The organism is Hymenobacter gummosus (assembly GCF_003970915.1).
Classification (GTDB): domain Bacteria; phylum Bacteroidota; class Bacteroidia; order Cytophagales; family Hymenobacteraceae; genus Solirubrum; species Solirubrum gummosum.
Map to the genome: position 1 here is coordinate 55,082 of NZ_RXOF01000017.1, position 55,753 is coordinate 110,834.

The window sequence follows — 55,753 nt, forward strand, 5'->3', positions numbered from 1 at the left end:
GCGCAGATCAGCGAGGAGAGGATGGCCATCGGGTGGGCCGCCGACGGGAAGCCGTCGAAAATCTTGCGCACGTCCTCGTGCACGAGGGTGTGCTTGGTAATCTGCGAGCTGAAGTCTTTCAGCTGAGCTTCGGTCGGCAGGGCGCCGTAAATCAGCAGGTAGGCTACTTCCAGGAAGCTGGATTTCTCGGCCAGCTGCTCGATGGGGTAGCCGCGGTAGCGCAGGATGCCTTCTTCGCCGTCGAGGAAGGTGATGGCGCTTTTGGTGGCGCCGGTGTTCTTGTAGCCCGAATCCAGCGTCACGTAACCGGTCTGGTCACGGAGCTTGTTGATGTCGATAGCCTTTTCGTTCTCAGTACCCTCGAACACCGGCATCGGGTACGATTTGCCGTCGAGGATAATTTCAGCGGTTTCTGCCATTACAAACTGATTAGTGGACAGGGAGTGGGTGGCGTGTGGGGCGAAGTACGGCATTAGCGCCGTGCCCTGCAACCCGGCGGCGAGTTTGCACCGGGCCAGGTGTAGTACAAATGAAGCCCGGCCGTTGTTTGGAGTTGAAAGTCAGTGGGTAAGAAGGTGGGGCTGTAGCCGGGTTAATTAATTTTAAGCTCAGCAGAAGAACGGCTGCCCGGCTGGCTGTTAGATTAAATATTATTAATAATAGTAATGCTGTTAAAAAGTGAAGTTAGGCTGTTTATTTTCGCACCTCAACCATTTTGTACTCCAATTATGAAACGCATTGGACAATTTCTGCTCACCGCCCTGCTGCTGGCGCTGGCCACGACCCTAGCCCGGGCCAATAACCCCGATGCCGTGTTGGGCGTGTGGAAGAACGGCGAAGGCACGGGCATGGTACAGATTTACAAGCGTGGCGACAAGTACTTCGGCCGGGTGGTCTGGCTGAAAGTGCCCAACAACCCCGATGGCACCCCGCGCACCGACGTAAACAACCCCGAAGAGAAACTGCGCACCCGCCCGCTCAAAGGGCTGGAAAACCTGCGCAACTTCGTCTACAAGGGCGAAAACGTGTGGGAAGAAGGGCAGGTGTATGACCCCAAGACCGGCAACGATTACAGCTGCGAAATGAAGCTCGTGGACGCCAACACCCTGGAAGTGCGCGGCTACATCGGCGTGTCCTTGTTTGGGCGCACCGACGTGTGGAAGCGCCAGGTCAAGAAAAGCTAAGCCCCAGCCATGCGTTTCTCCTTATTCCTGGGCGTGGTGCTGGCGGCTGGCCTGGGCACCGGCGCCGCCCGCGCCCAAGTAAACCCGCCCGCTGCGCCGCCCGCCGACTCGCTGGACTTCGGCGAGTTCGGCGACGCCGACAAGCCCGCTCAGGCCTACGCCACCCAGAAAGTGCTGTACCTGAGCCCGACCAAGCTGATTTCCGTCGGCTACGAGGCGCAGACCGGCTTCGACCTGCGCAGCACCGGCGTGCAACTGCCCACCAGCTCCTCCGTCAGCACCGTGCAGCAGCGCGTCAGCCGCTACGGCGGGCTGCGCCTGGGCGTCAACGCGCCGGTGATTTCGCGCTCCAATTTCATTCTGAACCTGGGCCTCACGTACTGGAGCACCGGCGTGCGCTTCGAGGGGGCCGAGGCTTCTCCTTTCTTCCAAGCCCTGGGCCGGGGGCTGCGCAGCACCGGGGTCAACGCCACCGTGTTCAAGCCCTTTGACGACAAGCATTTCCTGCTGGTGCAGGGCAACACCGACCTGAACGGCAACTACCGCGGCTTCGACGAACTGCACGGCAAGGGGCTGACCTACAGTGGCACGGCCATCTACGGCTGGAAGCGCACCGACAATTACATGTGGGGCCTGGGCCTGACGCGCACCTACCGCGCCGGGCAGCTGCTGCACATTCCGGTGGTCTTCTACAACCGGACGTTCAGCCCGCGCTGGGGCGTGGAGGCCGTGTTTCCGGCCCGCGTAAACCTGCGCCGCTCCTTCGGCACCACCTCGCTGCTGATGTTGGGCTACGAGCTGGAGGGTAACACTTACTACCTCGGGCCGGTGAACGGGCAGGACCTGTACCTGCGCCGCGGCGAAATGAAGCCGCGCATCACCTACGAGCGGCGGCTGGCCGGCTTCGTGTGGCTGTCGGCCCAAGCGGGCTACCGCTACAACTGGCGCTTCAACGCTTTTGCCGAGCAAAACCCCAAGGGCGACAACACGCCCGTGTTCGACAACGAGCTGGACAACCCGCTGTACTTTAACCTGAGCATAAACCTGGTCAGCCCCTGATCCGGCTGCGCGTCGCCCGTTCCCGGGCCGCCCAGTTCCCCACCACGCGCGGGAGCTGGGCGGCCCGGTTTTTTAGGCAGACTGTGGGTGCGCAGGAGTTGGGAGAGACTAGGACGCAGGTTGTGCGGGCGGCGCGGGGGCCGGCAAGTCAGAGGCTTGCTGCCGTTCTTGGGGCTACAGTCTCGGCGCGCCCCAGACTGTGCCCGGCGCGCATTCGGCCGCCAGTTCTCACTTACCGATGCAGAAGCGGGTGAAAATGCTGCCCAGCAGGTCGTCGGTGCTGATGTCGCCGGTGATTTCGCCCAGCGCGTGCAGGGCGCGGCGCAGGTCGGAGGCCACCAGCTCGGTGCCCAGGCCGTGCTGCAGGCCCTGCTGCACGGCCGTCAGGGCTTCGGCGGCCACTTCCAGGCTGCGGGCGTGGCGCAGGTTGGTGACGATGGTGGCCGCCCCGGCATCCAGTCCTTCGCGGCGCACGGTGGCCAGCAGGCGCTGGCGCAGCTCCTCCAGGCCCTGGTGGCTGGTGGCCGAGAGCAACAGCATATCGGGGTAAGCGGCCTGCAACTCGGCCACAGTGGCGGTGGGAGCTTCGTCCAGCTTGTTGCCCACCAGCAGCAGCACGGCGCCGGCTGGCAGGGGCAGTGCGGCCACGTCGGCGGCCACTTCGGCGGGCGTGGCGGTGGCCAGATCGAACAGGTACAGCACCACGGCGGCCTGCTGCACCCGCTGCCGGGTGCGCTCCACGCCGATGGCTTCCACCACATCCTCGGTGTCGCGCAGGCCGGCCGTGTCCACGAAGCGGAACTTGATGCCCTCCAGGCTGACCTCGTCCTCGATAAAGTCGCGGGTGGTGCCCGGAATGGCCGAAACGATGGCGCGTTCCTCGTTGAGCAGGGCATTGAGCAGGGTGCTCTTGCCCGCGTTGGGCCGGCCGGCAATGACGGTGGTGACGCCGTTCTTGATGACGTTGCCCAGCTCGAAGGAGCGCAGCAGCCGCTGCACCAGCGTTTTCACCTCGCCCAGCAGCTTGATCAGCCCCGTGCGGTCGGCAAACTCCACGTCCTCTTCGCCGAAGTCCAGCTCCAACTCCAGCAGGGCCGCAAAGTCGATGAGGCGCTGGCGCAGGTCGGCCAGCTCGCGCGAGAAGCCGCCGCGCATCTGGTTCAGGGCCACCCGGTGCTGCAGGGCCGAATCGGCGGCAATCAGGTCGGCCACGGCCTCGGCCTGGGCCAGATCGAAGGCGCCGTGCAGGAAGGCGCGCTTGGTAAACTCGCCCGGCTCGGCCAGCCGCGCCCCGCGCCGCACCAGCAAGGCCAGCAGCTCCCGCACGATGTAGTCGGAGCCGTGGGTGCTGATTTCGACCACGTCTTCGCGGGTGTAGGAGTGCGGCCCGCGAAACAGGCCGACCACCACCTCGTCCAGAATCTGCGCCCCGTCGCGGATGGTGCCGTAGTGCAGGGTGTGGCCGGGCTGCGCGGCCAGGTCCTTGCCGCGAAACACCTCATTGGTGAGGCCAATGGCCGCCGGCCCGGACAGGCGCACAACGGCAATGGCCCCGGCACCGGGTGGGGTCGAGAGAGCAACGATGGTATCGGAAAGCGCGGGGGGAAGCATGCGGTGAAATGGTGAGGTGGTGACCTGGTGAGTTTGGTGGTCGGGAGGCCGGCACCGCGCATTTCGCGCAGCTGGAACGACACTCACTATTTCACCATCTCACCATTTCACCGCCTAAAACGTGACGAACAGGTTGCGGCTAACTTCGGCGGATATCTGGGTTTTTGGCTGGGTATTGATGCTTATTTCTAGCGAGTTATCAAACATAATCTTATCCAGCACTTCAATGCGGCAGCCCAGGCCCAGACCGACTTTATTCAGGTACTGCAGGAAGGGTTGGGAGGTGTTCTTGACGGCCACCAGCAGCCCCTGCTGCCCCGGCTTCAGCTCCGACAGCAGCACGTGCTGAGGGCGCGGCATGGCCCCGTCCTCCTGCGGAATCGGGTCCCCGTGCGGGTCGACTTCGGGGAAGCCCAGGAACTCGTCGAGGCGGCGCACCAGCAGCGGGGAGCTGATGTGCTCCATTTCCTCGGCCACCTCGTGCACCTCGTCCCAGCTGAAATTCAGCTTCTGCACCAGGAACACTTCCCAGAGGCGGTGCTTGCGGATGGTCAGCAGGGCCAGCCGCCGGCCCTCGGCCGTGAGCAGCACCCCGCGGTAGCGCTGGTAGCTGAGCAGGCCCTTTTCGCCCAGGCGGCGCAGCATATCCGTCACCGAGGCGGGGCGGGTTTGCAAGGCCTCGGCAATGCTGTTGGTGCTGACCTCGGCGCCCGGCTCGGCCTCCGAGAGCTTGTAAATAGCCTTGAGGTAGTTTTCCTCGGTATGACTCGGCATTCAGTTGAATTAAAAATTAAAAATGAAGAATTAAAAATTGAGGTGGACGACCCGAACAAGGCTGCCCGGCCATCCACCTCATTTTTCATTTTTAATTCTCAATTTTTAATTGACTTCTACCACTTGATCAGGGCCGAGGCCCAGGTGAAGCCCGAGCCAAAGGCGGCCAGGCACACCAGGTCGCCGCGCTGCACGCGGCCTTCCTGAATGGCTTCGCTCAGGGCCAGCGGCACCGAAGCGGCGGTGGTGTTGCCGTACTTCTGGATGTTGCTGAACACCTTGTCGGCCCCGAGGCCCATCTTCTGGCCCACGTACTGGGTGATGCGCAGGTTGGCCTGGTGCGGAATGAGCAGGTCGATGTCCGAGGCCTGGTAGCCGTTGGCCTGCAGGGCTTCGTTGATGACTTCGGGGAAGCGGGTGACGGCGTGCTTGAACACCTGCTGCCCGTTCATGTAGGGGTACATGGATTCGGGGTCGTCGAGCACGACCTGCACCCGGTTTTCGCGGTTGGAGCCGGGCTCCTTGGTAATCAGCTCCTCGGCGTACTCGCCCTGGGCGTGCAGGTGGGTGCTCAGGATGCCGTGGCCTTCCCGGTTGCTGCGGCGCAGCACGGCGGCCCCGGCGCCGTCGCCGAAGATGACCGACACCGCCCGGCCGCGGGTGGTTTTGTCGAGGCCGGAGGAGTGGATTTCGGAGCCCACCACCAGGGCCGTTTCGTACATGCCGGTTTTGATGAACTGGTCGGCCAGCGAGAGGGCGTAGATAAAGCCCGAGCACTGGTTGCGCACGTCGAAGGCCGGGATGGGAGCCTTGATGCCCAGCTCGCGCTGCAGCAGCACGCCGGAGCCGGGGAAGAGGTAGTCGGGCGAGAGCGTGGCGAAGACGATGAGCTGCACGTCGTCGGGCTGCAGGCCGGCCTGCTCCAGGGCCATGCGGGCGGCGCGGGCGCCCATGTTGGCGGTGGTGTCTTCGCCTTCGTTGAACCAGCGGCGCTGCTGAATGCCGGTGCGTTCCTGAATCCACGCGTCGGTGGTTTCCATGAGGCCTTCGAGGTCGGCATTGGTGACAACGCGGGAGGGCACGTAGTGGCCCATGCCGGCAATTTCGGCGGAATACAATTGGGACATGATGAGGGGGTGTGGGGAAAGAGCGGAGCGGTGAAAAGCGGGGAAAAAGGGGCCAAAGATACTCCTCCGGCGGAATTATGTCGGCTGCCACCAGTAGCAGGAGCAGCGGAGTTTCCGGTGGCGGGGCATGAGCAGTAGCGGGCGGCCTCGTGCGGGGACACGGCGGCCGGACCGCCCTTACAACGGTGGCCCGGCGCGGGCGGTTACCACGGGCAGCGCGGCTTGCACGGCGGCCAGCAGTCGGGGCGCCTCGGAGTGCCAGAAAGCTTCGGCCGGTGGGCCAGCAGGATAAAAGCCCTGCGGATACTTTCGGTGGCTAATCATCGAAATAGCCTCTTGGGCTGGCTGGATGGAAAAACGAAAATCCACGGTTAGGCCGGCGCCGTGCCGCTCCACTTCGGCCTGCCACAGCGGATTGGGCGGCACCAGTACCGGCAGCGCGTTGGCCAGGTACTCGTACAGCTTCGTCGGGATGCAGTTCCAGGTGCTGGGATGCTCCTGGTAAGGCAGCAGACCCAGGTGGCTCCGGCGAATTTCGGCCAGAATAGCAGCGTGCGGCACCGGTTGTGCGCCGCCCACCACGCGCAGCCAGGCCGCGTGCTGCCGGGCCAGTTCATCGAGGCGACGCTGCTCGTCGGGGCGCTGGCAGTAGCCAATGACGGTTAGCACCACATTGCTGAGGTAGCCGTGCATTATTTCGGCCACTCGAATGGCATCGAAGACGCCGTTCAGCTCCGAGATAGTGCCCGAATACAGCAGCCGCAATGGCTCGGAGGGCTTAGGCAGCCAGACCGGCGTAGGCGGGGCCGGGGCATCTGGCGGGGCCACGTACTTGTTTTCGAGCACGACGACGCTTCGGGAGGCGGGCAGCCAGGGCAGCTCGGCGGCGTAGCTGCGCTCGGCCAGCAGCACGGCGGCGGCGCGGCGGGCGGCGCGAGTTTCCACCCAATCCACGGCGCGGGCCAGCAGGCGTTTCAGCCCGCCGCGGTACACCTGCTGGGTGCGGATGTTCAGGGCGTAGTTTTCCCGCACATCGTAGAAGAAAGGGTGGCCGGTGCGCTGGTGCCAGAGCAGCGTCAGCGGCAGCAGCTCGGGGGCGTGGACAATTACCAAATCCGGCTGCATCTTCCGCAGCAGCCGCCAGTAGCGCCACTGGGCCAGCAGGCGGGAGAAGCCCAGGCGGTGGCCGTTGAATAGTGGTACTTCCAGAATACCGGGCCCGGATACAAAGGCTTTGGGGTGGGCGCTGCGCCCGGCTACAATGGGCAAGTACCCCGCCCCGGCCAAAGTGCCACCGAACTTTTCATACATGCGCGTGTCGTCCGTGGACTTCAGCACGGAAGCCAGCAGGATGAACGGCGTAGGGCGGGAGGGTGGCAGCACAGGCCCAAACCTACTACTTTCGCGCCGCCGCCGGCAAACGGCGGCCGACCAACTGTTCCCGACATCTGACTTTATGACCGACATTCAGCCTCTCATCGAAGCCGCCTGGGCCGACCGCAGCAAGCTGCAGGACCCCGCCACCCAGGAAGCCATCCGCAACGTCATCGACCACCTCGACCGCGGCCTGCTGCGCGTGGCCGAGCCTTCCACCAGCGAAGACGGCACCTGGCAGGTCAACGACTGGGTGAAGAAAGCCGTCATCCTCTACTTCCCGCTGCAGCAGATGAAGACCGAGGAAGTGGGCATCTTCGAGTTCCACGACAAGATGCAGCTCAAAACCAACTACGCCCAGCAGCAGGTGCGCGTGGTGCCGCCCGCCGTGGCCCGCTATGGCGCGTACCTGGCGCCCGGCGTCATTATGATGCCCTCCTACGTAAACATCGGCGCCTACGTGGGCGAGGGCACGATGGTGGACACCTGGGCCACCGTGGGCTCCTGCGCGCAGGTGGGCAAGCACGTGCACCTCTCGGGCGGCGTGGGCCTGGGCGGGGTGCTGGAGCCGGTGCAGGCTTCGCCGGTTATCGTCGAAGACGGCGCCTTTATTGGCTCCCGCTGCATCCTGGTGGAAGGCTGTCACATCGGCAAGGAAGCCGTTATCGGGGCGGGCGTCACCATCACCGGCAGCACCCGCATCATCGACGTGAGCACGCCCGAGGGCAAGGAATACCGCGGCTACGTGCCGCCCCGCTCGGTGGTCATTCCCGGCTCGTTGCCCAAGCAGTTTCCGGCCGGCGAGTTCCACGTGCCCTGCGCCCTCATCATTGGCCAGCGCAAGCCCTCGACGGACCTCAAGACCAGCCTCAACGACGCCCTGCGCGAGCATAACGTGGCGGTGTAAATCACGGATTGCGGCGGATTTATCCGGATTTCGTGGACAATTTTGCACCTTGTAAACAAGCAGCCCCGCCAGTATGCTGGCGGGGCTGCTTGTTTGTAGAGCGGGCTTCAGCCCGCGTTTGCGTGCACGTCGTCCGGACGGCATCGTTCTGGCAGACGCGGGCGGAAGCCCACGCTACACCACGCCAGCGTGCCACCCGCAATCAGCCGATAATAAGCGTTCTGTTCTACCAGGGCGCCGCTGGCGTATCAGGCACTGGCCATCTGCTCACCCGGTCACCGCTCGCTCTTTACCTGGATGATGCCGGTGCGGCCGTCGGAGTGGATGAAATCGGGGTAATAGTTGCGCGTGGTGTGGCTGTCGGAGTCGATGTCGTGGAAGCGGAACTCCGACTGGCTTGCCGTGAACATGCCCGCGAAGTATACCCGCAGTATGTCGGACGGCGGCAATTCTCTGGCCTTGAGCCTATAGGGGTTTCGTGGATCATTTGGCCGGGTAGAAACGCGACCCATCGCGTCTCATAGTTGAACGGCCGACTCCGGGCCGTTTAAACAACGTCAGCAACAGAAGGGCAGCGCAGCTAACGGTAGAAACGCGCTGGGATACTGCTCTGTATGGGGGTAGTGGTTGCAAAACCGCGATAAAAGCACCAATCTTCTGCACCAGGCAAAGCAGCGGACTTGCGGTAGTGCAGCAGAATCCACATATTGTCCACGGCATCAACGGGTACTTGTGCCCACTACTTCTACGCCATAGCGAGTGTATAATCAGGTAGCAGATGAATCAGGTACTGGACTACGCGACGGCGCGGTATCTGCTCAGTGAGCAGCCGGCCCCGGCCATTTCGCTGCTGCGCTGGCAGAAGGACAACGCCGCCTTCACCATCAGCTTTCTATACGAAGTATTCCGGCAGCGCCACACGAGTCGGTTGCCGGCCGAGCGGCTGCGCCTGCGCCTGGAGCAGCACGTAGAAAACTACGAGCCGGAGCACCAGGAAACCCCGCGCCTACGCGCCCAGGAGTGGCTGCGGCGGTGGACCAGCGACGAAACCCCGCTGCTGGCGCATCGGCTGGACGAGCAGGGGCAGGGCTACTACGAGCTGACTACCCACTGTGAAACGCTGTTCCGCTGGCTGGCCGCGCTGGAAACCCGCACGTTCGTAGGTACGGAGTCGCGGTTTCGGAGCCTGTTTGCCGGGCTGCGCGAGCTGCTGGAGAAGAGTCACAACGACCCCCAGCAGCGCATTCGGGAGCTTGAAGCCCGGCAGCGCGAGTTGGTGGCGGAAATCCAGCAGATTCGGGCGACCAACCAGGTTACGCCGCTTTCCGACACCCAGATACGGGAACGGTATCAGGAGCTGAGCCAGATGGCCGAATTGCTGCTGGGCGACTTCAAGGCGGTGCGGCAGAATTTTCGGGAAATGTCGTTTCGGCTGATGCAGCAGCAGGCGGCTACCCAGCACCGCGGGCAACTGCTGGGCGGCGCGCTGCAGGAGCGGGAGCAGCTGGAGCAGTCGGACCAAGGGCAGAGCTTTCGGGCTTTCTGGCAGTTTCTGCACGAAGACGCGGCCCGCGACGAATGGAGCACGCTGGTACGGGAAACGCACGACATTCTGCTCCGCCGCGAACTGGGCCCCCCGTACCCGCTGCTGGCCCAGCTCAAAGAACACCTGCACGCCGAGGCCGACGTGGTCATTTCGGCCAAGCAGGTGCTGGCCGAAAAGCTGCACCGCGCCCTGGCCCAGGAAACCCAGGCCGACCGCCGTCTGACGGCCACGCTGCTGCGCGAGATTCAGGCCCTGGGCCGGCAGGCCGCGCCCGATCCACCCGAGCAGCGCGACTTTTTGGACCTCGAAACCGACGAAGCGGCCATCTACCTGCCCTTGTCGCGCCCGCCGCAGTTTGAGCCGCCCGCGGTGGTAGCCTGCGCCCTGCCCGAGCCGCCCACCGAAGCCGCCGCCCCCGACTTGCTGGCCGTGCTGGGGGCCGAGCCTGCCCCGGTGAATATGCGCCGCCTGGAGCGGCAGCTCGATTCCCTGCTGCGCACCCAGCCGACGGTGGCGCTGGCTTCCGTGGTGGCCCGGTTCGGATTGCCGCAGGGCCTGCCCGAGCTGGTGGCCTACCTGGCCGGCGAAACCGGCCACGTCGCGCACTTCCCCGACAACGACGACCAAACCGACCTGCTGCCCCTGCCGGATGCCCGCCGGGTACGGGTGCCGAAAGTTTACTTCACCGCTTCCTGAACTGTTATGCTGGCCGATTTTGCCCCGCTGGTATTGCGCCTGCTGCAAGGCGCCCTGTACGATACCGATAAAGTTCAATGGCGGCAGCTGGAGCAGCTGCAAGTGAGCATTAGCCAGTACCTGGCCAAAATCGGGCTGGAGCTGTGCCTGGACCCGGAGCAGGGCCTGGCCTACGTGCGCCAGCCCGCACCTAGCGACGAAGAAGCCCACGAAGACCAGACGGGCCTGCCGCGCCTGATGCGCCGCCACCAACTGTCCTATGAGCTGACCATGCTCTGCGTGGTGCTGCGCCACCACCTCGACAAGTTCGACCACGCCGCTACCGACGATTCGCGCCGTTGCTTTATCACCCGCGCCGAACTGGAGCAGGGCTTGGAGCAGTTCGTGCGCGCCGACGAAGGCAAATTCCGTAAGCAGCTCGATGCCGACGTGCAGAAGGCGGTCAACCTGGGTTTTCTGCGCCCAGTGCTGGCCGATAAAGCCGTCAACGAAGAGCCGCGCTACGAAATCCTGCGCCTCGTGACGGCCCTGATTACCAACGAAAAGCTGCGCGGAATCCGGGACCGGCTGCGGCAGCATCTGACGCCCACGCCCGAAGCGGCGACGGAGCTTTAACCGCTTGTTCAGTAATACGCTATGCAGGAATTTGACTTTGGCTACGCGGCCGCCCGGCCGGGCTTCCGGCTGCAGGTGCTGGAAGTATACAATTGGGGCACTTTCAACCGGCAGGTCTGGCAACTGCGGCCCGAGGGCGCCACTACCTTACTGACGGGTCCCAACGGCGCCGGCAAAACCACGGTGGTCGATGCCCTGGTGACGCTGCTCACGCCACCCACGCACCGGCACTACAACCAGTCGAGCGGGGCCGAAGCCAAGCGCGACCGGACGCAGAAATCCTACCTGGAAGGCGCTTACGGCACGGGACAGGATGCCGATACCGGCACCGTGACGCCGCAAGTGCTGCGCCCCGGCACAGGCTACTACAGCTGGCTGGCCGCTACTTTTCAGCACGAAGACCTGGGCCAGACCCTAACGCTGGCCCAGTACCGCCGCTACCGCAACGGGGAGCTGGTCACGCACTTTCTGATTCTGCCCCGCGCCGTGAGGTTGCGCGACGACCAAGCGCTGCAGCGTCTGCTGGCCGACGAGCCCGCCCGCTGGCGCGAGTACCTGCGCAGTGGCGGCGAGTTTAAGGAGTATTCATCTTTCGAGCAGTGCGCCGCCGAGTGGCAGCATCGCCTGGGCGTGCGCTCCGATAAGGCGCTGACGTTGTTCAGCAAGACCGTCGGCCTGAAGATGTTGGGCAGTCTCGACGAATTCGTGCGGCGCGAAATGCTCAGCGACGCGGGCGGGCAGGCCGCGTTTCAGGAGCTGTACGAGGCCTACCGCAACCTGCTGAACGTGTTCCATCTGCTGCAGAAAGCCCAGCACCAGCTGCGGCTGCTGCAGCCCGTAATGGACATCGGCGCGGATTACCGCCGCCTGGAAGCGGCCCAGGCGCAGATAAAGACCGCCTTGGATGCGCTACCGGAAGTGTTCGGGCAGCGAAAGAAAGCCGTGCTGCAGCGCGTGCTGCTGCTGCGCCAGCAAGACAAAGCCGCGCTGGCCGCCCGGCAGCAGGAGCTGAAAGCTGCCCTGGACGAGCTGAAACCATTCATCCTGGACCTGGAGCTGACCACGCGCAACTCCGAAGCCGGCCGCCGCCTGCAGCAGCTCGCCGACCAGCTAGCCCAAACGGCCGAGCGGCTACGAGACAAGCGCCAAAACTATCAGGATTACAGTCGACTGGCGCAGAACGCGGGCTTGGCAGCCCCGGTCAGCGCCGCCGAGTTTCGGGCAACCCGGCAAGCGGCCGAAACGGCCCAGTTAGCTGCCCGCTCCGACGAGGAGCACCAGGATGCCCTGGTGGCCGCGCAAACCCAGGCCGAGCAGCAGGCGCGGGAGCAGCGGCAGCACATTGAGCAGGATTTGGCCGCCTTGCGGGCCCAGCGCACCCTGATTCCGCGCGAAATGACCGAGTTGCGGCAGCACCTGTGCGAAGCCCTCGACCTGAGCCCGGCGCAGGTACCGTTCATTGGGGAGTTGCTGCGGGTGAAGCCGGCCGAGGCCCGGTGGCGGCCGGCCATCGAAAAGCTGCTGCACGGCCCCGGCCTGCAGCTGCTGGTACTCAGCGCCCAGGCCGCCGATGTGAACCGCTACGTGCGCGAAACCAACCTGCGCGGGCGGCTGGTGTACCACCGCGTGGAGGCGGGCCGCCCGCAGCTCAACGGCCAGCTCGGGGCCGATGCGCTGTGCCACAAGTTGGAAATAGCCGACAAGCCGCCCTTCAACGCCTGGCTGGACAGCCACCTGTACCAGCACTACAACTACTGCTGCACAGATGACCCGGCCCGGCTCAACGGCCGCGACGAACCTCTGCTGCTCACCAGCGAAGGACTGATCCGGACCCGCAACCGCCACGAGAAAGACGACCGGCCCGGCAAAATCGGGGCGCGGCACTACGTGCTAGGCTGGGACAACGGAGAGAAGTTAGCGGCCCTGGAAACGGAGCTGCACGGTAGCCAGCAACGGGAAAAAGCCGCCGCCGAAGCTGCGCAGCGGCACAAGGATAAGCGTGAACAGCTGCGTGACCGACAGATGCTGCTGCGTGAACTGCTTGCTGTCAAGTCGTTCGACGCGCTGGACTGGTTTACGGAGGAAGCGCGGCAGCAGGCGCTGCTCCAGGAGCAAGCCATTCTGCAGCAGCAGCGTGACCAGGATGAAGTGCTGCGGCAGGCGCAGGCGCAGTTGCAGGCGGCTCGGGCGCAGGAAACAGCCCTCGAAGGCGAGAAAGACCAGCTCACCAAGCGGCAAGGCGCCCTGGAACAGGAGGTGGACAAACTATCCGGGAGCCTGCGCCGCGAAACCCAGGCCTGGCCACTCGAACCCACTCCCGTGCCGCCCGGACTGTGGGCCGCCGAGCCGCCCGCGCCAGCTTACCCCGAGGAAGCCGATCAGCAACAGGCCGCCGCTGAACGAGCCCTGCGGACGCAGCAAACCGAAAACGATACGAAGCTGAAAGTTGCCACGAGCCGCCTGACGCGGCAGATGGCGCTGTTTCGTAACCCCGAACCCTTGCCCGAAGCCTACGCGGCCCAGTGGAAAGCCGAGTGCAGCGCCTTGCTGGCCGCCCCCGAAAGCCTGGCCGACTACGAAGCGCGCTACCAGCAGCTGCGCGAGGAGAACCTGCCGCAGTATCAGCAGCAGTTTCAGTACTATCTCACCAGCGACGTGCTGCAGTTCGTGTTCAAGTTCCAGCGCACCCTGGACCAGCAGTATAAGGACGTCAAGCACAGCATTCAGGAGCTGAACGAAGCGCTGATGAGCATCGACTACAGCCGTACGCCCCGCACCTACATCCGCCTCAAGGCTACCGAAGTGCGCGACGGGGCTGCGCAGGGCGTGGCAGCCTGGCGGGCCCGGCTGAAACAGGCGCTGCCCAATCAGGAACTGCTGGCCGCCAACGACTCGCAGCAGGCCGAAGCCGCCTTTGGCCGCCTGCGTGACCTACTGGACGAGCTGAACCGCGACGAAGCCACCCGGCGCAAGGTGCTGGACGTGCGCAACTGGCTGCAATTCGGCGCCGAGGAAGTAGCCCGCGACACGGAGCAGGTAGTAAACGTGTACTCCAACTCGGGTGGCCGCTCGGGCGGCGAAAAGGCCAAGCTGGCCTATACCGTGCTGGCCGCCGCCATTGCCTACCAGTACAACGCCATGCGCCCCGGCCGCCACCAGCCGTCGTTCCGCTTCGTGGTCATCGATGAAACCTTCAGCAAGAGCGACGCCACCAATTCCACCTACGCGCTGAAGCTGTTCGCCAAGCTCGGGCTGCAGCTCATGATTGTCACGCCCTCCGACAACATTCCGCTGGCGGCCCCCTTCATTGAGCAGCTGCACCTGGTGCGCCGCCTGCCTACGTTCGAGTCGGAGGTATGGAACCTGAGCCTGGACCAGTACCAGCAGCAGCGTGGCGCGGCAGCAGAGGCGGAGGCCGGCGTGCCGGCTCCGGCAGAAGCCCAGCCGACCACCGTATGATTACGCCCGCCGAAATAACCGCCAAAGCCCAGCGGCAGTACGCCAGACTGCTGCGGGCCTGGCTCACGGGCACGCTGGCCGAGCAGTTTCCACTGGTTATTCCCGGCAACAAAGGCAGCCTGAGCACCGAGCCAACGCTCCGCATCCAGCAGCTGGCGGCCTTGCGGGCCGGTTCGCGGGAGGGGCGCGGCTTCGGCTACACCGTGGAGTGGCAAACCGTTCGTTCCCGCTACGGGGAGCAAGGCATGCCTGTTCGCATTCAGGTTGGTAGCCAGGAAGATTACCTCCGTTTGTGTGGTTTGGCGGCCGATTTTAGCACCTTTCGGCGGGCGGCCACGCTTATTCGGCAGCAGCAGCCCGGTTTAGAGGGTTGGCTGCACGAGCAAGTTCTGCAGGTAACCAAATACGCCGACTGTTGGCCGGAACTGCTGCGGGTCTGCGCGTTTTTCCAGCAGCACCCTCTGCCCGAGGTGTACGCCCGGCAGGTGAGCGGCGTGCCCAGCAAGTTCGTAGAGACAAACATGGGTATCCTCGGCAGCATGCTCAGCTACTTGCTGCCCGCCGAGCATCAGCGCCCGGGCTCCGACTTTGCCACCCGCTTCGGCCTGCGTACCGATGCGCCCACCGTGCGTTTCCGTCTCTTGGATGCGGGGCTGGCTGCCCACTATGGCGGCTTGCGCGACCTAGCCATTCCGCGCCCTGATTTTGAACAGCTACGGCTGCCAGCCGGGCAGGATGTGCAAGTGCTGATAGTCGAGAACAGGCTGACCTTCCTGACTCTACTGCCGCTGGCCCGAACCATTGCCATCTGGGGCAGCGGCTACGACGTGGAACGACTGCGGCACTGCGCCTGGCTGGCCGACGTGCCCATCTGGTACTGGGGCGACATTGACCTGCACGGCTTCCACATCCTGGCCCAATTGCGCACCTATTTCCCACAGGTGCGCTCCGTACTGATGGACGAAGGAACGTATCGGCAGCATCGGCAATATGCCCACGCGGGCTCTATTCCCACGCAGCAAAGCCCGGCTGGCTTGACTGCCGCCGAGCAGCGCATTTTTCAACTGTTGGCAGCAACGCCCGAACGCAACCGACTGGAGCAGGAGCATATCACCGCAGAGTACGCGGACGGCGTATTAACGGCAAAACTGAGTTGAGTAGCGCAGAGCCCGAGTTTAGTCGGCGCGGTGGCGTATTGGGCTCCACGGCCCAATTGCTGAGCGCTGCGTTTAAGGCCGCCGCATTTTGCGCTTGCCAACCCACGCGCGCCGCCACTTGGGTTGGCTACTGGTGGAAATGCCGCTCCACTTCCTCCTTCCAGACGGCCACAAACGGCTCCTCCTCGCCGACCTGGTAGGCGCAGCGCATCACGTTGGTATTCGACTCGATGGCCACGTTGCCGGCCGGGTCGAGGGCAATGATGCCCCGGTCGCCGGCTAGCTTATCGGCGTACATGCCCACGGCTTCCTGGGCGGCTTTGGTAATGGACATCTTCTTGTACTTGCGCAGGGCGTACACTTCGTGGGCCACGCCGGCCAGCATGATGATTTCCCCGTCGCCGGTGGTCGAGACGGCGCAGACCTCGTTGTTGGCGTAGCCCCCGCCGCCGAAGATGCAACTGTCGCCCACCCGGCCGCGCAGCTTGCCCTCGATGCCGCCGGTGGAGGTGGCCATGGCCAGGTTGCCGTGCTGATCCAGCGCTACGGCCCCCACGGTGTCATGCTTGTTGGCGTACTCGGTGCTGGTTCCTTGAATGATTTCCAGCCACTGCTGCTGCTGCTCGGCGGTTTTGAAGTAGGTCGGGTCGTGCAGGGGCAGGCCCTGCGAGAGGGCAAATTCCTGGGCGCCTTCGGCCGTGAGGAAAGAGTGCTTGCACTTTTCCATCACCAGCCGGGCCACGCTCACCGGGTTTTTCACCAGCTTCAGCCCGCTCACCGCTCCGCCGCGCAGCGTGGCCCCGTCCATGATGGACGCTTCCGTTTCCACTTCCCCGTTGATGTTGAACATGCCCCCGCGGCCGGCGTTGAACAGCTCGTTATCCTCCATGCTCTTGACGGCCGCCTCCACCGCGTCGAGGGCCGCGCCGCCGCGCTGCAGGATTTCGGCCCCGGCCAGCAGGGCCTGCCGCAGCCCCGCTTTCAGCTTTTCTTCCTTGTCCGGCGGAATCGTGGCCGGATCGGTGTTGACGGCCCCGCCGTGAATGATGATGACGCATTTGCCCATACTCGGTGCTAACTGGAAAAAGTGACGGTGTGGGAGCAAGGCGGCGTGCTGCTGTTACGGCCCGGGCCCGACCAGGTTAGCGTCGGGATTAGGCCCCGAGGCCGTCTTCGGGCACAAAAAAAGCCCGGCTCCAGCCGGGCTTTTATGAGTGTCAGCGGGTTGGCTACTGGGCCGAGGCTTTGAGCTTCTCCCCGAACAGGGCCTTTACCTTCTCCACTTTGGGGCGGGCCACAAACTGGCAGTAGGGCTGGGAGCTGTTCTGGTTGTAGTAGTTCTGGTGGTAGTCCTCGGCCTGGTAGAAGGGGCCGGCGGGCAGCACTTCCGTCACGATGGGCTGGTCGAACGCCTGGGCCTCGTTGAGCTTCTGCTTGTAGGCTTCGGCCAGACGCTTCTGCTCCTCGTTGTGGTAGTAGATGCCCGAGCGGTACTGCGTGCCCACGTCGTTGCCCTGGCGGTTCAGGGTGGTCGGGTCGTGGGTTTTCCAGAAGATTTCCAGCAGCTCCTCGAAGCTGATGATTTGCGGGTCGAAGGTTATCTGGATGACCTCGTTGTGGCCGGTCAGGCCCGAGCAGACTTCTTTGTAGGTGGGGTTGGCAATGCGGCCGCCCGTGTAGCCCGATACGACTTTCTCGACGCCTTTCAGGTTCTGAAAAACGGCCTCGACGCACCAGAAGCAGCCGGCCCCGAAGGTTGCTAATTCCATGTCAGCAGGGGGGATAAGGTGTGGAAGTATGGTTAAGCGTAATTCCGCCCGGAAGGTTGCGGCTCGGCGGCAAAGTGCTCATATAAGTCTAACTAAAAAGCCTCCTGAGGTGCTATGAACCTCAGGAGGCTGATGTACTACGCTCCCAGGTAACTAGCTAATGCGTTTCAAATACAGAACTCCAGCAATATCGGTTGGATTTGGAGCCAGATGCGCGTTGTTTTTCACGGTGACTGAATCTTCAGAATATCTTGTTGCCTTGAAGCAGCCGACAAATCGAAACTGCATATTTCCCTGTCTTAAGAAAACAGGAATAGTATTGCCAACATCTGTCAGCAAACGAGCATTACGTTGTCTTTGTGTGCCTCTTCCTACTAGCACAACCGTCGGTGCCTGAGGGTTCAAATCTGGGTCGAACCGGCCGCAGGTAACCCTGCCGCCTGAAGTTGGCAAAAAGGGAACAGGATTTCCTCCAAACAGATCAGCTATTTCTTGGGCCGACAGAATTGTTCCAGGGGAGAGATTGGTACACATTTTAGAAACGACTGTGGTAGGGCGACTTATTTGCGGAACCGCTCGGCCAGCACCAGCTCCTTGGTGCCGTGCGTCCAGCTGTAAAAGCCTTCGCCCGACTTCACACCCAGGCGGCCGGCCGTTACCATGTTCACCAGCAGCGGGCAGGGGGCGTACTTGGGGTTGCCCAGCCCGTCGTGCAGCACGCGCAGGATGGCCAGGCACACGTCCAGGCCGATAAAGTCGGCCAGCTGCAGCGGGCCCATGGGGTGGGCCATGCCCAGCTTCATCACCGTGTCGATTTCCTCCACGCCGGCCACGCCCTCGTGCAGGGTGATGATGGCCTCGTTGATCATCGGCATCAGGATGCGGTTGGCCACGAAGCCGGGGTAGTCGTTGACCTCCGTGGGCGTCTTCTGCAGCTGCCGCGACAGGTCCATAATCTGCTCGGTCACCGCGTCGGAAGTGGCGTAGCCGCGGATAACTTCCACCAGCTTCATCACCGGCACCGGGTTCATGAAGTGCATGCCGATAACCTTGTCGGGGCGGCCCGTGACGGCGGCAATGCGCGTGATGCTGATGGAGCTGGTGTTGGTGGCCAGGATGCACCCGGGCTTGGTCAGCTCGTCGAGCTGGCGGAAGAGGTCCAGCTTTACGTTCACGTTTTCGGTGGCGGCTTCCACCACCAGGTCGGCGTCGCGCACGCCGTCGGCCAGGGAGGTGCTGCGCTGCAGGCGGCCCAGGGTAGCGGCTTTGTCGTCCTCGGAGAGGCCGCCTTTGGCCACCTGCCGGTCCAGGTTTTTGCCGATGGTGGTCCAGGCCTTGTCGAGGGCGGTCTGGTTGAGGTCGATGAGGGTAACGGGGAAACCGTGCTGGGCAAACACGTGGGCAATGCCATTGCCCATGGTGCCCGAGCCAATAACGGCGACGTTCAGCATGCGTGCGGGGAGGGGTGGGAGAGTGAGCAACAAAAGCCGCCCGGGTGCGCCGGGCGGCGGCAAAGCTACGCAAAGCCCGGCGCCTCCCAAGCAGCCCACCTGGGGCGTCTGGCCGCCGAGGCGGGCTACAACAGCCGAAACGCGAAAGTGTTTTGCCGCAGAGTATCAACTGGCTAGCATAGCCGCGCAACTATATGCCGGAATATTTTTTAGCCCCTTTGATATCCTTTTGTACAACCCCGCGTACAACCCCGCAGAACGTCCCGCCGACGGGCTTCCAAACAGGATGCAACCTAGGCAACCGGCGTTTCCGACCCAAAACACCTCTCTCACCCAAACGGACTTTTCACTCATGGGCAACCTGCTGTATCTCATTGCCGTCATTCTCATCATCATCTGGGCGCTGGGCCTCTTCGGCTTTGGCAGCTTCGGCATGGGCAACCTCATCCACATCCTGCTGGTTATTGCCATCATCGCCGTGGTGCTGCGCCTGATACGCGGCAGCGCGGTCTGAGGCCGCGGCCACTAATTGCGTCTGAAAAACACGAAACGGGCGCCTCTCGCTGTGAGAGGCGCCCGTTTCGTGTTCCGGCGGGGCGGGTTACTTGCCGCCCAGGTTGTACACCAAGCTCAGGCGCTGCACCAGCACGTTGTAGTAGTTGGAGCCGGAGTTGCTGTTGTACAGCAGGGCCCCATCCACGGCAAACCGGTCGCCGAGGCGCTGGCGGTAGCCCACGCCCAGCAGCAGGGCCGTGGTGGTGCGCTGGTACCGGAAGGCTTCGTACTGCTGGCGCGGCACCACTTCGTTCACGAAATAGTCCTGCGAGCGGGTCGATTCGTACTCGGCGTGCAAAAACACCGTCTTGAACACCGTGAACTGCGCCAGGCCGCGTACGCCCAGGTCGCGCATCTTATAGCTGTTGGGCAGGCCCAGCGCCGCCGCATCCGGCCCGAAGTTGGCGCTGCGGTACACCAGCACGGGCCCGGCCGCTACCGACAGCCGGTCAGTAATGCGGTAGCCCAGCGCCGGGGCCACGCCGGCCGAAAAGTCCGTGCCGTTGAAGTAGTTGTTGCTCAAGCCCAGGCGCAATGCGGTGCCGTAGAGGAAGAGCTTGCCCGGCTTGTATTCCGACTGCAGCGTGGCCCCGGGCACCGTTCCGTTCTGCGGCAGCGTCTGCGCCGGGCGGCCGTCGTCGTCGATGCTGCCGCCGGGGCGGGCGGGCGTAGTGGGCTGCACCGGGCGGCTGCCGGGCAGGGGCTGGGCCACGCGCCCGTCGTCATCGATGCCGCCGGAGGGGCGCACCGGCGGCTGGGGCTGCGCGGGCTGCTGGGGTTGCGGCTGGGCGGGCTGCACGGGGCGGCTGGGCTGCGGGGCCGGCGTGGGCGGGGCCATCGGCGGGCCGGTGGGCAGCTGGGGCTTCACGTAGGTGGTATCCGGGCGTTGTTGGGCCTGAGCGGCCGTGGTGCCGGCAACAAGTCCGGCGGCGCTGAGCGCGGCCACCAGCAGAATGCGCTTCATAGGAGCAGGGCGAAGAGTCGTATGCATGTAAGTAACGAAAAGGCCGCGGATGGTTGTATCCGCGGCCTCCCGATGTTCAGCTGCTAGGCGCCGACCGTCTGGTACATGCGCTGGCGCTGGGCCTTGATAGTCTCGTCGGCAAGGTATTCCTCATACGACATCCGCTTGTCAATAATTCCCTCCGGCGTGAGTTCGATGATGCGGTTGGCAATGGTGTCGATGAACTGCAAGTCGTGCGAGGCGAAGAGCATGGAGCCCGGGAAGTCGCGCAGCGAGTTGTTTAGGGCCGTAATGCTTTCCAGGTCCAGGTGGTTCGTGGGGTCGTCGAGCACCAGCACGTTGCCGGCTTCCATCATCATCTTGGAGAGCATGCAGCGCACTTTCTCACCCCCGCTCAGCACGTTCGACTTCTTCTGCGACTCCTCGCCCGAAAACAGCATCCGGCCCAGAAAGCCGCGGATAAACGACTCGTCTTTCTCCGTGCTGTACTGGCGCAGCCAGTCCACCAGATTCAGGTCGGTGTTGAAGAACTCGGTGTTTTCCTTCGGGAAGTAGGAGGGCGTAATGGTGGTGCCCCACTTGAAGTTGCCCTTATCGGCCTTGCGCTGCTCAAACAGGATGTCGAACAGCAGGGAGGCGGCGCGGTCGTCGCGGCTCACAATGGCCACTTTGTCCTTCTTGTCGAGGGCGAAGGTCACGTCGCGGAAAATCGTCTCCCCGTCGATGGTGGCCGACAGGTTCTCCACCGACAGCAGCTGGTTGCCGGCCTCGCGCTCCGATTTGAAGGCGATGTAGGGGTACTTGCGCGAGGAGGGCTTGATTTCCTCCAGCGTCAGCTTCTGCAGCAGCTTTTGGCGCGAAGTAGCCTGCTTGGACTTCGAGGCGTTGGCCGAGAAGCGGCGCACAAACTCCTCCAGCTCCTTGCGCTTGTCCTCGGTCTTCTTGTTCACCTCCTGGCGCTGGCGCAAAGCCAGCTGCGACGACTCGTACCAGAACGAGTAGTTGCCGGGGTACATGGTGATTTTGGAGAAGTCCAGGTCGGCCATGTAGTTACACACCGCGTCGAGGAAGTGACGGTCGTGGCTCACTACGATAACCGTGTTCTGGAAGCCGTCGAGGAAGTTTTCCAGCCACAGCACGGTTTCGGCGTCGAGGCCGTTGGTCGGTTCGTCGAGCAGCAGCACGTCGGGGTTGCCGAACAGGGCCTGGGCCAGCAGCACGCGCACCTTATCGGAGGTGCCCAGGTCGCCCATCAGGGTATAGTGCTTGTCCTCGCCGATGCCGAGGCCCGAGAGCAGCTCGGCCGCTTCGTAGTCGGCATTCCAGCCTTCGAGGTCGGCAAACTCGCCTTCCAGGGCGGCGGCCCGCTCGCCGTCGGCGTCGGAGAAGTCCGGCTTGGCGTAGATGGCGTCCTTTTCCTCCATCACCTTCCACAGGCGCTGGTGGCCCATAATCACCGTCTGCAGCACCGGATACTGGTCGTAGGCAAACTGGTCCTGCTTCAGCACCGAGAGGCGGGCGCCCTTGGGCATGTCCACCGAGCCGGTGTTGGCCTCGATTTCGCCCGAAAGAATCTTCAGGAACGTGGACTTACCGGCGCCGTTGGCCCCGATGAGGCCGTACACGTTGCCGGGCATGAATTTGATGGTGACGTCTTCAAACAACACGCGCTTGCCGTAGCGCAGGCTGACGTTGGTAGTGCTGATCATGCAGAGGAATTAAGCGGAAAGGCGGTGCCGCGGGGCCGAAAAACCGCGCAAAGGTATGGAAAAATGCCCGTCGCCCCGCAGCCGCAACCCAACTACAACACGGCGACGGCGGGAAAAAATCCCGCGGCTCCGCGCTTCATTGTCAAGCCCTTGGCGGGCAAAAGCCGCGGAAAAATTGCCAAACCCGGCAACCGCCGCTTCCCAAAGCCAGTATTAGAGCACAAGAAACGGTTCAGCCAGCCAACGCGCTGCCGCTCAGCCGCCCGTACTCTCTCCAACACTTCCCAAAACTCCTCTGCCTTATGGCACATCATCAGCACATTTCCCCCGAACGCAACGGCCTGCGCTACGGGCTGTTTACCGCCATCGGCATGGCCGCCTACTTTCTGATTGCCAATCTGCTCGGGCTGGCGGCCAACGTAATGTATAGCTACGGCAACGTTATCATCCTCGCCATCGGAGCCTGCGCCGCCATTGCGCACTTCAAGCGCACCCGCCACGACCGGATGGCCTACCTGCAGGGCTTCGGCACCGGCATCATCACGGCGGCGGTGGCCAGCCTGATTTTCGCGGTGTTTTTCGTTATCTACAGCGTCATCAACCCCAACCTGATGGAAAAGCTGCGCGCCGCTGACCTGTTCGGCTTCGACCTGTCGGTGACCATTGCTTTCCTGGCTATTCTGCTGCAGGGGGTGATGTCGGGCGTGATTATCTCGCTCATTGCCATGCAGTACTTCAAAAGCCCCGACCACAACCCGCTGCAACAGCACGTTGAATAGCCTGCAGCTTAGCAGCTGCGGCTAGCAAAAGCGGCCCCACAGCATTGTGGGGCCGCTTTTTTTTGTTGCTTGAAAACAGTGCGACTCAAAGTGGGACAATAATCCCAAAAAGGGAACAAATGCTAACGTTATAAATGTTTTAAGATAGAGTTGATTTTAAACTTTAATAATATATATTTGGACTAATCATAGCACTGGCGCCAACATCTGCTATGTTAGACCAAATACCAACCACCTAGCTTTTTTCCACCATGAAGGGTTTTGCTCTTACTCTGCTCCTGAGCGGCTTGGTTTCTGTTGCCTCCGCTCAAATGAAGGACCGCATTGCCGCCGCCCCCGTGCGCGTCAGCAACGGCGGCACCCCCGTCAGCGCCGACGAACTGACGCGCCAGATGGCCAACCGCCTCCACCTCAACGAGGCCCAGTACATCCGGCTCAAGGCTGCCAACCAAATCAAGCTGGCCCGGACGGACGAAATCCAGTGGCAGTACAAACAGGACCCCAGCACGCTGCAGGCCAAGCTGCAGGAGCTGGATGCCCAGTACGAAGCGGAGTGCCGCCGCATTCTGACGCCCAGCCAGATCAGCCTCATGCACGCCGAACAGTCCCAGCCGGTGCTGCCCAAAACCGAGCCGGCCGGCAACGGCCTCGGCTAACGCACTGCTCTAATCTGCCTTCCTCCAACGCCAAAGCGGGCGGCTCCCATCCGGGGCCGCCCGCTTTTGTTTGCTTGTAGCTTTGGAGTCAGTACGAAGTCGGGCCGCCGGTGTAGAGCACCTCCGTGACGGTGCCCAGGGAGCCAAAGCGCACCGTGAGGCAGCGGGCCGGGGCCGCTGAGGCCGCCGCACCCTGGCACTGCGGGCCGGGCGTCACGTAGTAGTAATAAACCCGCTGCGTGAGCTCCTGCAGCTCCTCCTGGTCGGGCCGGCCCAGCAGATCAGTAATGGCGCTGACGTGCTCGTTGTAGAGCTGCTCGCGGCTGCTGTCGAGGGCGGGGAGCTGGGCCTGCCGGGCGCCCGAGCAGCCGCGGGCGTCGCGCTGCCAGGCCGAGGCGTCGAAGCCGGGCAAGGAGGTGAGGGAGTGGCCGCAGCCGCCGAGCAGCAGCGCGCCCAGAAAAAAGAAAGCCGAGCGTTGTAACATGGAGGGAACCAGCAGGGGCAGGCCGCGGTTGGAAGCGCTGCGGTAGGACAAAACTACTATTTTTGTCTTTGCCCGGAATCGAGTCCGCCCGAATACGCTTGTCTCCACCCCGTATGAAGCTAACCCGTTACTGCCTGACCGCGCTGCTGGCCGCCACCCTCGGCCTGCAGCCGCTGCTGGCCAAGGCGCCGAGCCAGGTGCCCACCGTGACCCAGCCGGCCGCGGTTGCCGCCTTCGAGCAGTACCTGCTGCGCACCTACGCCGGCGCCCGCCTGGCCTCCACGGGCCTGAGCCTGCCGGTGCTGCGCAACGCCCTCATCGGCTACTACAACCTGCGCAGCCGCGGCCTGGCCCGCCGCCCGGTGCTGACGGTTATCGACTTTAGCCGCTCCAGCCGGCAGAACCGCCTGTGGGTTATCGACCTGAGCCGCACGCGCCTGCTGTACCACACGCTGGTGGCCCACGGCAAAAACACCGGCGAGGAGTTTGCCCGCACCTTTTCCAACCGGCCGGGCTCCGAAATGAGCAGCCTGGGCTTTTACCTCACCGGCGACACGTACCAGGGCAAACACGGCCTCTCGCTGAAGCTGCAGGGCCTGGATGCGCGCTACAACTCCCACGCCGCCGAGCGGGCCGTGGTGGTGCACGGCGCCGACTACGTGGGCCAGGACTTTATCCGGCAGACTGGCCGCCTGGGCCGCAGCCAGGGCTGCCCGGCGCTGCCCCCGGCCGAGTCGGCGGGCATTATCAAGACCATCAAGGAGGGCTCGGTGCTGTACGTGCAGGGGCCGCAGAGCGTGGCTTATTCCTCCGACTGGCTGAACCTCGACGGGGCCCTGCCGGCGTTTATGCGCTCGGCCGGCAGCACGGGGCAGTAGTACAGAGCCAACTCAAAAGCCAACCGGGCCAGCTTCCGCAGATGGGAGGCTGGCCCGGTTGACGTTTGGGGCAGTTCGGGAAGCCGGGGCGCGTCAGGCCCGGTCGCCGGTGGCGCGCACCAGGCTGATGCCGGCGAAGAAGAACACCAGGCCTACGCCCAGCGGCACGGCGGAGTTGATTTTGCTCAGGTTGGCCATGCCGATCAGGCCCAGGGCGCCGTAGATGATGCCCGCAATGCCGAGCAGCGTCAGCAGGGAGCCAAAAGTGCGTTTCTGATTCATGGTTTGGGAAGGAGAGGAGTGGGGACAAGCCCGGCGGACCGGGCGGTTTGTGCCTGATACGCAGCGGTGCGGGTTTTGGCTGAACCCGGTGCGGCGGGGCGGCGCAATATTGGCTACAACCCTGCCGCGCAAGCCGCGTTAGACTGCTTACCCCCGAGTTTCGGCGGATATTCCATCCACTCTCAACACACCTACTTGCCATGCGCGGCAACCTACGCTACATCATCGCCCTATTGGTCGCAGGGTTTTCGCTCATCAACTTTTACTTCTGCAACCGCCAGAAGAACCCCGTCACCGGGGAAGTGCAGCACGTGAGCATGACGCCCGAGCAGGAAATTGCCCTGGGCCTGCAGGCCGCGCCCCAGATGGCCCAGCAGTACGGCGGCCTGTACCCCGACGAGCGGGCCCAGCAGGCCGTGGATGCGGTGGGGCAGCGCCTAGTGCAGGCCTCCGGCGCTGGAAACTCGCCCTACAAGTTCGATTTTCACCTGCTGGCCGACGAGCAGACCATCAACGCCTTTGCCCTGCCGGGCGGGCAGGTGTTTCTGACGGCCGGGCTGATGAGCAAGCTCAAAACCGAAGGCCAGCTGGCCGGGGTGCTGGGCCACGAAATCGGCCACGTCATCGGGCGGCACTCGGCCGAGCAGCTGGCCAAGCAGCAGCTCACGCAGGGCTTGGCCGGCGCCGGCGCCATTGCCGCCTACGACCCCGACCGGCCCGGCAGCTCGGTGGCCAACGCCGCCATTGCCGCCGCCATTGCCAAGGTGGTGAACCTGCGCTTCGGCCGCGAGGACGAGCTGGACTCGGACCGGCAGGCCGTGAAGTACACCGCCGAAGCCGGCTACGACCCGCGCGCCATGATCCAGGTCATGCAGATTCTGGAGCAGTCGGGCGGGCGCAGCGGCACGCCGGAGTTTCTGAGCACCCACCCCAACCCGGGCAACCGCATCGGGGTGCTGGAAAAGGCCATCGGCGAGGAGTTTCCGAACGGGCTGCCGGGCAACCTCAAGCCCTAAGCGGCTCAACCATTGAGGCGTACACGACGGCCGGGGCAGTTGCTCCGGCCGTTTTTTTGTTTGCCGCGTTTTAAGTACTTCGAAGCCGCATTCCCGCTTTCCATGACCTCAGACCTGCCCATTCTGCGCCAGTTGCTGTTCGTGATGAACCCCATTTCGGGCGACATCGACAAGGCCAGCGTGCAAGACCTCATCAAGCACACCTGCCAGGCGCGCGGCCGCACCGCCCGCTTCTACGAAACCACGGGCGAAGACGACCTGCGCCGGCTCAAGCGCCACCTGCAGGAGCACCCCTACGACGCCGTGTTTGCCGCCGGCGGCGACGGTACCGTGAACCTGGTGGCCCAGGCCCTGTGCAAGGCGGAGCTGCCGATGGGCATTATTCCGCTGGGCTCGGGCAACGGGCTGTCGAAGGATTTGGGCATTCCGCAGGACGTGGAAGCGGCGCTGGACCTGATCTGGCAGCACCAGGTGCAGCAGGTCGACACGCTGGAGGTGGGCGGGCACTTCGCTGCCCACCTGGCCGATCTGGGCTTCAACGCCCTCATTGTGGAGCGGTTTGCCGAGGGCGGCACCCGCGGGCCGGGCGCCTACGTGCGGCTGGCCCTGCAGGAGTACATGCGCTACGAGCCGGCCCGCTACCGCGCGGAGACGGACGAGGAAACCTGGGAGGGCGAGGCGTTTATGCTCACCATTGCCAACGCCCGCACCTTCGGCAGCAACGTGGTCATCAACCCCGCCAGCCGCATGGACGACGGCCGCTTCGAGGTCTGCGTTATCGAGCCGTTTCCGGCCACGGCCGCGCCCGGCATCCTCTACCAGCTCTACACCGAGGGCTTCGACGAATCGACCTACACCCGGCGGCTGCAGTGCCGGCGCGTGAGCATCACGGTGCCGGGCGAGGCGGAAGTGCGCGTGCAGGTCGATGGGGAGCCGCTGCGTCTGTCTACGCCGGTGGAAGTGAGCATCAACGCCCGGAGCCTGCGGGTGCTGGTGCCGCCGGCCTCGTAGCCGCCACCGGCACCAGGGGCCAGCGGAAGGCCGGGGGGGCTGGCGTGCCCTGAGCATCGGCCGGCTCCCAGGCGCTAAGCCAGAGCTGCCCGTCGGCGTAGTAGTCGAGGCTGAAGAAGCCCTTGTGCTCGTGGGTGAACGTGGCCTTGCCGCCGGGCTGCACAAAGGCCGTCTTGCTGCCCGCGCCGCTGACAATGTAGTGCACCCCGCGGCGCAGGAAGTACTGCAGGTTGTGGTCGTGGCCGGCGGCGTATACGGCCCCGGGAAACTGCCGCAGCACCTGCAGCAGGCGGCGGCGCATGCGGCGGTAGCGCGGGTGGGCCATGTCCTCGGCCGCGCCCAGCACCCGGCGGTAGGCCGGAAACAGGGAGCCCACCAGCGGCAGCGGCACGTAGGCGCGCTTGTGGGCGGCCGTGAGCGGAAATACGTGCTGCTTCACCGTGAACTTGCCCCCGTGCATGGCCCGGGAGTAGAGCGGGTGGTGGCCCACGACTACTATCTGCTGGCCGCGGTACTGTTCCAGCAGCGTCTGCAGCTGCTCGAAGGGCTGCTTGGCGTCGGTGGCGGAGCAGCCGTGGGCGCGGCCCAGGGGGCGGGGGCCGCGCTGCACCCACCACTGCGTGTTCAGCACCAGCAGCACCAGGCCCTCGGCCAGGGGCAGGGCCACGGGGCCGGGGCAGCCGTTTTCGGGCAAGAACAGCGCGGCGGGCAGGTGGTGGCGCACGTAGGCTTCCTGGGCCTGCAGGTAGGCGTAGCCGTCGGGGCGGCCCTTGTTCCAGTCGTGGTTGCCGCCGAGGAAAATGGCCTGGGCCGGAAACTCGCGCAGCAGGTTGAGCTGGGCGTCCATGCGGGCCTCGGCGGCGGCGCGCAGCGGGTGGCCCAGGGGCGGAATGCCCACCGGGTACACGTTGTCGCCGAGCATGGCCACGGTGCCATGGGAGCCGGTTTCTTCCAGCCAGCGGCGCAGCAGGTTCAGCACCGGGTCGCGGCCGTCGGTGGCCACGGCGCCCAGGTCGCCCAGCAGGCAGATGCGGTGCAGGGGCACTTCGGCGGGCGGGGATAGCGTGGTCCAGTGCCGGGCGCTGGGGGCCACGTAGGGCCGCCGCCGCAGCCGCCGCTCCTGTACGAAGCGGTACAGCAGCCACAGCAGCAGGCCCAGCAGTACGGCCGGCAGCAGGTAGGAGAGTAGCTCAGTCACCTTCGGCTGTACGGCCGAACCGGGGCCAGGGCTACACGGCGGCTGATACGGCCGGCTTTTTCGACTGCCGCCCGCAAACCAACCGTTGACGGCCGGTCGACGTCCTGCGCTGGCATAAACTCAGGGCCGGGAGCATTTTTATATGCCAATACCCGGCATATAAAAAACTTCAGCACGAAACATATATGCCAGCTGCTGGCATAAATAGTCAGCCGCCACGAAAATTATATGCCGCATCGGCGCAGCACGTTGCTGGCGCTCGGAGCAGCGCGGCACTGGGCCCGGCGGGCAAGCTGGTAGAGGCAACGCCGCTGAACGAGTCAGCTCAGAAGTTCGGCGGGGTGAGGTGCTTGAAATGCCCGTTCTGGCGCACCCGCTCCTTGAGCCGCTCGGTTTCGAGTACCACCGGCAGAATGTGCTCCAGGTGCACCAGGATGAAGCGTTGCCGCTCCGGCTCGGTAGCCAGGCTCAGCAGAGCGTACTCCTGCTCGGTGGAAAGGCCCAGGTGGTGGGCAATGTCGAAGGTGGCGTAGTCCGGGGCCAGCTCGATAAACAGCTTCTGCAGGCCCAGGGCGCCGTACAGGTGCTCAATCTGCGCGCTGATGCGCTGGCGCAGCGCTGCATCGGCCGGCTCCGCATCGGCCGGAAAATCCTCCACCTGGGCGGCGGCGTAGAGCTTGCCCGGGGCCTCGCGCAGCAGCTCCGCGATGCGAAAGCGCCCCACGGCCTGGGTGCGAATGTCGGACTCGCCGCTGGGGTAGGCGCGCTCTACCTTCACCAGGCGCATCTCCGTGCCGATGGGCTGCACCTGGTCGTCGAGGTAGGGCGGGATGCCGAAGGTGATGCCCTCGGTCAGGCAGTCCTCCACCAGCTGCCGGTAGCGCGGCTCGAAAATGTGCAGGTTCAGCTTCTCGCCCGGGAAGACGACGAGGTTGAGGGGAAACAAGGGTAGCAGGCGCATGGACAGGGGCAGCAACGGACGAAACGACGCGGGGCGGCCGGCAGGGCCGCTCCGCCCCCGAAAAATAGCAGCCGAATCCTCGCCCGGGCAAGTCGGGCGGCGGCAATGCGGCGCAGTACCCGCGTTCGGGAAATTGGGCCGCTTTCCGCGGGCTTGCTAATTTCGCCGCGGGCCGGCCGCGCAGCCGGGTGTTTTCCCCATCGTAGTACATGGCAGAGTTTGCGGACCAGCTGCGGCTGGCGCGGCGCGTGGCGCTGCAAGTGTTGGCCTCGTTGTTTCTGGTGACGGTGGCCTGGGTGCTGGTGTACCGCTGGGTGGCCCCGCCGGCCACTTGGCTGATGCTGGAGCGCCGCAGCCACCGCCCCGTCGCCGACTACGGCGGCCTGCTGCCCGAAGACGCCTCGCGCCGCATTCACTACCGCTTCGTGACGCTGGAGGAGGTGTCGCCGCAGCTGCCGCTGGCCCTGGTGGCGGCCGAGGACCAGCGCTTCCTCATGCACCACGGCTTCGACACGGAGGCCATCATCAAGGCCGCCAAGCACAACTTTGGGGAGAAAAACGGGGGCATCCGCGGGGGCAGCACCATCTCGCAGCAGGTGGCCAAGAACGTGTTCTTGTGGCAGGGGCGCAGCTACGTGCGCAAGGCCGCCGAGGCCTACTTCACCGTGCTCATCGAACTGCTGTGGAGCAAGCAGCGCATCCTGGAAGTGTACCTGAACGTGGCCGAAATGGGCGACTGTGTGTTTGGGGCCGAAGCCGCCGCCCGCCAGCACTTCGGCAAATCGGCCAAGCAGCTCACGCCCAGCCAGGCCGCGCTGCTGGCCGCCGTGCTGCCCAATCCGCTCAAGTTTCAGGCCGGGCACCCGGGGCCCCAGGCCCGCACCAAGCAGCAGCGCGTGCTGCGCAACATGCGCCGGCTTGGCGGCACCAAATTTATTGGCGCCATTCTCGAATAAGCCCATGCCACGCCTGATTGCCCCCGGCCTGCTGCTGGCCGCCGCCCTCGGCGCCTGCTCGCCCGAGCCCAAAACTGCTCCCAGCGCCGCGCCCGCGGCGGCCCGCTTTACCAGTGCCGACGAGCAGCAGATTCAACGGGTGCTGGCCACCCAGGCTGCCGCCTGGAACCGCGGCGACATCCCGGCCTACATGCAGGGCTACTGGCAGAGCGACTCGCTGCTATTCATCGGCAAAAACGGCCCGCAGCAGGGCTGGCAGCGCACCCTCGACAACTACCGCCGCAGCTACCCCGATGCCGCCGCCATGGGCCAGCTCGACTTTGCCCGGCTGCGCATTACGCCCATCGGGGCGGAGGCGGCGCACGTGGTGGGCCGCTGGCACCTGGCCCGCCCTCAGAAAGGGGATTTGCAGGGGTGGTTTACCCTGCTTTTCCGCAAAATCGACGGCCGCTGGCTTATCGTAGCGGACCATTCCAGCTAAGCTGGCCGGACAAGACCGCCTGGGGGTCGTAAGTGGCGGCTGTCGGGGGCAGGACCGCTCCATCGGGATTTGGTGGCTCTGCCATTGTTTTGCGCATTTTATACTAATTATTGTTCTATTATTGTGGTAATAAATAGAAATAAAACAACCTATATTTGGGCTTTGCCTGCTAGCTATTCCTTTCCAAATGTATCGACGACTACTTGCGTTGCTGGCGCGTCTGTTCCCGCCAACCATCGAGCCTCATTTGCCTTATCCGCTACTCGACTGGGACGAGCTGGAAGACGACGAGGCTGAGGCCACGGCTGCACTGCCGGCGCCAACCGCCGCTACCAGCGCCACGGCCCAACAGGCCAACACAGCACCAGCAGGACCGCCCGCGCCACCACCCACCCGAAACTGAGCCGCAATCCGCAACGCTGCTCCTATTTGGCAAGGGCCTGCGAAGGCTGCCGTCGGCCGCCAGCAGCCGGTAGGCAATGCGCCGCCCGAGCAAGGCCACGCCGATTTTGACGTGCCGCAATGCCCATCGTGATACTGCGTACAGCCTTCATGTAAGGAGCGGCGCCCGAGGCGCCGCCGCTACCAGCGCACGTTACGGCGCACCACGCGGGCGGGGTTGCCGGCCAGCAGGGCGTTTTCTTCTGTAAACACCCCCTTGACCACGCTGTTGGACGCCACCACGCAGCCGTTGGGAATGACGGTGCCCTTGTAGACGCTGACGCGGGAGCCAATCCAGACATGGTCGCCGATGACAATGTCGTTGCCGAGGCTGGGGCGCTTGCCTTCGTAGTGGATTTCGTGAAAATCCTCGTCGAGAAACTGGCACTCCCAGGAAATGGAACAGTCGCGGCCGATGCGTAGGCCGTGGTGAATGATGACCTGGGTGCGCGGGTTGATGTAGGTATTGTCGCCGACTTCCATCACGGCGTTGGGCCCAACGTCAATCATGCAGCCGCGGCCGAGGGCCAGGCCGCCCAGCAGCCGCAGCTTGCCCCGCACGTGCAGGCGGGTCGGCCCCGTGCCGTCGACCGGGCCGCAGCTCAGCAGCAGGTTCAGCATGCCGTGCGGAGTGGAAATGTTGCGCAGCCCGCGAATCTTGGTCGATAAGGGTGCCAGGATGTTGAACCCCTGTAGTTTGCGCCAGGCATAAGCCCCGAGCGTCGGTAAAAAGGCTACGTCGGATTGCTGGCACGTTTGGTAAAAACCGAACAAGGAGCGCACCAAAGGGACTGATTTTACAGGCATGGCAATGGCAGATGGTTCGGTAGGTAACTGCCCATTTGCGGCCGCTGTTGTGAGGCCTTGCTCGAAATACGTACCTATGGCGGGATTATAAGTGGTTGACGTGTGCTGCTACGGGTTTAACGCAAAAGGCCCGGCCTGCTGATGCAGTCGGGACTTTGCGGGAGGCTGTAAAGTGCCTTTTATCAATATGTTAAGTGCGAAGCAAGGCCCTCATTGTAGAGGCCTCTTGCTGCCCGCTAGCTGGATGCCTGAGCACCCGCAGCAGGAGCGGGGGGCGGCCCCTCGCCCCGTTGCTGCGCGGCCGCCTCATCGGGGTCTTCGGGGGTGTCGTCGTCCTTCCGCTTATCGGCTTCCACGGCGGGCACGGCTTCCACGTATACCAGGCCCGCGGCGGCGGCGTGCTCGGCGGCGTGCACCGTGTCCTGCACCAGCAGCATTTCCACGTTTTCGCCGCGCAGCTCCTCCGACACGCGCTGTACCATCACCTGGCGCTCGGGCAGGTTCACGTCGCGGATGTAGATGGCCAGCACGCGGCCGGGGTGGCGGCGCACCACCTCGCGGTAGATGTTGGCGTCTTCCTGGCCGGAGTCGCCAATGAGCACGAAGGGCAGCTCGGGGTAGGTGAGCAGCAGGTTGTCGATTTCCTTGAGCTTGTGGCCGTGGTGGGCCGAGGCATCGGCCGCCGACTTGCGCTTGGCACTCATGTCGCGCAGCAGCAGGGGCCCGCGCGGAATCTGGTTTAGCTCCAGGAAGTCTTCGAGCAGGTCGTAGAGGTTCCAGGGCGAAGACGACACGTAGAAGAAGGGGTTGTTGCGCTTGCCGTTGCGGCCCAGCTGCAGCTGCCGGTAAAACTCCGAAACGCCCTTGAAGGGCAGGCGCGAACGGGCGTTGCGCAGCAGCACCGTGCGGGCCATGCGCCACATGTCGGTGGCGGAAGTCTGAATGACCGTGTCGTCGAGGTCGGAAATGATGCCGTACTCCGCGTCGGGGGGCGGCACCAGCACCGGCGCGTGGCTGATGCGCTGCTCGGGCAGCGGAATGTTGCCAGGCAGCCGCAGCAGCTCAATTTCTACCGGGTGCCAGAGAAAGTCCACCGGCGGATTTAGCCGCTGCGGCTCCATGTTGAGGGTGAAGTAGCCCTCCTCGTTGGTGCTGACGAAGTGCTCGGTGCCGTCGCCGGGGCGAATGACGAGCTGCGCGCCGGGTATTTCCTGGGTATCGAAGCGGCGGTACATGTCCATCAGGTTGTCCCAGCGCGAATCGGTGGGGCCGGCTTCGCCGATGTTCTTGTCGGTAAACACCCGGCCGGTGACGTAGAGGCGGTTGGCAGTGCCGTAGCTGAGGTAGGGCACCACCTGCACCGCGTCGAGCAAACCCAGTTTGGTGCGGGCGCGGCGGAGCAGGGCGTCGCCTTTCTCAAGTAGTTTGGCGAAGCGTTCGGGGAGAATCATAGGCAGAATGGGGTATGAGGCCAAGCTACGCAACCGTACGCGCCAACCCAACCGTAAGGTTGTGCCCGGCCGGTCCGTTGCGCCGAGGCAGCGCGGCTTTCGAAGCCGTAATTTGCCCGAAATGAAACAGACGTGTTACCGCTTGCTGAGCGGCTTGCTGCTAAGCGGCTGCGCCGCTGCGCCCGGCCAAGTGGCGCCCCAAGCCGCGCCAGCCGTGGAGCTGCAGCTGCAGGCCGAAGCCGAGGAGGCTTACAACATCGTGTGGCTGCGCGCCACGCTGCGCAACGTCGGCTCCCGAGCGGTGCGCATTATCGAGCAGCGAGACTCGGTGGATCTGGCCTGTACCACGGGCAGGGGCGTCGGGGTGCTGGGTTTTTCGCCCCAGGGTGATTCCCTTACCTTCTGCCAACAGTGCGAAATCCACGCTGTCAGGACACCCCGGTACGTAACGCTAAAGCCGGGCGAAACCCGGGTAACGCACCTGAAAGTGAACTTCAACTACGTGTTTCCGGTCCGCAGCCTGCCGCCCGACAAGGACTGCACCGCGTTGATTAACCGCACCCCTGGCTTGTACCGGTTTCAGATTCACCATTGGGGAGTGCTGGACCGGCAAGGGGGACCAAAGCCGCTGCTGGGCAACACCGTCACCGTCCGCCGCAAACAATAAGGCCAGCCGCCCGGGGGCAGCTGGCCTTGCCAGAAGCGTTGGAAATGCGGGTTACAGCAGGCTTTTCAGCTCCTGCAGGCCGCCGCTGTTCACGGTGCGGTTGCGGCAGTTCAGCTCGGTAGCCTTGGTCTGAATGGCCTGGATGCGGTTGTCGGGGTTGGGGTGAGTGCTCAGGAACTCGGGCGTGGCGCTCGGGCTTTCCTGCTGGGCCTTGATAAAGAAGCCGGCAGCCCCGTCGCAGGCGTAGTAGCTGGTGCCGTTCAGGTAGATGACTGAGTACTGGTCGGCCTCATTTTCAAAGTCACGGCTGAACTTGAGCGTGCCCAGGCCGGCCAGGCCCGAGGCAATCTGCGAGGCGGTGCTTTCGCTGTTGCCCAGGGCCACGCTCAGCAGCAGCTCGATGCCGTACTGGTTCTGCAGCTGCCGGGAGGTGTGGCGGCGGTCGGCGTGAGCAATTTCGTGGCCCAGCACGCCGGCCAGCTGGCTTTCGTCGTCGAGGTACTTAATCAGCCCGCTGAACACGTAAATGTGCCCGCCGGGGGTGGCAAAGGCGTTCTGGGTAGCGTCGTCCTTGATGATTTTGACGTCCCACACGAAGTCGTTGCGGTGCTGAATCTGGCCGGAGTTGAGCACGCGCTGCACCACGCCGTCGAGCAGCTGGTAGGCGCGCTGGTGGTTGCTGCGCTCCAGCAGCTTGCCCTGGGCGCGGTAAGTGGAGTCGGTTTCGGCCGCTACCTGGGCGCCGAGGTTGATGTCGTCTTCCAGGCTAAACAGCAGCGGGTTGCCTTCTTTGTCGGTGCAGGCCGTAGTAGCCGCGCCGAGGCCGAGGGCCAGGGCGCCAAGCAGGTAGAAGCGGGAAAAAGTGCGTCGGAACATGGGGTGGTGAGGCGAAGTGAAAGGGAAAAAAAGAGCGGCTGGGCGGGCCGAAAGAAAAAACGGTGCCAAACCCGTTTTGCGGGTCGATACGGGCGAAAGTACGGTCCCGTTGCGGCCGAGCTGCCCTCCAGAAGCGGCCCGCCGGGCTTGGCAGGTCGCATTCAGCCCGATAATTTTCGCAGGCTGGCCCCCGCAGCCACCGTTGGGCGCGGCCGCAAAGTCGGCCGCGCCAGGCCGCCGGCCGTACAAGCAAGGCCCGCGGCCCGTTGCGGCAGCGGGCCTTTCCCGTTTTCATCCTATGCCTACCGCCGCTGCTCCCGCCCCGCGCCTGAAAGTGCGCAAAAAACACCTCGTGCCCACGGAGGCCGACGTGCACGAACTCTACAAAGACCCCGCCCGCCAGGCCGAATTGGCCGGCCTGCGCTACCTGCCCGACACCAAGCCCGGCCTCACCCGCCAGGCCGGCCGCAACGGCGCGTTCCGCTACCTCGACGCCAAGGGCCAGAAGGTCACCGACGAGAAAACCCTGACCCGCATCCAGGGCTTCGTCATCCCGCCGGCCTGGACCGACGTGTGGATTGCCCCCTCCGCCAACGCCCACCTGCAGGTGACCGGCCGCGACGCCAAGGGCCGCAAGCAGTACATCTACCACCCGCTCTGGGACCAGGCCCGCTCGCTGACCAAGTTCAGCCGCCTGCGCGCCTTCGGCGAAAAGCTGGCCGAGCTGCGCCAGCAGCTGCAGAAGGACCTCAAGCGCCCCGAGCTGGACAAGCGCAAAGTGGTGGCCCTGGTGCTGACCCTGATGGACCAGTCGTTTATCCGCGTGGGCAACCGCGAATACGCCAAGAAAAACAAGAGCTACGGCCTGACGACCCTGCGCGACCGGCACGTGCAGGTCGACGGGGCCGACGTACGCTTTGCCTTCGTGGGCAAGAAAGGCGTGGCCCACGACGTGACCCTGCACGATAGGAAGCTGGCCCGGCTGGTGCAGCGCTGCAAGGAAATACCCGGCCAGCACCTGTTTCAGTACTACGACGCCGACGGGCAGCGCCAGGAGCTGGAGTCGGGCGACGTGAACGACTACCTGCGCGAGGCCACCGGCCTGCCGCTCTCGGCCAAGGACTTCCGCACCTGGGGCGGTACCGTGCGCATGGTGCAGTGCCTGGAGCAGGTGCTGCACGCCGAGCCGGACTTGCCCAAGGAAAAGGTCATCAAAAAAGCCGTGAAGGATGTGGCCAAGGACCTCGGCAACACGCCCACCGTCTGCAGCAAGTACTACATTCACCCCCAGGTGGTCGAGCTGTTTGAGTCCGACAAGCTCATCAACTACCTCCGCCGCCACGACGCCGACCCGGCCGATAAAGGCCTGCTCAATCCCACCGAGCACCTGGTGCTGGATATGCTCGGTGAAATCAGCCATTGAGCCCAGCCGGCAGCTTGGTTTAAAGCCTGCTTCCGCAGCACCTTTGTGGCTATGGAAAACAGGATTATCCCGCGCTTCGCCTATAAATGGGCTTTATACTTACTGGCCGGCGCCCCCCTGACGGCTCCGGCCCAAACGGTGACCAGCCTGCTGCCCGCGCGTCATGCCCCAGCCGCACCTGCCGCGACCAACGTCGGCGCGACATTTGCCGGGACCGGCAACGCGGCGGTGCGGGTGTTTAGCCAGCAGGCCGGCGGGCGCAAAACCGGCACTGAAACCCGCACCGCCACTTCGTCTACCTTCGATCCGGCCGTCAACTTCCGGGCGGGCGAAACGGTGCTGGCCTGCCTGGTAGGTACCCCCCGGCATGTGTGGCAGTTCACCACGGCCACTACCGGCGGCACGGGCACGTTTGGCGGCGGGGCCGACCTCGCCGTCGGGCCCGGGCCGCTCAACGTGGCCGTGGGCGACGTGAACGGCGACGGGCATCTCGACGCGCTGACGCTCGGCGCCGCGCCCAACTTGGGCGACGCGGAAATCAGCGTGCGGCTGGGTGACGGTACCGGTCGACTGGCCACGACGCTGGAATTCAGCGTCACCCGCGCCGGTACCGAGCTGGCCCTGGGCGACGTGGACAACGACGGCGACCTGGACCTACTGGTATCCTGTACGCTCAGCGGCGGCTCCATCTCTGTGTACCGCAACAACGGCACGGGCAGCTTTAGCCTGTTTGCCTCTGCGCCCGTGGGCCAGCTGCCGATGGCGCTGACCCTTGGCGACTGGAACGCCGACGGCAACCTCGACGCGGCCGTGTACAACAGCTCCAGCGGCACGATGAGCACCGTGCTGGGCCTGGGCGACGGCAACTTGGCCAACCGCGTCAACTTCACCGTGCCCTTCGATGTCGATGACATGCAAACCGGGGATGTCGACGGCGACGGCGACCTGGACCTGGTGCTGACGGCCCCGGGCTCCCGCACCTTGCGGGTGTACTTCAACCAGGGCAGCAGCTTCGGCAGCCCGGTCGATACCTACCTGGGCAACGGCGTGGGCATCACCCGATTCGTGCTCGGCGACGTGGACGCCGACGGCGACCTGGACCTGGTAGGTGCCGAAAACCGGGCGGGGGGCAGTGGCCCCAGTACCGTGCGCATCTGCCCCAACAACGGCACCGGCACCTTTGGGCTGGGGCGCACCGTACCCATGGGCACGCTGCCCGTGGCCGTAGCTCTGGCCGACGTGGACGCCGACGGCGACCTAGACCTGCTGGCCGGCGACGGACTCGTGGGCGGCCTGCGGACTGGTACGGTTTCGGTGAGCCTCAACAACGGGACCGGTACGTTTGCCGCCCCTTCCAGCGTCGGCGTTGGTACCACGCCCGGGAGGCTGGCCCTGGCCGACCTGGATGCCGACGGTGACGTGGACTTGGTAACGGCCAACAGCACCGACAACACCATCAGCGTCCGCCTCAACGGGCCCCTGCCTGTGCCGGCCCTCAGCGCCACGGCCCTGAGCCCGGCCGCTCACACCCTGGCTCCGCGCCCTGCCGATTTGCGCGTCACCTTCTCGGGGCCCCTGACGCCGCTTGCCGGCGAACCGCTGCGCCTGTTCAGCAGCGGCAGCGGCCGGCGCAGCGGCGCGGCCACCGCCGCGGGCAACACGCTTACCTTTAACCCCGCGGTCGACCTGCTGGTCGGTGACCTGCTGCACGCCACGCTGACCACCAGCCCGCGAAGCGCCGGCGGTGGCCCCCTGGCCCGGCCCTGGGTGTGGCAGTTTACCGCCGCTGCCACCGGCGGAGCCGGTACCTTCAGCGGCTCCGACCTAACCCTGCCTGCTCCCGTCGGCTTGCTGCTGCCCGGCGACCTGGACGGTGACGGCGACCTGGACCTGCTCTCGACGGAAGCAAGCCAGACGCCCATGATGCCAGTGTACTGGAACAACGGCGCGGGTAGCTTTCAGGCGGCCAACAGCACCGTGCCCAACTACGGCGGCGTGAACGGCTTTTCCTTGCTCGACGTGGACGCCGACGGAGACCTGGACGTGCTGGCGTGGTCCTCGGCTGCGGGCTACCTGCTGGAGGTATGGCGCAACAACGGCCGCGGCGTGTTCAGCATCGGGCCGACGCCGGGCCACGTGCGCCTGCCCGCCAACGCAGGGGCCCGCGACGTGGCCGTGGGCGATGTGGACGGCGACGGGGACCTGGATGTGGCCGTGGCCTCGATGGCCAACCGGGTGGCGGTGCGCTACAACGACGGCACCGGACGTTTCGGGGGCAGCACCACGTTTTCGCTCGATTACAACGGGCAATTTGTCGCCTTGGCCGATGTAGACGCCGACGGCGACCTGGATCTGATAGTGACGGCGCGCGACAATTTCACCGTGAAAATGTCGATATACACCAACGACGGGGACGGCAATTTCAACCCGGTACCCCGCACGCCGACCTTGCCCACTATGCCCGGCTGCCTGGTGGTGGGCGACGTGGACGGCGACCAGGACGTGGACCTGCTCATTAGTCAGGAACAACTAGGCGCCCCGTCGGGCCTGCTGCTCAACGACGGGCAGGGCAATTTCACGGTAGGGCCGCAGCCGGCCTTTAGCGCCAACAGCTACCGCCTCAAGCTGGCCGACGTGGATGGCGACGACGACTTGGACATCGTGGCCCCTAACCCAGTGGTTGGCGGCGGCATCAGTATCGGGCTGAACAACGGCCGCGGCCTGTTTTCGCCCGGCTCGGTGGTAGCGCCGCCCCCCGTGCCGCAACCCAACCCCGGGCAGCACTACCGCGGCGGGCAGGTCATAACGGCCGACTTCGACGGCGACGGCGACATCGACCTGGCCTCCACGCCCACCGCCATCGGAGCGCCTAACGTCCTGATGATTCGGCTCAACCAAAACCGGCCGCTCACGGCCCGTTCGGCTGCCGCGGAGCAATTTCAGCTGTATCCCAATCCGGCCGGCGCCGGGGCCGCGTGGCACCTAAAGCTGAGCCCTGGCACTACCGGCGGTACGGTGCAGGTAGGCACCGTGCTCGGCCAGCCCGTGCGGCAGCAGGCTTTCCGCGGCTCCACGGCCGAGGTAAGCACCACTGGTCTGGCTGCTGGCACTTATCTGCTGCGGGTGATGGTGGCGGGGCAGGTGCCGCAGGTGCGGCGCGCCACGCTGGAGTAACGGGGGCGGGAGGCGCTACCTGCCCGAGCCGTCCCGGTCGAATGCGTGGGTGGTCACGCCGGACTCGGTTTTGATTTTCAGCTCCGGGGCCGGGTCGGCCACGCTGTTGCGCTTGGTGTCGTAGAAGCGCGTCATGCGGCGCAGGCCGGCCACGCGCGAGCTGTCGACGACGGTATCCTCACCCGGGCCGCCGTAGATGTCGATGCGGGGGGAGCGGCGTACGTTGCCAGCGAGTTCGAACACATCCTTACCGCCCAGGCCGTGCAGCAGCACCAGCTTGGTTTCGGCGGGGCGGAAGCCGCGTTGGTAGAGCAGCGTGCGGGCCTTCTCGCCGCCGTACACCGATACCACCGTGAGCGTGTCGTTGCGGCGCTCCACCACGAAGCGCTCCGCTGCGTCGGTGCCGGGCACCACCACTTCCTCGGCGTGACGACGGTAAAACTCGGCGGCGGCCCGGGGCAGCGCGTCCCGGCGGGCTTTCAGCGCGGCCACCAGGTGCGGGCCTTCCAGCCGGTACACCTCCGGCGGCAGCCGCCGCGCCGCCCGCTCAATCACCTCGTCGGTGAGGCGCTGCTGCAGGGCCGCGGCGGTGCTCAGGTACTGCCGGCGCGTCTGCTCGTTCAGGGCCCGCGAGTCGATAAAGCGGGCGTTGCGGGTGTAGCCGCCGATGCTCTGGTATTCGGGGCCGAAGGTGCGGAACTTGCGCACGGCCTTGCTCACCAGCCAGGAAATCAGCCCGTCGTCGAAGCGGAAAAACACCTGGTCCCGGTCGATGGGAATGGGGCGGTAGATGGTCGGGCCCTCGGGCTGCTGCACGGCCACCCAGTCCCACTGGCCCTCGTGCCGGTCCCAGTCGCCCAGCCAGAGGTCGAGCAGGCGGGCGCGCAGAAAGGCCGGCTGGTCGAAGCGGTGCTGCGGGTTCTGGTAGATTTCGGCCAGCGCGTCGTCGCTTTCCATCAAATCCACCGCCCCGGGCCCAAACGCCGGCCCGAGGTTTTCCTTGCTTTCGTACTTTTCCTCCAGCAGCACCACCTTGCCCCGAAACCGCTCCGAGGCCTTGCCCAGGCCGTTTTCGTCGCTGCGGATGTAGAAAGGCCGCGGCGTGGTGTGCAGCACGCCCGCGGCCTCGGCCAGCGGCGGCACCACAAAGGCCCCGTAGGGCGTGCCGGCCGAGGTGGCGTCGCGCACCACGTTCAGGGCGAAGGTGTGGCGCAGAAACTTCGACAGCGTCTTGTACGGGTCCTTGTCGAGGCTGCGCAGGGCGTAGGTACGGCCGCCGGGGCCGTTCAGCGTCATACTGGTGGTCTGAAACCCGCCGCCCACCTTGCCGGGCTGCAGGCCACCGGGCGCGGCCGTCTGCAGGTTCAGCACGGGCAAGGTCACCGGCTGGGCCCACACCTCGCGGTAGTGCCGGCCGAAGAACAAGCGGCCCGGGGCGCCGCGGCGGTAGTGGCGCCCGGCCGTCACGCGGGCACTGTCGGGGCCGACGGCGGCCTGGGCGGCCGAATCGGGCACGCGGGCGTCGGGCTGGAAAAAATGCTGCCGGGCGCAGCCCGTCGTGAACAGGCCAAGCAGCAGCGCGGACCCCAGAATGCGGCGCGGCAGCGGGGCAGGAGAGGAGCAGAAGTCGGGCATAGGCTTACGAGCCTTCAACGCAGGCGGCCCGCAAACGGCTGAACTTGGCCCGGCCCGGCACAACCGCCGCCCGCTGCGGGCGGTATAAGAGGCAGCCCGTCGGGGCCGGGCCGCTGCCGCCGTCGGCTCATCCATACCCTTGCCGCTTTGCTGACTTTCTTACCCACCTACCGCGCCCTGCTGCTAGCCCTGGGCCTGCCCGCTGCCGCGGCCACCCGCGCCAGCGCCCAGGCCGCGCCCCCCGTCATCGGGGCCGATTCCTTGGTACACGTGGCGGCCGGGCCGCAGTACCGCCGCGGCTGGCTGCACCAGCTCCTGTGGGGCTTTCACTACCGCCAGGAGTGGGCCACGCCCGTTACGGTGCCGGTGCTGAATCTGCGTACCGTGGTGCCCGGCGGGCTGAAGCCGGTGAAGGAGGGCGGCAGCTTCCAGACCCGCAACCTGCGCCTGGTGGCCCCCGACGGCCGCCAGTACGTGCTGCGCTCCGTCGACAAGGACGCCACGGCGGCCCTGCCCGAGGACATGCGCGAGGGCTGGATTGGCCGCCTGATGAAGGACCAGACCAGCGTCATCCACCCCTACGGGGCCTACATCGTGCCGCGCCTGGCCCAGGCCGCCGACGTGTACCACACCAACCCGCGCCTGTACTTTCTGCCCGACGACCCCAGCCTGGGCGAGTTTCGCCAGGCCTTCGCCAACCAGCTGTACCTGCTGGAGGAGCGGCCCGAGGGTGACCAGCGGCAGGTGAGCAGCTTCGGCGGCTCGGCAGCGGTAACCAGCTCCAAAAACGCCTTTCAGAGCTTGGTGGCCTCGCCCCGCTACCACGTCGATGCCCGCCGCTACCTGCGCAGCCGCCTGTTCGATATGTGGCTGGGCGACTGGAGCCGGCGCGAAGACCAATGGCGCTGGGCCGCCTTTCCCGGTCCCGACAGCACGGTGGTGTACCGCCCCATCCCGCGCGACCGGGACCACGCCTTTTTCAAGTTCGACGACGGCGTGCTCACGCGCATTGTGAGCTTCGTCAAGACCAACTACCAGACCTTCACCCGCGACATCAAGCTGCACGATGTGGAGGGCCTGAACCGCGCCGCCCGGCCCATGGACAAGTCGCTGCTGGTGTACCTCAGCAAGGACGACTTCCAGCAGGTGGCCGATTCGCTGCGCCGCGCCCTGACCGATAAAGTCATCGGCGAAGCCCTGCAGGTGTGGCCCCGGGAGGTGTACGCGCTGTCGGGCGAGGAATTCCGGCAGAAGCTGCAGAGCCGGCGCGAGCAGCTGCCGCGGGTGGCCGAGGAGTTTTACCGCCAGCTGGCCCGCGAGGTGGAAATGCCCGGTACCGATGAGCCCGAACGGTTCGTAATAGAAGCCGCTGGCCGCTGGCAGGCCTGGGTGCGGGTGTACTCCCTGCGCCCCGACGGCCGCAACGGCCGCCTCATCGGCCAGCGCCTGTTCGACGCCCGCCAGACCGGCTCCATCCGCCTCTTCGGCCTCGGCGGCAACGACGAGTTCCAGCTGATCGGCCTGCCCGACCGCCGCCTGCGCATCCACCTCTACGATGGGCAAGGCCAGGATCTGGTGCAGCAGCTGCAGGTGCCGCCCCGCGCCACCAAAACTCACGTCACCGTCTACGACTCCGGCGACGGCAACGTGCTGAAAGTCGAAAAAGGGTTAATCGACGTGGAAAGCTACCAGCCCAAGGCCAACGAGTACGACGGTGCCGGCTGGCTGCTGCGTCACCGGCTGTATTAAATCCTGTCATGTCTCGCGCCGCTCGACATGACACTCAATTCCCGTGCACGTGGTCGATGCGGAACATGCCGGCGGCGTAGTTATCGGCCAGCTTCACGGCGCCGGAGCCGCCGGCTACGCTGCTGAGCTGCCCGAAGCGGATGGCGTTGGGCCCGTCGAACATCTTCAGCACGTTAGCCTTGATGTGCACGTCGGGCACGGCCTCGGCGCGCACGTGCAGGGTCGCCGCGCTGCCGCCGGGCAGGCCCAGGGCCACCCGGCGAATGGTATTATACGGATGCCGGAAGCCGGCCACGTCGTAGAACAGGCCGCCGTTGCCGGGCGCCTGGGGCGAAGTGCCGTTCAGGCGCAGGAAGATGTAGCCCGAGTTCCAGTCCCAGAACATGCCGTGCACCGGGTCGAGGGCCCCCGTCTGGGCACCGGCCACGTTGCGCGCACTGTCCACCCCAATGGTCAGCAGCAGCTTGGTGTAGTCGCCCTCGGGCACCTCTTTCAGCTCCAGGTGCTGGGAAGCCGTCTGCGCCTGGTCGATGAGGTAATAGCTGTCGGGCGCGGCCCAGGTGCTGCCGTCGGCGCGCTGCAGCTGCACGTTGGAGAGGTAATAGCGCAGCTCCGTCACCCGAAACGTTTCTCCCGCGGCTGTGGTGTAGGGCGTATTCAGCGCCAGCGTGCTGCTGCCCGCCACGTTCTCCACCTGAATTTCCACCTTGCCGGTGGCGGGCTTGGGTTGTTCGTTCTTGCTTTCGCAGCCGCTCAGCAGGAGCAGGGCCACCACGGCGGGGTACAAAATACGGTGCATAGTAGAAGGCGCCGCGGGCTGAAAATCCCGCCGCTTCCCCCGACTCGTAAGCAGCCCCAGTTAAGGTTGCCTGTAGTGGTTCGTAACTGTCATGTCGAGCTTGTCGAGACATCTCGCGTGCTGATGCCCGATAGTAATTCCCTCGTTCAACGAGAAGAATAGTACCCGAGCGAGATGTCTCGATCCTCGCTTGATGCGCGACATGCTCGACATGACGTTGGGAAGTCACCGCCTAGGCAAACACCTTCACCTTGTCCTTGTGCTTGGTGCGCATGTACTGCCGGATAATCTGCTGCACGTCCTTGTTGTCAACCTGCGGCTTGATGACGTCCTTGAACGCCTCCAGCCGCCGGGCCGTAAACGTGTCGTCGATGTAGCCAAAGCCCTGGTAGCGGCCGTGCTCCACCAGCACCACCGAGCGTTCATCGGCCCGGCGCCCTTCCCCAATGATGACGAAGGACTGGTGCTCGTAGGTGATGCTCTCGATGGCCTCGTCCACACGGCGGTTGTATTCCTCGGCCGGCTCCAGCCCGATGCAGGCGCCCTTGCAGCGGTGCACCTGGTAGTCGAAGCAGGAGGACGTGGTTTTGTACAGGTCGCAGAGCTTCTGGCAGAGGTTGTACTTGGCCACCTTGTGGTACAGAAAGCCTTTGGCCTTGAACTGGTTGCCCAGCGCAATGATGGGTACTTCCTGGTTGTTGGCGTCGGCGCGGCCGTAGTACAGGCGCTTGTAGCCATTCTCGTCCACGCGCATGTAGATGCCCGCCGGAAACACCGAGCGGCGCTGGGCCCGATTGTAGAAAGGCTTCAGCCGCTTGATTTCGGCCGATTCGTGCAGCAGGGCCACCAGCTCCGAGCCCGTCAGCTCCCAGGTAATGTCGGCAATGGAATTCTTGAACTCCAGGGACTTGCGCGACTTGTAATCCACCGCGAAGTGCTGCTGAATGCGCTTGTAGATGTTGATGCTCTTGCCCACGTAGATAACCTCCCCCTGCTCGTCGTGGAAATAGTACACACCGGCTTCCTGGGGCAGCGAAGCCACTTTTTCGGGCGTAATCAGCGGGGGCAGCAAGGCCGTCTTGATGGCCTGCTGCACCGCCGCAATCTTGCGGGCCGAGGGCTGCTTGGTCGGGCGCTGGCCCATCGGCGCGGCCGCGTCCACCGCCATCAGCTTGGCCGACAGGTTGGCCTGCTCGTAGCCCGGCGCCTCGGCCTGCTGGCTGATTTTGAGCAGGCGGTCAAACAGGATGGCCGTAGCCTCGGCGTCGCCGGCGGCGCGGTGCCGGTTGTTAAGCGGAATGCCGATGTTCTGGCAGAGCTTGCCCAGCGAGTAGCTCGGTTGCCCCGGAATCAGGGAGCGGCTCAGGCGCACGGTGCAAAGCGTTTTGCGCGAGTAGGTGTAGCCCAGGTCGGCAAACTCCTTTTTCAGGAAGGAGTAGTCGAAGCGCACGTTGTGGGCCACGAACACGCAGCCCTCCGTCATCTGCACCACTTTTTTGGCCACCTCGTGGAAGCGCGGCGCCTCCTTCACCATCTCGTCGGTGATGCCGGTGAGCTGCTGGATGTAGAAGGGAATGGGCCGGCCGGGGTTGAGCAGCGTCGCGTAGGAATCGACCACCTTGTCGCCATCGTGGATGTAAATGGCAATTTCGGTGATGCGGTCCTGGGTGGGCTGGCCCCCGGTGGTTTCAAGGTCGATGATGGCGTACAAATCGGCGGAAAATAAGAAACATTCGGCGTGCTGACGGTGGATAACAAAGTTAGCCGCCGAAAAGGTGCCAGCGCGCTTGTGGGAACGACTTTGCTAAATATATTAGCAAATTTTGTCCCTTTGGTTGCCCGGTAGCAGGGGCATCGGTTATCTTCGTACTGTTCGCACGGTAGTCACCCCGCCAACGCGTCGTCTTGCAAAGACGAAGCCCCGGCAGTTGGCGCTACCGGGGCTTCAAGAAGTGGGTGCTTGGAACACCCTTCTTCTTGGACAAGATGAAAAAGGGACGTGCGAAAAAGAAGTCGTGGCTACGCGGCTTCTTTGCAAAAACCGAAAAACTGTGGCTGCAGTTCTTCGGGGCAGCAGCGCGAGTCGGGTTGGAATACCTGATCCGGCAGCTGCTGTAGTAGCAGGCGGCAGTTCGTGCTTATACGGGCTGCCGCTTTTTACGTGGGTTACGCAAATATAAAAGCTGCGGCCTGATTACGTGTTGCCATAATTAAAAAGACCGGCCGGGGGCGTCAGTGCGAGTCCGGTCCATCCTCCTGAACATCCGCTACACCTGCGGCCTTAAAACAAAAGAACGGCCCGCCTTTCGACGGACCGTCCCTTCTCTCAACAGCCAGGTTAACCCTAGCGGTTGGATGCTATCCACTGCGTCACCTGGTTTTTAGCGGCCAGGATTTCGCTGTGTTGCTTTTGGATAACCGAAGAGGCCTGAGCCGGAATGCTCTGCGCCTTCAGTGCCGATTCGTAGGCTTCCAGGGCTACTTTGTCCCCGGTTTCACACTCGCCCAGAATGGCCGAGTCGCTCTGGCCGGTAATGGCCGATTTCAGGTTGATCCAGCCGCGGTGTACGGCGGCGGCCGCGTCGGTCAGCGCACCTTCGATGGTGCCTTCCTGGCTGGGCGCTTCTACACCCAGCTGACGGGCTTGTTGTTCGAGTTCGGCCGCAAACTGGGCGCGCTGCTGGCTCAGGCGGCTCAGCTCGGCTTTCAGTTGCGGGTCCGTTACGCCTTCGGCTGCCTCTTGGTAGCCCTTGGCACCGGTCTTGTTAATTTCTACCAGGTCGTTGAAGACCCGGGCCGATTCAGGTGTTATGGCTGGCATAATTGTGTCTTGGTTGGTGTGAGGTGCGGTACCGAAGCGCGGCGAAAAAAAGGTGCGCTTGCGGTTTCTAGTGGGCTTATACTCGGGCCCCGGCCGCGGGGTTGCGCCCTCCGCCCGATTTTCTTCGCGGCCTACTTGCCTACCATGTGCCAGAGCCGGCGGTACCAGGGCCGGATTTCCGCCTCCGCCTGCTTTTTCTTGGTCTGGTTGTCCTCCCCGTCGGCCACGTCGCCGAGCAGGAAGCCGAAGGGCTCCAGCGGCTTGTAGGCATCGAACACGACCTTGAGGATGGCCGTGAGCGGAATGCTCAGAATCATGCCCGGCGTGCCCCACAGCGCCGCCCCCAGAATCAGGGCCAGGATGGCCGCCAGCGGGTTGATGCTCACCGAGGAGCCCGTAATCATGGGCGTGATGAAGTTGCCCTCCAGGAACTGCACCACCACGAACACCCCGATAACGGCCAGCGCCTGCAGCGGGGAGCCGGTTTCCACCAGCGTGACGATGGCCGGCAGCGCGGCCCCGATCATGATGCCGATGTAGGGAATGATGGCCAGCACCGAGGCGAAAATGGCGAAGAAGATGGCAAACTTCACCCCCAGCGCCACCAGCCCGATGCCGTTCAGAATGCTGACGATGATGATAACCTTCACCAGCCCGGTGATGTAAGCCTGCACCACCGTCTGAATGCTGTCGACGGTGTTGAGCACGGTGGTGCGCTTATCGGGCGCCACGAAGCGGAACATGAACTGCCGCAGATGGTCGCGGTAGTACAGAAAGCAGAAGATGTAAATGAGCACCTGGGCCAGGTTGCTGAGCACGTCGGTGGTGGTGTTCAGGGTGGTGCCCAGGTAGGTGGTGCCCGATTTCTTGAGCGCCTTCACGGTCGAGTCCTTTAGCTCCTCGATGCTCATGGGCTGGTAGCCGAACTTGTCGTGGGCCCAGTCCTGGGCGCTGGTGAAGAACTCCATGAGCTTCACCTGCAGCTTGGGCAGCTCGTCGCGAAACTGCGTGAGCTGGGAGCCGAAGCCCAGGATGATGCCCGCGAAAATGATCAGCAGCAGCAGCAGGCACAGCACAATGGCCAGCACCCTAGGGACCTTATGCGCCTCCAGCCAGCGGCAGATGGGCAGCAGCAGCAGGGTGAACACAGCCGAAAAGGCAATGGGCAGCAGAATCGCGTCCAGCTTGTGCAGAATGTACACCGTCAGGCTCAGCCCGATGAGCAGGAAGGTGTAGCGAATCACCGGCGCCTGCTTTACTTCCGCGGTCTGGGTGGGGTGCTGCGGCCGGTTGAAATTGTTAGGGGGAGGGAGCATTGCTAAAATTATTGGGAAAAAGGTGTGGTCAAAGGCTGCTGGTTTGCGGGGTTTTTCGGAAATTTGGGTGAACCTACGCCGCACGGCCGCGGTTAGGTACCGGCGGGTTTTGCCAACGTGAGTAGCAAAGCCGCCGGGCGCAACAAAAGGTGGAAACCCTGCCTTTTCTGCGTTATTTTACCGCTTAAACGTACTGAAGGATATTACCGAATGGCTGAGCAACTGTCTCTCGAAAGCGCAACCACCGCCCCCGCCGACCACGGCTACAACGAGGATTCCATTCGTTCGTTGGACTGGCGGGAGCATATCCGCCTGCGCCCGGGCATGTACATCGGCAAGCTGGGCGACGGTTCGTCGCCCGACGACGGCATCTACATCCTCGTCAAGGAGGTCATCGACAACTCCATCGACGAGCACATGATGGGCTACGGCCGCACCATCGAAGTCAAAATCACCGAGCAGCGCGTGACCGTGCGCGACTACGGCCGCGGCATTCCGCTGGGCAAGGTGGTCGACGTGGTCAGCAAGATCAACACCGGCGGCAAGTACGACTCCAAGGTCTTCCAGAAGTCGGTGGGCCTGAACGGGGTAGGCACCAAGGCCGTGAATGCCCTGAGCACCAATTTCGTGGTGCAGAGCGTGCGCGACGGGATGATGAAGTCGGCCGAGTTCCAGAACGGCAAGCTTATCAGCGACCCGAAGCCCATCAAGACCTCGCAGCGCAACGGGACCATGATGGCCTTTGAGCCGGACCCGAGCATCTTCCGCAACTTCCGCTTCATCCCGGACTTCCTGGAAAGCCAGTTCTGGAACTACGCTTACCTGAACGCGGGGCTGACCATCAACTTCAACGGCCAGAAGTACCACTCGGAAAACGGCCTGCGCGACCTGCTGGAGCGCAAAACCGACCCCGAGGCCATCCGCTACCCGGTCATTCACCTCAAGGGCACGGACATCGAAATGGCCCTGACCCACGGCAACGACTACGGCGAGGAGTACTACTCCTTCGTCAACGGGCAGTACACCACCCAGGGCGGCACCCACCTGGCCGCCTTCCGCGAGGGCATCGTCAAGACGGTGCGCGAGCATTACGGCAAGGAGTACGACGCCACGGATATCCGCGCTTCCATCGTCGGGGCCATTGCCATCCGGGTGCAGGAGCCGGTATTCGAGTCGCAGACCAAAACCAAACTCGGCTCCATTGTGATGGAGCCGGAAGGGGCGTTGACGGTGCGCAACTTCGTGGTGGACTTCGTGAAGGAGCACCTCGACAACTACCTGCACAAAAACCCGGACACGAAAGAAGCGCTGAAAAAGCGCATCGAGCAGAGCGAGCGGGAGCGGAAGGACATGGCCGGCGTGAAGAAGCTGGCCAACCAGCGCGCCAAGAAAGCCAGCCTGCACAACCGCAAGCTGCGCGACTGCCGCTTCCACTTCGACGAGGGCAAAGCCCCGGAAAAAGAGGCCCTGACCACCCTGTTCATCACCGAGGGCGACTCCGCGTCGGGCTCCATCACCAAGAGCCGCAACGTGGAGCTGGAGGCCGTGTTCAGCCTGCGCGGCAAGCCGCTGAACTGCTTCGGGATGAAAAAGAAAATCGTCTACGAAAACGAGGAGCTCAACCTGCTGCAGCACGCCCTGAACATCGAGGAGGGCCTGGAAGGGCTGCGCTACAACCGCGTGGTCATTGCCACCGACGCCGACGTGGACGGCATGCACATTCGCCTGCTGCTGCTCACCTTCTTCCTGCAGTTCTTCCCCGACCTGGTGCGCAACGGCCACGTCTACATCCTGGAAACGCCCTTGTTCCGCGTCCGCAATAAGAAGCAGACGATTTACTGCTACGACGAGAAGGAAAAGCAGGCCGCCATCAAGAAGCTGGGCCGCAACCCGGAAATCACCCGCTTCAAGGGCCTGGGCGAAATCAGCCCCGACGAGTTCGGCAAGTTCATCGGCGACAACATCCGCCTGGAGCCGGTGATTCTGCAGTCGGACCGCTCCATCCAGAAGCTGCTGACTTACTACATGGGCAAGAACACCCCCGCCCGCCAGGAATTCATCATCGACAACCTGCGCATGGAAAAGGACCTGGTGACTTCCGATACGCTGCCGGCCAGCGAAACCATCGTGCCCGCCGCCGAGGCGGAGCTGGTGTAGATAAATAGCCCGTCATCCTGAGGCGCAGCCGAAGGACCTTCCTCGCACCCTGCACCAACCAAAAAGCGCAGCCACCAACGCCCCATCGTCCGGGCATGGTGACTGCGCTTTTATCGTCTCAGCCGATTAGCGTCGGCACTTCGTAGGCAGCGGCGGTGCAGGGTGAGAGGAAGGTCCTTCCTTCGTCAGGATGACGTTCTTTTTACTGGCAACGGCCTGCCCTAAAAATTCAAATCGTCCGGTTCGCCCAGGGCCCGGCGGCCTTCCCGGATGATAGGTTCGTCGGCCTCGAAATGGCTGCATTTGCGGTAGCGTCGCTTTTCGCGGGGGGGCGTGAGGCTGATGCCCAGGCTGATTCGCTGGCAGTAGTCCTCATAAACGCGGGGCAGCGCGGCGCGCAGCTGATCCAGGTAATACCGGTTGCCGGCCTGAATGACGGCCTGGCGCCAGTCCGCGTGCGCCTCGATGGGAATAACCGCCTGGCCTGCCTCCTGCAGCCGCTCCAGCGCTACTTCCAGGTCCCCAGCATTATCCGAGGCCTCGTAGGCGAGCAGCTCCTTCTTGGTTTCGAACTGGCGTAACTTCGCCGCGGGCTCGAAACGGCGCAGAAACTCCCGCACCAGGGTATCGAACTCCGGGCCGTAGCTCGGGGCGTTCGGCCGTGGGTCGGGCGGGGTAGCCACCGCCTCGGCCCGCTGCCGGCGCCGCTCGGCGTACGCCGCTTGCTCGTAGTGCCTTTCCAGCTCGCCGCGCCGGTTGGGCAGGGTGCGCAGGTAGGCCGTGCCGCGGCGCATGTCCCAGTAGTCGGTCCAGGGCGTGAGCGTGTCGTCGGCATCGTCCTCGCCGTGCAGGTCGGGGTAGCTGCGGTACCGCCAAAAGTCGTGGCAGAGGTCGTCCGGCTCCAGGTCTTCCGGGTCGGTCAGCTGGGCCAGAAACGCATCGAACAGGGCCAGCTCCTCCGGGCTGATGGGCGCAATGACGTCGCACGCCGCAATGGCCTCGTGCCAGTCCTCGAAGTCGGCCGTCAGGCGGGCGCCGGGCACCGTCACCAGCCCGGCCCGCCACTGGCACTCCAGGTCGAACAGCTTCTGGTGCTGAATGGCCCAGATCTGCCGGTAGGCCTCCTGGTCGTGCTGGCGCAGCAGGTATTCCAGGCTGGCTTCGTACCGCTCGCCCTGGTAGTGCAAATCGCTCAACACGTGGGCGTAGCTTTTCAGAAACGAGTCCTGGGACCAGGGTTGGTAGCCCGCCAGCAGCTCCCGCAAACGCGGGTCGGCCAGGATGTCGGCTTCGGTGCGCGGCTCATTGGCGGCCGGTTTGGCTTCGTCGGGGGATGTGTCGGACATGGGCAGGTCGGGAACGGGGAAACAATGGGATGGGGCATAAGCTGTGGCCAGACGGCGGCCGGCAACAAGCCGCCCCGGCAATCGGCGGCCGGGGCGGCTCAACCCGGAACGCGGGCTGCCGGGCCGGGCGGCTTAGCCGTTCGTGGCGGCTTTGGGCGCGGGCTTGCCGGCGGGCGGGTCAGCCGGGGCGGGCGCGTCGTAAATCACGTAGTCGGCGTGCTTGACGGCGTCCGTCTGCACGAAGGCCGACTTGCCGGCCTCGCAAAGCGCCACCAGTTCCTCGTACAGGGCGTTGCCGGCCTTCAGGCGCAGCTGCGTGGCCGTAGCCGCCGCCGATTCGGCGTCGTGCTGCTTGCCCACGGCCGCGAGCAGGGCCGCGTTTTGGGTTTCGAGCTGGTCGAGCAGCGCCGCCGTGAGGCCCTTCACAGCGTAGGTCGGTAGATTGGCCCGGCCCACGCGCACGCAGCGCACCAGGCCCAGGTACAGGTCGCCGTCGGAGGCCGAGTGCAGCCCGCTGGTGCCGAAGGCTTTGTACTGCGGGGTGCCGTCGTGGTGCAGCAGCTTCACCTTGTTCATCACCGTTTGCATGGTATCCAGGGCCGCGGTGCGGGCGGCCAGCTTGGTTTGGGTGGTAGCCGCCGTGGCCTGTACCCCCTCGTCCTCGGTGGGCAGCTGCACGAAGTCGGCCGTCAGCTGCGCCAGCCCGTCGATGCGGGCCGCCGATACGTCGTAGCCCGCCAGGTCGGCCGCGTCGCGGCGCAGGTACAGCAGCTTCTCGTGGGCCAGGGCCACCAGGGCCGGCTGCGACATGTTGAAATGCGACTCCTCGCGTTTCTTTTTCATGGTACTTAAAAAATGGAGGGAGAAAGGATGGAGCGGTATCGATACCCGGTGTGCGATAGGGTCGACGGTAGTAGCCTCAAGCTGCTGAATAATTTCTTCATTTCCAACGCCCCCGCGAAGCCCCGCCGCCGGGCCGCGAACGGCTGTAATCAGCCCACGAGCTGCCGCTCAGCTACCGTGAGGCTCCGGCAGCCGGGCGGCGGCTTTAGGAAGTTGCCACTCAGCTTTAGGAACCTCCCCAAGTGAGTTAGGAACCTTCCCAACAGTAATCTTTCCGGTGCAAAAGGCCCTTGGGAGCGAGTAGGAGGGGATTCTGCCCAAAACGGCCATTCCCGCCCTTTGCGCCAACACGCCCGCCCCGAACCCGTACCTTTGGGCACTACTCCCGACTATGGAAAACGCCATCAACACCCTGCGCATCCAGAATTTCAAGTCCATCAAGGACGTGACCCTGCAGCCCCGCCGCGTGAACCTGATTATCGGCCCCCCGAACGTGGGCAAGTCGAATATTCTGGAGGCTATGAGTTTGCTGGGGGGGATAGTCTATGAGCAGACGGATAAATTTATGGGGAGCTTTATTCGGTATGAGGAGCTGCGTCATATATTTTACAATAACATAATGACAAACACGATAAAAATATATACTGAGAAACAGAAAGTATTGTTAGGAGTAAAGCCATATGACTCCCGTATTATCTACTTAAATGTTGATGAGCATACACAAGATGAATTCTTTGCTAGAACTAAACTCCCTCGTGTTGCTTTGCCTGAACAAGTTGATCGTAGTCTACTGTCTAACTTCTTTGAAGAAACTCAACGATTGAGATACGACTTCAGTGAACAGATTCAGTATGCTTACTCTGAAATTGATGAATCGGGTGCTTATAAGGTTCCTGGTAGCCCAGATAGCGTAGTACTATCAACTACGCCAAAAAATAGTTGGCCTATTAAACCATATCTATTCTCTCATAATACAGATATTAGTAAAGACTATGGATATATATTTCTTGCGCCACCCAAAGGAGGTAATTTAATTAGTATAATTCAGTCCTCAGCTCTTCTCCGTAGAGAAATAGCTAGGATGCTTAAGCCATCTGGACAACAGTTGCTACTCCGTATGAATGACAGAAGCCTCGAAGTCATCAAAGACTTTGATGGTCTCATAATTTCACATCCCTACTCAAGCATTGCCGACACCCTCCAGCGCATCATCTTTTACCTCGCGGCCATCGAAAGCAACGACGACGCGGTGATACTCTTCGAGGAGCCGGAGGCGCACTCGTACCCGCAGTACGTGTCGATGCTGGGGCAGCGCATCGTGGAAAGCCAGAACAACCAGTTTTTCGTGGCCACGCACAGCCCGTATTTGGTGACGGAAATCCTGGAGCAGATGACGCGCAACGACACGCTGGACACGGAGCTGGCCATTTTCGTGGCCTACTACGAGGACTACCAGACCAAAGTCCGGCAGCTCACGAACGAGGAAGTGCGCACCATCCGCAACGACGCAGTGGACGTGTTCATCAACATGGACCGCTTTACGCCCGCCGCCCCCGATGCCTAAGCTGCCCATGCTGCTGCCGGAGTGCTACGTGGATACCGCCCTGGCCCGTGCCCTGGCCGGCGACCAGTGGAAAAACCTCGTCAACAAGAAGAACGGGGCGCCCAACGTAGCCCTGGCCATGCAGGCCGAGGCCCGTAGCCACGGCAATTCCCGCTGCCTGGTGGGCGTGGTAGACGACGACAAAAAGCTCGATGACATTGCTTACCTGCGCGAATTCACGCAGCAGGTGGCCGCGCACGAACTGGGCCGGCGCACCGGCTTCCGCATTCGGCAGCACCGCAGCTATTCGGCGCACTACCTCGTGGTGCTGGCGCCGGCCTGTGATGGGTGGCTGCACGCCGTAGCGGCTTCGGCGGGCTTGGTACTGCCCGAGTTCGGCTTGCCCGTGGCCTTGCCCGCGTTCCTGGATTTTACCAAGCAAAAGGGCGTCGAAAACACGCCGGAGCTGAAGCGCCTGTTGCGGGCTATCGGCACGGCCCGCCCGGCGGCCTACCAAGAACTGGCCGACTTCGTGGCCGAGGTGATGGGGTTAACGCCACGCTATCAATAGCACGAGCAACCCATGCACCTAGAGCTATTCACCGCCCGCCTGCGGCAGGCTATCCACTGGACCGAGCGCCTGGCCGCCGGCTTCGACTTCGAGCGGGGCAATTATGGCACTGTGTTCCGGCAAACCAACCCGCTCATCGACGGGCAGCTGCTGTACCACATTGACGGAGACTATACCACCTGGAACGTGGATGTGCACAGTCTGAATAACTACCAGCAAGCCCTGCGCGCCGCCCTGGCGCAGCGCGTAGCTGCGTTACCGGAGGTAGGGGTGGAGGCAAAATCCCTTGACCTGCCGGGGCTGGGCCGCGTCCTGCTGTTTGAAACCCAGTACACCACCCACGACGGCATTGCCATTGCGGAAAGCAAATGCTTTGTCGACGAGAGCGAGGTGCCGCCGATTGACACCTGGTTTCACCTGCAAGAACAGGTGCCGGGCTACCGCACGCCCATCCTGTACTGCTGGATACCAAAGGCGTTTGAAGGGGTCATGCAGGATGCCATCGACGTGGAAATGCTGGGCAGCTACGAATGGCTGGACGTGGCCGCCCCGGAGCTGTACAATGAGGTGATAATGCGGCTGTAGAAGGCCTGCCCGCCGATAAAACCGTACCTTGCCCGTCTGACTGCCGCCGAACCGGGCCCGCCCACCCCCGTTAAAGCCCGACGGCCGCCGCTCCGCCTGCCCGTTACCACCCCCGATTTTATGACGCCTGCCGCCGCCGCGCTGCCCCAGCTACCCAAAGCCCCTACGGGCATTGATGGTCTTGACGAAATAACCAACGGCGGCCTGCCGCTGGGCCGGCCCACGCTGATCTGCGGCTCGGCCGGCTGCGGCAAGACGCTGATGAGCGTGGAGTTCCTGGTGCGCGGCGCCCTGGAGTTCGACGAGCCGGGCGTGCTGATGGCCTTCGAGGAAACCGCCGACGAGCTGGCCGCCAACGTCACCTCCCTGGGCTTCGACCTCAAGCAGCTGGTGGCCGACAAGAAGCTGCGCCTCGACCACGTGCACGTCGACCGCTCGGAAATCGAGGAAACCGGCGAGTACGACCTGGAGGGCCTGTTCATCCGCCTGGGCTACGCCATCGACTCCATCGGGGCCAAGCGCGTGGTGCTCGATACCATCGAGTCCCTGTTTTCGGGCTTCTCGAACCAGGCCGTGCTGCGCTCCGAAATCCGGCGCCTGTTCCGCTGGCTCAAGGAAAAGGGCGTCACCACCGTCATCACGGCCGAGCGTGGCGACGGGTCGCTCACGCGCCAGGGGCTGGAAGAGTACGTGTCGGACTGCGTGATTCTGCTCGACAACCGGGTGGTGAACCAGATTACCACCCGCCGCCTGCGCATCGTGAAGTACCGCGGCAGCACCCACGGCACCAACGAATACCCGTACCTGATTACCGAGAACGGCATTTCGGTGCTGCCCGTGACCAGCCTGAAGCTGGAGCACGACGTGTCGAACGAAGTGGTGTCGACGGG

At 64.1% G+C, this 55,753-nt stretch carries 52 protein-coding genes (2 of these 52 cut by a window edge); 26 read left to right on the plus strand and 26 right to left on the minus strand.

Annotated features, from left to right (window positions below; translation table 11 throughout):
- A protein-coding gene (locus EJV47_RS22990) for a citrate synthase (RefSeq protein WP_126695559.1) crosses the window boundary here: on the minus strand, positions 1-419 show its beginning. The gene continues 874 nt to the left of window position 1, outside the view; the window shows 419 of its 1,293 coding nt (coding positions 1-419); its start codon is at positions 417-419; its stop codon lies beyond the left edge, outside the window.
- Between the two features lie 309 nt (positions 420-728).
- Here EJV47_RS22990 and EJV47_RS22995 point away from each other — a divergent pair, with 309 nt between their 5' ends.
- Positions 729-1,184 (plus strand): DUF2147 domain-containing protein, encoded by a 456-nt coding sequence (locus EJV47_RS22995; RefSeq protein ID WP_126695560.1) that lies wholly within the window; start codon positions 729-731, stop codon positions 1,182-1,184.
- 9 nt (positions 1,185-1,193) lie between these two features.
- Positions 1,194-2,243: a DUF6268 family outer membrane beta-barrel protein gene (locus EJV47_RS23000; protein ID WP_243651282.1), complete on the plus strand. Its 1,050-nt coding sequence runs from the start codon at positions 1,194-1,196 to the stop codon at positions 2,241-2,243.
- A 228-nt stretch (positions 2,244-2,471) separates the two neighbouring features.
- On the opposite strand, the gene mnmE is transcribed toward EJV47_RS23000, so the two are convergent.
- The 4 genes from mnmE to EJV47_RS23020 all read right to left on the minus strand — a co-directional run bounded on the left by mnmE (position 2,472) and on the right by EJV47_RS23020 (position 7,093).
- Positions 2,472-3,854, minus strand: coding sequence for a tRNA uridine-5-carboxymethylaminomethyl(34) synthesis GTPase MnmE (mnmE, locus tag EJV47_RS23005; RefSeq protein WP_126695561.1), 1,383 nt, complete (start codon positions 3,852-3,854; stop codon positions 2,472-2,474).
- A gap of 114 nt (positions 3,855-3,968) precedes the next feature.
- The gene (locus tag EJV47_RS23010) at positions 3,969-4,628 is read right to left on the minus strand and encodes a metal-dependent transcriptional regulator (RefSeq protein WP_126695562.1); all 660 of its coding nucleotides are present in this window, start codon (positions 4,626-4,628) and stop codon (positions 3,969-3,971) included.
- Positions 4,629-4,744: 116 nt separating this feature from the next.
- Complete coding sequence (locus tag EJV47_RS23015; RefSeq protein WP_279389071.1) at positions 4,745-5,755, minus strand: 3-oxoacyl-ACP synthase III family protein; 1,011 nt, start codon at positions 5,753-5,755, stop codon at positions 4,745-4,747.
- Positions 5,756-5,932: 177 nt separating this feature from the next.
- Positions 5,933-7,093: a glycosyltransferase family 4 protein gene (locus EJV47_RS23020; protein ID WP_165903896.1), complete on the minus strand. Its 1,161-nt coding sequence runs from the start codon at positions 7,091-7,093 to the stop codon at positions 5,933-5,935.
- A 118-nt stretch (positions 7,094-7,211) separates the two neighbouring features.
- Here EJV47_RS23020 and EJV47_RS23025 point away from each other — a divergent pair, with 118 nt between their 5' ends.
- The gene (locus EJV47_RS23025; protein ID WP_126695564.1) at positions 7,212-8,036 is read left to right on the plus strand and encodes a 2,3,4,5-tetrahydropyridine-2,6-dicarboxylate N-succinyltransferase; all 825 of its coding nucleotides are present in this window, start codon (positions 7,212-7,214) and stop codon (positions 8,034-8,036) included.
- A gap of 275 nt (positions 8,037-8,311) precedes the next feature.
- Here the strand turns inward: EJV47_RS23025 and EJV47_RS28955 are convergent, their stop codons facing one another.
- Positions 8,312-8,446, minus strand: a complete 135-nt coding sequence (locus EJV47_RS28955) for a hypothetical protein (protein WP_279389072.1) — start codon at positions 8,444-8,446, stop codon at positions 8,312-8,314.
- Between the two features lie 368 nt (positions 8,447-8,814).
- On the opposite strand from EJV47_RS28955, the gene EJV47_RS23030 reads away from it, so the two are divergent.
- Genes EJV47_RS23030 through EJV47_RS23045 form a run of 4 tightly spaced genes read left to right on the plus strand, consistent with a single transcriptional unit; the run spans position 8,815 to position 15,509 of the window.
- Positions 8,815-10,278: a DUF3375 family protein gene (locus EJV47_RS23030; RefSeq protein ID WP_126695565.1), complete on the plus strand. Its 1,464-nt coding sequence runs from the start codon at positions 8,815-8,817 to the stop codon at positions 10,276-10,278.
- Between the two features lie 6 nt (positions 10,279-10,284).
- Entirely contained in the window at positions 10,285-10,893 is a 609-nt protein-coding gene (locus EJV47_RS23035; protein ID WP_126695566.1) for a DUF4194 domain-containing protein, read from the plus strand.
- A gap of 21 nt (positions 10,894-10,914) precedes the next feature.
- Complete coding sequence (locus EJV47_RS23040) at positions 10,915-14,352, plus strand: ATP-binding protein (RefSeq protein WP_126695567.1); 3,438 nt, start codon at positions 10,915-10,917, stop codon at positions 14,350-14,352.
- Positions 14,349-15,509, plus strand: a complete 1,161-nt coding sequence (locus tag EJV47_RS23045) for a Wadjet anti-phage system protein JetD domain-containing protein (RefSeq protein WP_165903897.1) — start codon at positions 14,349-14,351, stop codon at positions 15,507-15,509. Before EJV47_RS23040 ends, EJV47_RS23045 begins: the two co-directional genes overlap by 4 nt.
- Positions 15,510-15,636: 127 nt before the next feature.
- On the opposite strand, the gene EJV47_RS23050 is transcribed toward EJV47_RS23045, so the two are convergent.
- The 4 genes from EJV47_RS23050 to EJV47_RS23065 all read right to left on the minus strand — a co-directional run bounded on the left by EJV47_RS23050 (position 15,637) and on the right by EJV47_RS23065 (position 18,729).
- A complete protein-coding gene (locus tag EJV47_RS23050; protein WP_126695569.1) occupies positions 15,637-16,575 on the minus strand; it encodes an isoaspartyl peptidase/L-asparaginase family protein in 939 nt (312 codons plus the stop codon).
- Positions 16,576-16,738: 163 nt separating this feature from the next.
- The gene (gene msrA, locus EJV47_RS23055) at positions 16,739-17,278 is read right to left on the minus strand and encodes a peptide-methionine (S)-S-oxide reductase MsrA (protein WP_126695570.1); all 540 of its coding nucleotides are present in this window, start codon (positions 17,276-17,278) and stop codon (positions 16,739-16,741) included.
- 153 nt (positions 17,279-17,431) lie between these two features.
- Positions 17,432-17,812: a hypothetical protein gene (locus tag EJV47_RS23060; RefSeq protein ID WP_126695571.1), complete on the minus strand. Its 381-nt coding sequence runs from the start codon at positions 17,810-17,812 to the stop codon at positions 17,432-17,434.
- 26 nt (positions 17,813-17,838) lie between these two features.
- Entirely contained in the window at positions 17,839-18,729 is an 891-nt protein-coding gene (locus EJV47_RS23065; protein ID WP_126695572.1) for a 3-hydroxyacyl-CoA dehydrogenase family protein, read from the minus strand.
- A 352-nt stretch (positions 18,730-19,081) separates the two neighbouring features.
- Here EJV47_RS23065 and EJV47_RS23070 point away from each other — a divergent pair, with 352 nt between their 5' ends.
- Positions 19,082-19,243, plus strand: a complete 162-nt coding sequence (locus EJV47_RS23070; protein ID WP_126695573.1) for a lmo0937 family membrane protein — start codon at positions 19,082-19,084, stop codon at positions 19,241-19,243.
- An 87-nt stretch (positions 19,244-19,330) separates the two neighbouring features.
- On the opposite strand, the gene EJV47_RS23075 is transcribed toward EJV47_RS23070, so the two are convergent.
- Entirely contained in the window at positions 19,331-20,248 is a 918-nt protein-coding gene (locus tag EJV47_RS23075; protein WP_207895973.1) for a hypothetical protein, read from the minus strand.
- Between the two features lie 83 nt (positions 20,249-20,331).
- Positions 20,332-21,957, minus strand: a complete 1,626-nt coding sequence (locus tag EJV47_RS23085) for an ABC-F family ATP-binding cassette domain-containing protein (protein WP_126695575.1) — start codon at positions 21,955-21,957, stop codon at positions 20,332-20,334.
- Between the two features lie 302 nt (positions 21,958-22,259).
- Between EJV47_RS23085 and EJV47_RS23090 the strand changes: the two genes are divergently transcribed.
- On the plus strand, positions 22,260-22,736 hold the full coding sequence (locus EJV47_RS23090) for a DUF4199 domain-containing protein (protein WP_126695576.1): 477 nt from the start codon (positions 22,260-22,262) through the stop codon (positions 22,734-22,736).
- Positions 22,737-23,047: 311 nt separating this feature from the next.
- The gene (locus EJV47_RS23095; protein WP_126695577.1) at positions 23,048-23,392 is read left to right on the plus strand and encodes a hypothetical protein; all 345 of its coding nucleotides are present in this window, start codon (positions 23,048-23,050) and stop codon (positions 23,390-23,392) included.
- 88 nt (positions 23,393-23,480) lie between these two features.
- On the opposite strand, the gene EJV47_RS23100 is transcribed toward EJV47_RS23095, so the two are convergent.
- Positions 23,481-23,876, minus strand: a complete 396-nt coding sequence (locus EJV47_RS23100) for a hypothetical protein (RefSeq protein WP_126695578.1) — start codon at positions 23,874-23,876, stop codon at positions 23,481-23,483.
- A 113-nt stretch (positions 23,877-23,989) separates the two neighbouring features.
- On the opposite strand from EJV47_RS23100, the gene EJV47_RS23105 reads away from it, so the two are divergent.
- Positions 23,990-24,754: a murein L,D-transpeptidase catalytic domain family protein gene (locus EJV47_RS23105; RefSeq protein ID WP_126695579.1), complete on the plus strand. Its 765-nt coding sequence runs from the start codon at positions 23,990-23,992 to the stop codon at positions 24,752-24,754.
- A gap of 93 nt (positions 24,755-24,847) precedes the next feature.
- Here the strand turns inward: EJV47_RS23105 and EJV47_RS23110 are convergent, their stop codons facing one another.
- The gene (locus tag EJV47_RS23110; RefSeq protein ID WP_126695580.1) at positions 24,848-25,036 is read right to left on the minus strand and encodes a hypothetical protein; all 189 of its coding nucleotides are present in this window, start codon (positions 25,034-25,036) and stop codon (positions 24,848-24,850) included.
- 200 nt (positions 25,037-25,236) lie between these two features.
- On the opposite strand from EJV47_RS23110, the gene EJV47_RS23115 reads away from it, so the two are divergent.
- Together EJV47_RS23115 and EJV47_RS23120 are read left to right on the plus strand one after the other, a co-directional pair.
- On the plus strand, positions 25,237-26,052 hold the full coding sequence (locus tag EJV47_RS23115) for a M48 family metalloprotease (RefSeq protein WP_126695581.1): 816 nt from the start codon (positions 25,237-25,239) through the stop codon (positions 26,050-26,052).
- Between the two features lie 102 nt (positions 26,053-26,154).
- A complete protein-coding gene (locus EJV47_RS23120; RefSeq protein WP_243651283.1) occupies positions 26,155-27,063 on the plus strand; it encodes a diacylglycerol/lipid kinase family protein in 909 nt (302 codons plus the stop codon).
- On the opposite strand, the gene EJV47_RS23125 is transcribed toward EJV47_RS23120, so the two are convergent.
- Positions 27,020-28,261, minus strand: coding sequence for a metallophosphoesterase (locus EJV47_RS23125; RefSeq protein ID WP_126695582.1), 1,242 nt, complete (start codon positions 28,259-28,261; stop codon positions 27,020-27,022). The genes EJV47_RS23120 and EJV47_RS23125 overlap by 44 nt on opposite strands.
- Before the next feature lie 325 nt (positions 28,262-28,586).
- Positions 28,587-29,222, minus strand: coding sequence for an LON peptidase substrate-binding domain-containing protein (locus tag EJV47_RS23130; RefSeq protein ID WP_126695583.1), 636 nt, complete (start codon positions 29,220-29,222; stop codon positions 28,587-28,589).
- Positions 29,223-29,431: 209 nt separating this feature from the next.
- On the opposite strand from EJV47_RS23130, the gene mtgA reads away from it, so the two are divergent.
- From mtgA to EJV47_RS28220, 3 genes are all read left to right on the plus strand, one after another.
- Entirely contained in the window at positions 29,432-30,178 is a 747-nt protein-coding gene (gene mtgA, locus EJV47_RS23135) for a monofunctional biosynthetic peptidoglycan transglycosylase (RefSeq protein ID WP_126695584.1), read from the plus strand.
- 4 nt (positions 30,179-30,182) lie between these two features.
- On the plus strand, positions 30,183-30,659 hold the full coding sequence (locus EJV47_RS23140) for a YybH family protein (RefSeq protein ID WP_126695585.1): 477 nt from the start codon (positions 30,183-30,185) through the stop codon (positions 30,657-30,659).
- Positions 30,660-30,906: 247 nt separating this feature from the next.
- Positions 30,907-31,062, plus strand: coding sequence for a hypothetical protein (locus EJV47_RS28220; RefSeq protein ID WP_165903899.1), 156 nt, complete (start codon positions 30,907-30,909; stop codon positions 31,060-31,062).
- Between the two features lie 179 nt (positions 31,063-31,241).
- Here EJV47_RS28220 and EJV47_RS23145 read toward each other — a convergent pair whose 3' ends face one another.
- The gene (locus tag EJV47_RS23145; RefSeq protein WP_207895975.1) at positions 31,242-31,721 is read right to left on the minus strand and encodes an acyltransferase; all 480 of its coding nucleotides are present in this window, start codon (positions 31,719-31,721) and stop codon (positions 31,242-31,244) included.
- A 422-nt stretch (positions 31,722-32,143) separates the two neighbouring features.
- Complete coding sequence (locus tag EJV47_RS23150) at positions 32,144-33,358, minus strand: App1 family protein (RefSeq protein ID WP_126695587.1); 1,215 nt, start codon at positions 33,356-33,358, stop codon at positions 32,144-32,146.
- 121 nt (positions 33,359-33,479) lie between these two features.
- Here EJV47_RS23150 and EJV47_RS23155 point away from each other — a divergent pair, with 121 nt between their 5' ends.
- Positions 33,480-34,025, plus strand: coding sequence for a hypothetical protein (locus tag EJV47_RS23155; RefSeq protein WP_126695588.1), 546 nt, complete (start codon positions 33,480-33,482; stop codon positions 34,023-34,025).
- 51 nt (positions 34,026-34,076) lie between these two features.
- On the opposite strand, the gene EJV47_RS23160 is transcribed toward EJV47_RS23155, so the two are convergent.
- Entirely contained in the window at positions 34,077-34,901 is an 825-nt protein-coding gene (locus EJV47_RS23160; RefSeq protein WP_126695589.1) for a M48 family metalloprotease, read from the minus strand.
- A gap of 298 nt (positions 34,902-35,199) precedes the next feature.
- On the opposite strand from EJV47_RS23160, the gene EJV47_RS23165 reads away from it, so the two are divergent.
- Both EJV47_RS23165 and EJV47_RS23170 read left to right on the plus strand, forming a co-directional pair.
- A complete protein-coding gene (locus tag EJV47_RS23165; RefSeq protein ID WP_126695590.1) occupies positions 35,200-36,324 on the plus strand; it encodes a DNA topoisomerase IB in 1,125 nt (374 codons plus the stop codon).
- Between the two features lie 51 nt (positions 36,325-36,375).
- The gene (locus tag EJV47_RS23170) at positions 36,376-39,498 is read left to right on the plus strand and encodes a T9SS type A sorting domain-containing protein (protein ID WP_126695591.1); all 3,123 of its coding nucleotides are present in this window, start codon (positions 36,376-36,378) and stop codon (positions 39,496-39,498) included.
- A 15-nt stretch (positions 39,499-39,513) separates the two neighbouring features.
- Here the strand turns inward: EJV47_RS23170 and EJV47_RS23175 are convergent, their stop codons facing one another.
- Positions 39,514-41,133, minus strand: a complete 1,620-nt coding sequence (locus EJV47_RS23175; protein WP_126695592.1) for a hypothetical protein — start codon at positions 41,131-41,133, stop codon at positions 39,514-39,516.
- A 147-nt stretch (positions 41,134-41,280) separates the two neighbouring features.
- Between EJV47_RS23175 and EJV47_RS23180 the strand changes: the two genes are divergently transcribed.
- On the plus strand, positions 41,281-42,882 hold the full coding sequence (locus EJV47_RS23180; protein ID WP_126695593.1) for a hypothetical protein: 1,602 nt from the start codon (positions 41,281-41,283) through the stop codon (positions 42,880-42,882).
- Positions 42,883-42,916: 34 nt separating this feature from the next.
- Here EJV47_RS23180 and EJV47_RS23185 read toward each other — a convergent pair whose 3' ends face one another.
- Both EJV47_RS23185 and EJV47_RS23190 read right to left on the minus strand, forming a co-directional pair.
- Positions 42,917-43,681, minus strand: a complete 765-nt coding sequence (locus EJV47_RS23185) for an MbnP family protein (protein WP_126695594.1) — start codon at positions 43,679-43,681, stop codon at positions 42,917-42,919.
- A 232-nt stretch (positions 43,682-43,913) separates the two neighbouring features.
- Positions 43,914-45,392 (minus strand): exonuclease domain-containing protein, encoded by a 1,479-nt coding sequence (locus EJV47_RS23190; protein WP_126695595.1) that lies wholly within the window; start codon positions 45,390-45,392, stop codon positions 43,914-43,916.
- Positions 45,393-45,667: 275 nt separating this feature from the next.
- On the opposite strand from EJV47_RS23190, the gene EJV47_RS28960 reads away from it, so the two are divergent.
- Positions 45,668-45,799 carry a hypothetical protein gene (locus EJV47_RS28960; protein WP_279389073.1) on the plus strand — a complete coding sequence of 44 codons (132 nt, stop codon included), beginning with the start codon at positions 45,668-45,670 and terminating at the stop codon, positions 45,797-45,799.
- A 226-nt stretch (positions 45,800-46,025) separates the two neighbouring features.
- Here EJV47_RS28960 and EJV47_RS23195 read toward each other — a convergent pair whose 3' ends face one another.
- Together EJV47_RS23195 and EJV47_RS23200 are read right to left on the minus strand one after the other, a co-directional pair.
- On the minus strand, positions 46,026-46,502 hold the full coding sequence (locus tag EJV47_RS23195; RefSeq protein WP_126695596.1) for a ferritin-like domain-containing protein: 477 nt from the start codon (positions 46,500-46,502) through the stop codon (positions 46,026-46,028).
- A gap of 131 nt (positions 46,503-46,633) precedes the next feature.
- Positions 46,634-47,818 (minus strand): AI-2E family transporter, encoded by a 1,185-nt coding sequence (locus EJV47_RS23200; RefSeq protein WP_126695597.1) that lies wholly within the window; start codon positions 47,816-47,818, stop codon positions 46,634-46,636.
- A gap of 210 nt (positions 47,819-48,028) precedes the next feature.
- Between EJV47_RS23200 and EJV47_RS23205 the strand changes: the two genes are divergently transcribed.
- The gene (locus EJV47_RS23205; protein ID WP_126695598.1) at positions 48,029-49,975 is read left to right on the plus strand and encodes a DNA topoisomerase IV subunit B; all 1,947 of its coding nucleotides are present in this window, start codon (positions 48,029-48,031) and stop codon (positions 49,973-49,975) included.
- 221 nt (positions 49,976-50,196) lie between these two features.
- On the opposite strand, the gene EJV47_RS23210 is transcribed toward EJV47_RS23205, so the two are convergent.
- Both EJV47_RS23210 and EJV47_RS23215 read right to left on the minus strand, forming a co-directional pair.
- Positions 50,197-51,321: a hypothetical protein gene (locus tag EJV47_RS23210; protein WP_126695599.1), complete on the minus strand. Its 1,125-nt coding sequence runs from the start codon at positions 51,319-51,321 to the stop codon at positions 50,197-50,199.
- 132 nt (positions 51,322-51,453) lie between these two features.
- Positions 51,454-52,164, minus strand: a complete 711-nt coding sequence (locus EJV47_RS23215; RefSeq protein WP_126695600.1) for a hypothetical protein — start codon at positions 52,162-52,164, stop codon at positions 51,454-51,456.
- Positions 52,165-52,555: 391 nt separating this feature from the next.
- On the opposite strand from EJV47_RS23215, the gene EJV47_RS23220 reads away from it, so the two are divergent.
- The 4 genes from EJV47_RS23220 to kaiC all read left to right on the plus strand — a co-directional run.
- A complete protein-coding gene (locus tag EJV47_RS23220; RefSeq protein ID WP_126695601.1) occupies positions 52,556-53,728 on the plus strand; it encodes an AAA family ATPase in 1,173 nt (390 codons plus the stop codon).
- Positions 53,721-54,278 carry a hypothetical protein gene (locus EJV47_RS23225; protein ID WP_126695602.1) on the plus strand — a complete coding sequence of 186 codons (558 nt, stop codon included), beginning with the start codon at positions 53,721-53,723 and terminating at the stop codon, positions 54,276-54,278. Before EJV47_RS23220 ends, EJV47_RS23225 begins: the two co-directional genes overlap by 8 nt.
- 12 nt (positions 54,279-54,290) lie before the next feature.
- Positions 54,291-54,863, plus strand: coding sequence for a hypothetical protein (locus tag EJV47_RS23230; protein ID WP_126695603.1), 573 nt, complete (start codon positions 54,291-54,293; stop codon positions 54,861-54,863).
- Between the two features lie 120 nt (positions 54,864-54,983).
- Positions 54,984-55,753, plus strand: the 5' end (the start) of a protein-coding gene (kaiC, locus tag EJV47_RS23235) for a circadian clock protein KaiC (protein ID WP_126695604.1). Its footprint extends 967 nt past the window's final position; 770 of the gene's 1,737 nt are visible here — the first part of the coding sequence; it begins with the start codon at positions 54,984-54,986; the stop codon falls past the right edge of the window.

Bases quoted from the DNA above. Each gene is read 5' to 3' on its own strand.
- EJV47_RS23160 (WP_126695589.1), bottom strand. From the start codon at position 34,901: ATGTTCCGACGCACTTTTTCCCGCTTCTACCTGCTTGGCGCCCTGGCC.
- EJV47_RS23050 (WP_126695569.1), bottom strand. From the start codon at position 16,575: ATGGGCAAATGCGTCATCATCATTCACGGCGGGGCCGTCAACACCGAT.
- EJV47_RS23205 (WP_126695598.1), top strand. From the start codon at position 48,029: ATGGCTGAGCAACTGTCTCTCGAAAGCGCAACCACCGCCCCCGCCGAC.
- EJV47_RS23175 (WP_126695592.1), bottom strand. From the start codon at position 41,133: ATGCCCGACTTCTGCTCCTCTCCTGCCCCGCTGCCGCGCCGCATTCTG.
- EJV47_RS23075 (WP_207895973.1), bottom strand. From the start codon at position 20,248: ATGAAGCGCATTCTGCTGGTGGCCGCGCTCAGCGCCGCCGGACTTGTT.
- EJV47_RS23140 (WP_126695585.1), top strand. From the start codon at position 30,183: ATGCCACGCCTGATTGCCCCCGGCCTGCTGCTGGCCGCCGCCCTCGGC.
- EJV47_RS23200 (WP_126695597.1), bottom strand. From the start codon at position 47,818: ATGCTCCCTCCCCCTAACAATTTCAACCGGCCGCAGCACCCCACCCAG.
- EJV47_RS23170 (WP_126695591.1), top strand. From the start codon at position 36,376: ATGGAAAACAGGATTATCCCGCGCTTCGCCTATAAATGGGCTTTATAC.
- EJV47_RS28955 (WP_279389072.1), bottom strand. From the start codon at position 8,446: ATGTTCACGGCAAGCCAGTCGGAGTTCCGCTTCCACGACATCGACTCC.
- EJV47_RS23195 (WP_126695596.1), bottom strand. From the start codon at position 46,502: ATGCCAGCCATAACACCTGAATCGGCCCGGGTCTTCAACGACCTGGTA.
- EJV47_RS23085 (WP_126695575.1), bottom strand. From the start codon at position 21,957: ATGATCAGCACTACCAACGTCAGCCTGCGCTACGGCAAGCGCGTGTTG.
- EJV47_RS23060 (WP_126695571.1), bottom strand. From the start codon at position 17,812: ATGTGTACCAATCTCTCCCCTGGAACAATTCTGTCGGCCCAAGAAATA.
- EJV47_RS23155 (WP_126695588.1), top strand. From the start codon at position 33,480: ATGAAACAGACGTGTTACCGCTTGCTGAGCGGCTTGCTGCTAAGCGGC.
- EJV47_RS23015 (WP_279389071.1), bottom strand. From the start codon at position 5,755: ATGTCCCAATTGTATTCCGCCGAAATTGCCGGCATGGGCCACTACGTG.
- EJV47_RS23065 (WP_126695572.1), bottom strand. From the start codon at position 18,729: ATGCTGAACGTCGCCGTTATTGGCTCGGGCACCATGGGCAATGGCATT.
- EJV47_RS23165 (WP_126695590.1), top strand. From the start codon at position 35,200: ATGCCTACCGCCGCTGCTCCCGCCCCGCGCCTGAAAGTGCGCAAAAAA.
- EJV47_RS23110 (WP_126695580.1), bottom strand. From the start codon at position 25,036: ATGAATCAGAAACGCACTTTTGGCTCCCTGCTGACGCTGCTCGGCATT.
- EJV47_RS23000 (WP_243651282.1), top strand. From the start codon at position 1,194: ATGCGTTTCTCCTTATTCCTGGGCGTGGTGCTGGCGGCTGGCCTGGGC.
- EJV47_RS23115 (WP_126695581.1), top strand. From the start codon at position 25,237: ATGCGCGGCAACCTACGCTACATCATCGCCCTATTGGTCGCAGGGTTT.
- EJV47_RS23130 (WP_126695583.1), bottom strand. From the start codon at position 29,222: ATGCGCCTGCTACCCTTGTTTCCCCTCAACCTCGTCGTCTTCCCGGGC.
- EJV47_RS23210 (WP_126695599.1), bottom strand. From the start codon at position 51,321: ATGTCCGACACATCCCCCGACGAAGCCAAACCGGCCGCCAATGAGCCG.
- EJV47_RS23150 (WP_126695587.1), bottom strand. From the start codon at position 33,358: ATGATTCTCCCCGAACGCTTCGCCAAACTACTTGAGAAAGGCGACGCC.
- EJV47_RS23095 (WP_126695577.1), top strand. From the start codon at position 23,048: ATGAAGGACCGCATTGCCGCCGCCCCCGTGCGCGTCAGCAACGGCGGC.
- EJV47_RS23070 (WP_126695573.1), top strand. From the start codon at position 19,082: ATGGGCAACCTGCTGTATCTCATTGCCGTCATTCTCATCATCATCTGG.
- EJV47_RS23185 (WP_126695594.1), bottom strand. From the start codon at position 43,681: ATGCACCGTATTTTGTACCCCGCCGTGGTGGCCCTGCTCCTGCTGAGC.
- EJV47_RS23040 (WP_126695567.1), top strand. From the start codon at position 10,915: ATGCAGGAATTTGACTTTGGCTACGCGGCCGCCCGGCCGGGCTTCCGG.
- mnmE (WP_126695561.1), bottom strand. From the start codon at position 3,854: ATGCTTCCCCCCGCGCTTTCCGATACCATCGTTGCTCTCTCGACCCCA.
- EJV47_RS28960 (WP_279389073.1), top strand. From the start codon at position 45,668: ATGAAAAAGGGACGTGCGAAAAAGAAGTCGTGGCTACGCGGCTTCTTT.
- EJV47_RS22995 (WP_126695560.1), top strand. From the start codon at position 729: ATGAAACGCATTGGACAATTTCTGCTCACCGCCCTGCTGCTGGCGCTG.
- EJV47_RS23030 (WP_126695565.1), top strand. From the start codon at position 8,815: ATGAATCAGGTACTGGACTACGCGACGGCGCGGTATCTGCTCAGTGAG.
- EJV47_RS23045 (WP_165903897.1), top strand. From the start codon at position 14,349: ATGATTACGCCCGCCGAAATAACCGCCAAAGCCCAGCGGCAGTACGCC.
- EJV47_RS23100 (WP_126695578.1), bottom strand. From the start codon at position 23,876: ATGTTACAACGCTCGGCTTTCTTTTTTCTGGGCGCGCTGCTGCTCGGC.
- EJV47_RS23230 (WP_126695603.1), top strand. From the start codon at position 54,291: ATGCACCTAGAGCTATTCACCGCCCGCCTGCGGCAGGCTATCCACTGG.
- EJV47_RS23145 (WP_207895975.1), bottom strand. From the start codon at position 31,721: ATGCTGAACCTGCTGCTGAGCTGCGGCCCGGTCGACGGCACGGGGCCG.
- EJV47_RS23215 (WP_126695600.1), bottom strand. From the start codon at position 52,164: ATGAAAAAGAAACGCGAGGAGTCGCATTTCAACATGTCGCAGCCGGCC.
- EJV47_RS23035 (WP_126695566.1), top strand. From the start codon at position 10,285: ATGCTGGCCGATTTTGCCCCGCTGGTATTGCGCCTGCTGCAAGGCGCC.
- EJV47_RS23220 (WP_126695601.1), top strand. From the start codon at position 52,556: ATGGAAAACGCCATCAACACCCTGCGCATCCAGAATTTCAAGTCCATC.
- EJV47_RS23120 (WP_243651283.1), top strand. From the start codon at position 26,155: ATGACCTCAGACCTGCCCATTCTGCGCCAGTTGCTGTTCGTGATGAAC.
- EJV47_RS23010 (WP_126695562.1), bottom strand. From the start codon at position 4,628: ATGCCGAGTCATACCGAGGAAAACTACCTCAAGGCTATTTACAAGCTC.
- EJV47_RS23105 (WP_126695579.1), top strand. From the start codon at position 23,990: ATGAAGCTAACCCGTTACTGCCTGACCGCGCTGCTGGCCGCCACCCTC.
- EJV47_RS23025 (WP_126695564.1), top strand. From the start codon at position 7,212: ATGACCGACATTCAGCCTCTCATCGAAGCCGCCTGGGCCGACCGCAGC.
- EJV47_RS23090 (WP_126695576.1), top strand. From the start codon at position 22,260: ATGGCACATCATCAGCACATTTCCCCCGAACGCAACGGCCTGCGCTAC.
- EJV47_RS23225 (WP_126695602.1), top strand. From the start codon at position 53,721: ATGCCTAAGCTGCCCATGCTGCTGCCGGAGTGCTACGTGGATACCGCC.
- mtgA (WP_126695584.1), top strand. From the start codon at position 29,432: ATGGCAGAGTTTGCGGACCAGCTGCGGCTGGCGCGGCGCGTGGCGCTG.
- msrA (WP_126695570.1), bottom strand. From the start codon at position 17,278: ATGGAATTAGCAACCTTCGGGGCCGGCTGCTTCTGGTGCGTCGAGGCC.